This window comes from Streptomyces sp. NPDC111656 (genome assembly GCF_055656965.1).
Map to the genome: position 1 here is coordinate 1 of NZ_JBVKCA010000024.1, position 55,730 is coordinate 55,730.

Consider the following 55,730-nt stretch of genomic DNA (forward strand, 5'->3'; position numbering starts at 1 on the left):
TCTGGCGTTGATTTTTGGCACGCTGTTGAGTTCTCAAGGAACGGACGCTTCCTTTGTACTCACCCTCTCGGGCTTTCCTCCGGGCGCTTCCCTTCTGTGTTTCCAACCTTACCAGATCCGTTTTCCGTTCCGTTTCCGGTCGGAATTCATTTCCGGTGGCCGCTGGAGGGGCCTTTGCCTATTTGATTGCCTTCCGGCTCTCTTTCGGCGAGTCCGACTTTATCAGAAGTTTTTGACCGGCCTTACCGGCCACTCAGTCCTGAATAATCGGAGGTGCTTCTCGGGAATCGCATTCACAAGAAGCTGGCAGATCCTAACTGCCACCGTCTGGACTTGTCCAGCTCTAGGCAACTGTTCGAATCTACCTCCCCACCGGCTCCGTGTCAACGGTTCCTGTGCGGCGAAGAGGAGACTAGCAGGTCAACGGAGGTGAACGCACATCAGGCGGCCGTCGGAAGAGTCGCGCTGCGCTCGGACTCGTCGACGTCACCGGTGTCGCCGGCCCGCACGGCGCGACCGCCCAGGACATAGACGTACGCGAGGAAGGCCAGTTCAGCGGTGATTCCTATGCCGACACGGGCCCAGGTGGGGAGACCGGACGGGGTGACGAAGCCTTCGATGGCGCCCGAGACGAAGAGGATCAGGGCCAGGCCGATGGCCATGCCGAGAGCGGCGCGGCCCTCTTCGGCGAGTGCCGTACGGCGCGAGCGGGGGCCCGGGTCTATCAGGGTCCATCCCAGTCGCAGACCGGTGCCCGCGGCCACGAAGACGGCGGTCAGTTCCAGCAGGCCGTGCGGAAGGATCAAGCCCAGGAAGGTGTCGAGGCGGCCCGCCGACGACATCAGGCCTATCCCCACGCCGAGGTTGAGCATGTTCTGGAAGAGGATCCAGAGAACCGGTAGCCCCAGGAAGATGCCCAGGACCAGGCACATCGCGGCCGCCTGGGCGTTGTTCGTCCAGACCTGGGCCGCGAAGGACGCGGCCGGGTGGCTCGAGTAGTAGGTCTCGTACTCGCCGCCGGGGCGTGTGAGCTGGCGCAGCTGGCTGGGAGCCGCGATCGAGGACTGGACCTCGGGGTGCGTGCCTATCCACCACCCAAGGACGACGCCGACCAGGGTCGACAGGAGCGCCGTGGGGACCCACCAGTGGCGGGAGCGGTATACCGCCGCCGGGAAACCCTGAGTGAGGAAGCGGGTGACATCGCGCCAGGAGGCGCGACGGTTCCCTGTCACGGCACCACGCGCGCGTGCCACCAGTTGGCTCAGACGACCGGTGAGCTGCGGATCCGGCGCGCTGGACTGGATCAGGGAGAGGTGCGTGGCCGTACGTTGGTACAAGGCGACGAGTTCGTCGGCCTCGGCTCCGGTGAGCCGGCGTTGGCGGCGCAGCAGGGCGTCGAGACGGTCCCACTCGGCGCGGTGGGCGGACACGAAGACGTCGAGGTCCATCGGTTCTGCTGCTCCTCGTCCTCTCGTACTGCGTGTCAGCTTGTCGTACTGCGGCGCGATGCGCCCTCAGCTTGGCAGACTGACCGATCTCAGGGCAGGTCAGGGGAAGGACGGCAAGTGTGAGTGAGCTAGTGACGGGCGAGGCGGTGGCGCTGGAGCTGCGCCCCGCGAAACTGCCGAGCCGGGCGCTGGCCGTGCTGCTCGATCTGGCCGTGTCGATGACCGCCTATCTGATCGTCACCATCGGCCTGCTGGCCGCGACGGCGGCCTTGGACGATGCGGCGCGGATCGCGGTGTCGATCGCGAGTTTCGTTCTGCTGCTGGTGGGCGGCCCGATCGCGGTGGAGACGCTGAGTCACGGCCGCTCGCTGGGGAAGCTGGCCTTCGGGCTGCGGGTGGTGAGGGACGACGGGGGGCCGATCCGGTTCCGGCACGCGTTGGTGCGTGGCGCGATCGGTGTGGTCGAGATTCTGATGACGTTCGGGATCATCGCGTGCATCGCCTCGCTCGTGTCGGCTCGGGGGCGGCGGCTCGGTGACGTGTTCGCGGGGACCCTCGTCGTGCGGGAACGGATTCCCGTCGGACATACGGCCTTCGTGCCTCCGCCGCCGCCCTGGCTGGCGGGGCGGTTCTCCGGACTTGATCTGTCGGCCGTGCCGGACGGCCTGTGGCTGGCCATTCGTCAGTACTTGACGCGGATGCGGCAGCTGGACCCTCAGGTCGGCGGGGCGATGGCGGAGCGGCTCGCGTCCGATCTGGCCGCCCGTACAGGGGCTCCGGCGCCGCACGGGGTGCCGGCGGCCGCCTATCTGGCGGCCGTGGTGCAGGAACGGCAGGCGCGGGACGCTCGGCGGGCCTTCGGCGGCGGGAGCGCTCCGGCGGTGCCCGGGGGCCAGGGCGGGTTCGTCGCAGGGATGCCCGGCGCGGGCGGCGGCCCTGTCCTGGGGCAGCCAGGCGCTCACTCCTATCCGCAGGTCTATCCGCAGGCCTATCCGCAGGCGGGTGCCTCCTCGCCCGCTTCGGCGCGGGACCCGTATCCGTCCGGGTCCCCGGCCTCGGAAGGCCCGGCAGCGTCGGCGCAGCAGGCGCCGCCGCCCGCGGCACCGCGGGACGAGCCGGTCGAACGGCCGTCGACCGGGTTCGCGCCGCCCGCCTGAACCCGCCCGAACGGTGTCCCGGCGTCGTCAGGCGAAGACCGACGGCGGGGATTCGAGGTGCTCGAGCTCCACGCCTGGCGCCGCCAGGACAACGTCTCCCGCAAGGTGTACGGCGTGCTGCTCCCCCGTGTCCAGGGCTGTGACCTGGTATTCGTCCACGGTCAGGGGGCCGTTGTCAGTGGCGTGTGTTTCTCTCGAGATCAAGGCCCAGGACTGGTCGACGGTGCGCGGGGCGAGGACCGGGTCGGTGAAGGCTACGAGGCGTACGCGGGTTGCGGAGGCATCGGGGGTGAGGCGCAGCAGACGGGCGGTGGCGACGAGGAAGGCGGGGGATGTGCCGGTGAAGGCGTGGGCGCGGACATTGCCTTCGGTGGCCTCGGTGCCGGTGGGGTCGGTGCGGACCCAGGTCACGCCGTCGAGGGCGGCGCCACGGACCTGCCAGCTCGCGGCGTGCAGTTCGAGACGGATGGGGCGGCCGAGTTCGTCGAGGGCGAGGTCGACCGAGCCGGCATGGTCGCCGGAGGGGGTGGTCAGTTGCGAGACGTAGCGCCAGCCGGAGGGGCCGGGCGCGCAGTGGAAGTGTTCTTCGGCGAGGGGGGTGTGATCGTGCGGATCATGGAGCGAATAACGACCGCGTGGCATGGGCGTTCAGGTCCTCATCGGGGACAGGCCCCCGCCACGGGGGCGGGGGCCTGCTGACATCCGTACGCCGAGCGGTGGTGCCGCTGCTCGGCGGGGTGCTCAGTAGCGGTAGTGGTCCGACTTGTACGGGCCCTCGACCTCTACGCCGATGTACGCGGCCTGCTCCGGGCGGAGCGTGGTGAGCTTGACGCCGAGGGCGTCGAGGTGGAGGCGGGCGACCTTCTCGTCGAGGTGCTTGGGCAGCACGTAGACGTCGGTCGGGTACTCGTCGGGCTTGGTGAACAGCTCGATCTGGGCCAGGGTCTGGTCCGCGAACGAGTTGGACATCACGAACGAGGGGTGGCCGGTGGCGTTGCCCAGGTTCAGCAGGCGGCCCTCGGACAGGACGATGATCACCTTGCCGTCGGGGAACTTCCAGGTGTGAACCTGCGGCTTGACCTCGTCCTTGACGATGCCCGGGATCTTCGCGAGGCCGGCCATGTCGATCTCGTTGTCGAAGTGACCGATGTTGCCGACGATCGCCTGGTGCTTCATCTTGGCCATGTCCGAGGCCATGATGATGTCCTTGTTGCCGGTCGTGGTGACGAAGATGTCGCCCTTGTCGACGACCTCGTCGAGGGTCGTGACCTGGTAACCGTCCATCGCCGCCTGCAGGGCGCAGATCGGGTCGATCTCGGTGATGATCACCCGGGCGCCCTGGCCGCGCAGGGACTCCGCGCAGCCCTTGCCCACGTCGCCGTAGCCGAGGACGACTGCGGTCTTGCCACCGATGAGGACGTCGGTGGCGCGGTTGATGCCGTCGATCAGGGAGTGGCGGCAGCCGTACTTGTTGTCGAACTTCGACTTGGTGACGGCGTCGTTCACGTTGATCGCCGGGAACAGGAGGGTGCCGTCGCGGTGCATCTCGTAGAGACGGTGGACACCGGTCGTGGTCTCCTCGGTCACGCCGCGGATCTCCGAGGCGAGCTGGGTCCACTTCTGCGAGCCGTCGGTGATGGTGCGGTGCAGGAGTTCGAGGATGAAGCGGTGCTCCTCGGACTCGGCGGTGTCCACGGACGGGACCTTGCCGTCCTTCTCGTACTCGACGCCCTTGTGGACGAGGAGGGTGGCGTCACCGCCGTCGTCCAGGATCATGTTCGGGCCGCCGGTGGGAGTGTTCGGCCAGGTCAGAGCCTGCTCCGTGCACCACCAGTACTCCTCCAGGGTCTCGCCCTTCCAGGCGAAGACCGGGACACCCTGCGGGTTGTCGGGCGTGCCGTTCGGGCCGACCGCGATGGCGGCGGCGGCGTGGTCCTGGGTGGAGAAGATGTTGCAGGAGGCCCAGCGGACCTCGGCGCCGAGGGCGACGAGGGTCTCGATGAGGACGGCGGTCTGCACCGTCATGTGCAGGGAGCCGGTGACGCGGGCGCCCGCGAGGGGCTGCGTGGCGGCGTGCTCCTTGCGGATCGACATCAGGCCGGGCATCTCGTGCTCGGCGAGGGTGATCTCCTTGCGGCCGAACTCGGCCAGGGAGAGGTCGGCGACCTTGAAGTCCTGTCGGTTGTCGACAGTCGTCATGACGAGCTGCTCCTCGGGGTCTGGATTGGGGCGAGGTGGATACGGCTGTCTGCGCGGCGCGGGGCATACGCATGCCCGAGCAGGGCACGGACATGCCCCGCAGCAGGGCACAGGAGTGCCTGGTGCGCGCAGCGCAGTCCGTCGGAGGCCCTCTCTCCCTCGGCCGGTCCGCGGTGGGACCGCCCGACCGCCATCAGCAGCGACGTCTGGCTCAGCCACCAAGCTACACCGGTCGCCCCGGGCCGCCCCAGTCCGCCTCCGGCCAACGATCGTTGCGGACAGGGTGTGCGGCTCGTCTTCGGGCGGGTGACTGCCAGGGGGTGAGTACCGGGTGGGTCAGTGCTCGGAAGGTGTCTGGGCGGGGCCCCCGGGGGTCGCTTCGGGGTTCGGGCCCTTTGCGGCCTCCGCCTCGCTGTAGATGTCCGGCTCCAGGTAGATCACGCGGGCGATCGGGACGGCGGCGCGGATGCGGGACTCGGCGGCGTTGATCGCGGTGGCGACCTCGGCGGCCGTGTCGTCGTGCTGGACGGCGATCTTCGCGGCGACCAGGAGCTCCTCCGGGCCGAGGTGGAGCGTGCGCATGTGGATGATGCCGGTGACCGTGTGGCCGTCGACGATCGAGGCCTCGATCTTCTTGACCTCTTCGACGCCCGCGGCCTCGCCCAGCAGGAGGGACTTGGTCTCGGCGGCGAGGACCAGCGCGATCAGGATGAGCAGGATGCCGATGCAGAGCGTGCCGATGCCGTCCCAGACGCCGTCGTCCGTGAGCAGGGCGAGGCCGACGCCGCCGAGGGCGAGGACCAGACCGATGAGCGCGCCGAAGTCCTCCAGGAGGACGACCGGCAGCTCGGGGGCCTTGGCGCGGCGGATGAACTGCGACCAGGAGTGCGAGCCCCGCAGTTCGTTGGACTCCTTGATGGCCGTACGGAAGGAGAAGCCCTCGGCGATGATCGCGAACACCAGGACGCCCACCGGCCAGTACCAGTGCTCGATCTCGTGCGGGTGCTTGATCTTCTCGTAGCCCTCGTAGACGGCGAACATGCCGCCGACCGAGAAGAGGACGATCGAGACGAGGAAGGCGTAGATGTAGCGCTCGCGACCGTACCCGAAGGGGTGCTGGGGGGTCGCCTCGCGCTGGGCCTTCTTGCCACCGATCAGGAGCAGGGCCTGGTTGCCGGAGTCGGCGAGCGAGTGGACGCCCTCGGCGAGCATCGAGGACGAGCCGCTGAACGCGAACGCCACGAACTTCGATGCCGCGATCGCGAGATTGGCGCCGAGTGCCGCCACGATCGCCCTGGTGCCGCCTGAAGCGCTCATGTGCTCCTGCTGTCCCTTCGTACGCCGTCCGGGCCCCGTTCGTACGCTCGTACGCCGGTCCGGGCTTTGCCCGCCCTTTGCGGTGGGCCATTGTTGCAGCCCGGTCCGACGGCGGTACGTCTGGCCGCCACAGTCGCCTCGTCAGGCCACCACTGTCGCACGGAAGATCGTGCCGGAACCGGACACCTCTGCCTTTTCGCCCGCCGGTACGAAGACCGACTCGCCGGGGGCGAGCGTGTTGCCGTCGGCGCGTACGGAACCCGACGTGCAGAGCAGGATCTGCGGGGTGTCGCGCGTGAGGTCGTGCGGGGTGGCGCCCTCCGCGAGGGCGTACCGGGAGAGGCGGAACTCGTCGATGGGGGTCGCGTAGACCTCCTCGCCGTCGGGGGACGCCTCCGGGCGCAGGACGCCGGGGTCGCCCGCCTCGAAGCGGACGACGCGCAGGAGTTCGGGGACGTCGACGTGCTTGGGGGTCAGGCCGCAGCGCAGGACGTTGTCGCTGTTGGCCATGATTTCGACGCCGAGGCCGTTCAGGTAGGCGTGCGGGACGCCGGCGCCGAGGAACAGCGCCTCGCCGGGCTGGAGCTGGACGTAGTTGAGGAGCATCGCGGCGATCACGCCGGGGTCGCCCGGGTAGTGGTGGGCGAGGTCGGCATAGGGGGCGTAGGCGCCGCCGAGGCGGGCGCAGGCGGCCGCGACCTCGGTGACCGTGTGGGCCATGTCGTCGGGGTCCGCGCTCAGCACCGCCGTCAGGACCTCGCGCAGCGCCGCGTCCTCCGGGTGGGCGTGCAGGAGGTCGACGTACGGCTTGAGGGAGTCGACGTCCAGGCCGGCGAGCAGTTCGGCGGTCTCGTCGGGGTTGCGGAAGCCGCACAGGCCGTCGAACTCGGTGAGGGCGCAGATCAGTTCGGGCTTGTGGTTGGCGTCCTTGTAGTTGCGGTGCGAGGCCGTTATCGGGACGCCGCGGAGCTCCTCGTCCTCGTACCCCTCCTTCGCCTGTTCGAGGTTGGGGTGCACCTGGAGGGAGAGCGGCGCGCCCGCCGCGAGGATCTTGAGCAGGAACGGCAGGCGGGGGCCGAACTTGGCGACGGCCGCGCGGCCGAGTTCCTTCTCGGGGTCCTCGCCGATGACCTCGTCGAGGGGGCCGCGCGCCGTGCGGGAGGGCGCGCCCGGGTGGGCGCCCATCCACATCTCCGCCTGCGGTTCACCGGTCGGCTCGACGCCGAGCAGCCGCGGGATGGCGGTGGTCGAGCCCCAGGCGTAGGGACGGACGGTGTTTTCGAGGCGATCCATGTGTGTCGTTCTCTCCGTAGGTGCGCTGCGCTGGTCAAGGGTCCCGGGTCGGCCGAGGCCGACCCGGGATGCTTGGCTACAAGATCAGGCCCCTGAAGCGAGCGCCAGGTAAACGGCGGCGAAATCCGTGACGGCGATCAGTTCCGCGAGGGTCTCCAGTTCGGGGCCCTCCTCGGGTTCGAGTTCGCTGAGAGCGGTGTCGTGGCTGAGGGCGAGCTCGCGGGCGGCCGGGGCGGCGGTGAGGCCGCCGGCCGGGCGGTCGCGCAGGAGGACCACGCGTGCGTGGAGGACCTGCTGCTCCTCGACGCGGTCGCGGAAGAAGTCGTCGGGGTCGGCGGCCGCGGCCAGCGCGCCCGAGAGCAGGACGCTGTGGGCGGCGAGTGCCTCGGGGAGTTCCGCGGTGATGGCGGGGCGGCCGGCGAGTTCCGCGAGCGCGGCGGTGAAGCGGCGGCCCGCGGGGCCCGCGGAGGTGCCTTCCGTCCAGATCACCGGGAGTACTTCGGCAAGATCGGCGGCGAGCGTCTTGGCCGGGTTGCCGTAGGGCGCGATGGCCGGGCCGCAGCGTTCGGCGACGCGGTCCAGGCGGTCGGCGACCTTCTCCAGCGCCTCGGGCGGGGCGGAGACCAGGCCGGTGCGGTCCAGCAGCAGGAGCAGCGGGGTGAGCAGGGCCCACAGGACGCCGGGGGCGGAGGCCGCGAGGGGTTCGGTCGGCTCGTACGGGGCGGTCGCCATCGGTACGAACAGGCCGTGCGTGCCCTGTACCTCTTCCACGATCGGGGTGCCGGCGGGGGCCACCGCTACGACGGAGCAGCCGCGCCGGTATGCCTGCTCGACCAGGAGTTCGAGGCCTGGTTCGCTGCCGTCGGGGGTGGCGATCAGCAGGAGGTCCACCGGGCCTGCCCAGCCGGGCAGTTCCCAGCGGAGGGCGCCGGACGCGGGGGCGACGCCGGTGGGGGTGAGCCGGGTGAGGGGGCAGCTGGCTCCGGCGAGGGTGCCGAGCAGTTCGGCGACGCCGGTGGCGGCCAGGCCGGGGCCGGCGATCAGGACGGCGCGTGGGCGGCCGTCCGGCTTCAGTTCCGCGATTCCGGCTTCCGCGGCGTGCCGGACTGCGGTACGCACGCGGGCGCCGGCCTCCGCGGCGCCCCGGAGCAGCTCGCGACGGTCGGCGCGGGCGAGCGCTTCTGGGTCGTCGAGCAGCGATTCGTCGAGCATGGGTCGGCAGCCTCCCGATCGCCGGTGTGTTGCCTCTGTCGCCTGATTCGCCTGTGGGGTGGGTGTCGCCGGTGGGGGTGCTTAACCGGGGCGGCGGGCCTCGTCGACGAGGAGAACGGGGATGCCGTCGCGGACGGGGTAGGCGAGGCCGCAGTCCTGGCCCGTGCAGAGCAACTCGCTCTCCTGCTCCTTGAGCGGGGCGTGGCAGGCCGGGCAGGCGAGGATCTCCAGGAGGCCGGCTTCGAGCGGCATGGGGTGTCCTTTCGAACGGGGGTGGATGCGGCCTGGTCAGCGTACCGCTGTGGGGAGTGGGGTGCCGGGGTGTGTGGACGTGGTGATTTCGCCCCCGCCGCCCCTACCCTCCCCCAAGCTCTCGGCTTCGCTCGAGCAGGGGGGACCCCCATCATCCCCAGGGGCTCCGCCCCCTCACCCCCGCCAGGGGCGCTGCGCCCCCTGGACCCCCGCATCGCCCGAAGGGCCCGTCCTCAAACGCCGGACGGGCTGAAAGAAGCGGGCCGGGGTGGGTGGGGGCATCGGCCCCCGGGCTCATCCTCAGACACCGAAAAGGCTGGAAGTACGGGCCGGGGTGGGTGGGTGGACAGGGTGGGTGGGGTACGGCCTTCGGCCTTGTCCTCGAGCTGGTACTTGAGTTCCGGGTGGCTGGGGGTGGCCTGGGGTGGATGGGGACTGGTTTTCGGACCCGGCCCCGGCCTCGCAACGCCGTGCGGACCGAGGCTTTTAGTGGCGCGGGGAACTGCGCGACCAGCCCCCACCCACCCGCGGCCGAGCAACCGTCGGGCGGAAACGGCGCCCCGGGAGGGGGTCAGCCTCTGATGATGTGCAGGATCTCGTCCCGTAGCTTCGCCATCGTCGGCTCGTCCTTCGCTTCGGCGTTCAGGCGGAGGAGGGGCTCCGTGTTGGAGGGGCGGACGTTGAACCACGAGTCGTCCAAGGTGACGGTCAGACCGTCGAGCTCGTCGATGGTGACACCCTCGCGGCCCTCGTACGCGGCCTTGATCGTGGCGAGGCGGGCCGCCTGGTCGTCGACCGTGGAGTTGATCTCGCCGGAGCCGACGTAGCGGTCGTACTCGGCGACGAGCTGGGAGAGCGGGCCGTCCTGGCCGCCGAGGGCGGCGAGGACGTGCAGGGCGGCCAGCATGCCCGTGTCCGCGTTCCAGAAGTCGCGGAAGTAGTAGTGCGCGGAGTGCTCGCCGCCGAAGATCGCGCCGGAGCGGGCCATCTCGGCCTTGATGAAGGAGTGGCCGACGCGGGTGCGGACCGGGGTGCCGCCGTGCTCGCGGACGACCTCGGGCACCGACCAAGAAGTGATGAGGTTGTGGATGACCGTGCCGCCGCCGTGCTTGCCGAGTTCGCGGGCGGCGACCAGGGCGGTGATCGCGGACGGGGAGACCGGGTCGCCGTTCTCGTCGACGACGAAGCAGCGGTCCGCGTCACCGTCGAAGGCGATGCCGATGTCGGCGCTCTCCTCGCGCACGCGCTGCTGGAGGTCCACGATGTTCGCCGGGTCCAGCGGGTTCGCCTCGTGGTTCGGGAACGTGCCGTCCAGTTCGAAGTACATGGGTACGAGGTCGAGGGGCAGGCCCGCGAAGACGGTCGGCACCGTGTGCCCGCCCATGCCGTTGCCCGCGTCGACCACGACCTTCAGGGGGCGGATGTCGGTCAGGTCGACGAGCGAGCGGAGGTACGCCGAGTAGTCCTCCAACGTGTCACGCCGCGTGATCGTTCCCGGCGTCGCGTCGGAGGCCGGGAGGCCCGAGTCGAGCCAGGACTCGACGAGTTCACGGATCTCGGCCAGGCCGGTGTCCTGGCCGACCGGGGCGGCGCCCGCGCGGCACATCTTGATGCCGTTGTACTGCGCGGGGTTGTGCGAGGCCGTGAACATGGCGCCCGGCAGGTTGAACGCACCGGACGCGTAGTACAGCTGGTCGGTGGAGCACAGGCCGATTTCGGTCACGTCGACACCGCGTGCCGCCGCCCCGCGCGCGAAGGCGCGCGACAGGCCGGGCGACGAGGGCCGCATGTCGTGCCCGATCACGATGGCGTCCGCTCCGGTCACCTGGACGAAGGCCGCCCCGAACAGCTCGGCCATCGACTCGTCCCACTGGTCCGGGACCACCCCGCGTACGTCGTACGCCTTCACGAGCTGCGACAGATCAGCAGTCACGGCCAACCTTCCAGAAGTCCACATCGGTCGCCCCAAACTACCCGTACCGCCTGACAGCCCGCCGTGAAGGGGCCGATCGGACGCCCACCCGTCATCTGAGAGCCCCAACCGTCACCCGGGGGTAACGCACGGGCTCGGATCCGGCCGTCAGGGCAGCATCCAGCCGCCGCTTGTACGGGCTCGGCGGCGGGCCTGCGCGCGTGCGGTACGGCGACCAGGGCGGCGGCGCCCGCCAAGGACGCGCCGATGTCGGCGAGTTGCGCGGAGACGTAGTTCGAGGCGGCGAACTGGGCGACGGCGATGGCGACTCCGCACACCGGGGCCGGCGCCCAGGTCTCGCTCCCGCCCGTCGCCCGACCATCACCCCTCAACGACGCGCTTCGCACGGCCCCTTCTGCTTGCGCCGACCGTCGGACAGTCGCCCGAACGAGCGGCGCAGGACGTCGAAGTAACGACGATCCACAGGATGGGGAAGAGGCCGAAAACGGCCCCCTGGGCGGACGAGGACGATCACGAGGGGCAGGGTCACCGCAGGGGCGGAGAGGCCGAGCGAGTCGGCCACGGGTTCCAGTTCCTGGACGTACACGGGCGCCTCCCTGGATTCCGCGATACGGAAAGCGTTTTCTCATGGGCGGGGAAATCGTCGTGGCCGCGACAAGCCTCGTCGATGGCGCGCACGACTCGGTGGAGCCGAGGGAGGCAGTTCGGGGGGCGACCCTGGATACGGAGGGGGCGGACGCTCAGTTGTCCGGCGAGCGCAGCACCCGTAGGTGGCCGCGGCGCGCGACCTCCATCGGGTCCGCCGAGCGGGCGCCGCCACCGGCCTCGGCGGCGCGCTGCTGCGGCCTGGCCGCCTCGCGCACCGCGTTGGCGAGCGCTTCCAGATCGTCACCGCTGGGGCGGGAGGGAGCGGAGGCGTCGGCGAGCCGGACGACCTCCCAGCCGCGCGGCGCGGTGAGGCGCTCGGAGTGCTCTGCGCACAGGTCGTAGCAGTGAGGCTCGGCGTAGGTGGCGAGCGGGCCGAGGACCGCGGTCGAGTCGGCGTAGACGTACGTCAGCGTCGCGACGGCGGGGCGGCCGCAAGCGGTTCGCGAACAGCGACGTACAGGGCTCACGACGTTGGACGGTACCGCACTCTTGAGCGGGCCGCGACGACTCTCCCCCAGGTCACCCCACCGTGTCGTGCTGTGAGCCCGCCCACACAAGCCTTCGGACCGCCCGTCCTGACCTGGGGCGACATCCCGCGGCGAGATGCCGAACAGACCTGAATCCGGTCACCACTTGGTGCAAACCACGTCAATTGCCATGTGAGCGACGGTCCTGGAGGGATACGGAATCGAGCCCAAGCTTGGCTGGAATGGTCATCCTGCGACATCCGGAACGTGCGCCGGGCTTCCTGCCCCGGGCCGCGGGCAGCCGCGTGGGGGCCGGGCACGCGGACCTCGTGGGGACTACTCTTCGTCAGTGATGGACACCCCCGTACCGCCCACCGCCGCCGCACCCGGGCCCCGCCGTCGTGATCGCCACGGGAGGGGCATGCGCGGCCCCGTCGCGCCGCCCCAGGTGCCGCTCGCCGCGAGCCGCGCCGAGGTCTTCGCGGACCTGGTGCAGGACTCCGTGGAGCGGCTGGAGCGGCGCTGGCCCCAACTCGCCGACATCGACTTCATGGTCCTCGAGGTGCCGCGCCTCGACGGCTCCGGCGAGGGCTGGAGCGACGAGGCGGTGCCCCTGGGCGGCACGATCCCGGCGTACGAGGACCATCCCGCGCGCGTGGTCGTCTACCGTCGCCCGGTCGAGATCCGCACCAAGGGCCGCGACGAGCGCGCGGCGCTGGTGCACGAGGTCGTCGTGGAGCAGGTCGCGGAGCTGCTGGGGCTGACACCGGAGACGGTGGACCCGCGCTACGGCGAGGACTGAGACCCGCCCGAGCAGTTCTGGGAGGACGGTCGCGACGCCACCGGGTCCCCTCGAGGACCCGGTGGATCACCCGTACGCGATCACTTCTTCAGCAGCACCGACAGATCCTGGTCCGCCTCCGGTACCGCCACCGTCCCGCGGTCGTCCGGGAGGGTCTGGATCGTGAACCCGGGGACGCCCTCCCGGGCGGAGGCGAGGGTCCTGGAGGCGTAGACGGGGCCTCCGGAGACGGGCTCGACCGTCAGGGCGTACGTCCCCTTGAGACCGGCCGGTACCGGTGCGTCGACGTCCTGGGTCGTACCGCCCTTGATCGTGTACGTCTTCGTCGCCGCCGTACCGCCCTCGCTGCCGGCGGACGCGGTGACCTTGACCTGGGCGCTCCCGCCGGGGGCGGACAGGGCGAGCGTGGTGCCCTTGGAGCTGTTGTCGGCGACCGTCGCGCGCCCGCCGACCGGGCTGGTGGCCGGGATGAAAGCCATCTCCTGCTTGCTGCCCTTGCCGCGCACCACCTGCAGGGCCGCGACGACCGGCGCCGAGGTTCCGGTGGAGGTGAGCACCAGGGAGCCCGCTTCGCCGCGCGTGACGTCACCGAGGTCGGCCGCCGCGGTCATGCCGGCCTTCACGTGCAGCGTCTCGTTGCCGGCCGGTGTGATCAGGCCCGAGGGCGAGGCGAGGCGGACCTTCAGGTCGGCGTCCTGGTCGCCGGGCGCGAAGGCGACCAGCCGTACGGCCGTGGCGTCCTTGGGGATGCCCGGCATGACGAGACTGCCCGCCGGGTCGGTGGAGGCGGCCAGCCAGTCCCCGCCGATCTTGTCGTCCAGGGCCTGGACGGCGGCGCCGACGCGGCCGCTGCGGACGGTCACGTGGACGGTGAGGTCGGCCTGCTGCCCGCTCGCGAGCGTGCTCAGCAGGATCGGCTCGCTGGCGTGCGGCTGGACCGTGATGCCCTCGCCCACCGTGGACTTGAGGGTGCCGTCCTTGCCGTACAGCTCGACGTCGACGACGGCCGCCGAGTCGTCGGGGTTGGTCAAGTGCACATAGTCGGTGCGGCCGGTGGCGGTGCTGACGCCCGGGAACCAGAACTCGGTGTCCGGAGCGGTGCAGTTGGTGCCGAGCAGACCGCGGCCGGTGCCCGCGGCGACCGCGGTGGTCTCCTGGACGGTCCAGCCGGGCGCGAACTTGCCCTCGGCGGTGCCGACGAGGGCGGGCGGCTCGGCTCCGGAGCCGTCACCAATGGCCGGCTTGCCGGGCTCCGCCGGCTTCAGGGCGGGCTTCACGGTCTTCTTGCCGGTCTTCTTGCCGCTCGCGGAGTCCGCCGACTCCACGGCCGCGGCCTGCAGTTCGGCCTTGCCGCTGTCGGCGGCGCCCTGGGTGACGGGCGTGTACGACGTGTACGACGTCTCCGCGATCTCGGAGGTGCTGGGCTGCGGGCAGAGCAGGCTGGTGCGCTCAACGGGCTGCTGGGTGGCCGCCTTGGCGGCGTTGTCGCCGGAGGCGGCCGGCGCGTTGAGCGAGGCGAATCCGGTGACGGCGGCGAGCGCGGTCGCGCCGGCGATCAGGGACAGGGTGGTGCGGTTCACTGCTGGCTCCCGTCGGGGCGCTCACTGTCGGTGCCGTGCGGCGGCTGCGGAGGCGTGTTCGGGTCGTAGGCGGCGTCGTAGCCCTGGCCGGTCCCGTCGTAGCCCTGGTAGGTCTGCATCGGGTCGTACGGCGCCGTGCCCCCGTAGGCGTACGGGTCGTACTGGCCCGCCTGGTAGGGGTCCGCCTGGTACGGCTGCTGCTCGTAGGTGCCCGCCGGGTACTGCTGCTGGCCCTGGTACTGCTCGCCGCCGTAGGTGTCGTACTCGGCGCCCGCGTAGGTCGATGCGTCCCACTCGTCGTACGCCTGCTGCTGCGGGACCGATACGGGCGTCTGCTCGGCCTCCTCCTCCGGAGGAGGAAGGGCGCCCTCTTCCTGGACGGCCTGGTCGGACTGCTCCGCCTCGGCCTCGGCCTGGGCGCGCAGGCGGCGGGCGCGGCGGCCCTCGCCCGTGACGTCCTGGGCGGGGACGACCGGCTCGTCGGGGAGGTCGTCGTCGACGTCACGGCGCCGCCCGGGCAGGGCGAGGACCACCAGGACGACGGCGAGCGCGCCCTGGGCCCACAGCCAGCCGGTGTGGCTCATCGGGGCGTCGAAGGTGACGTCCAGCCTGCCGCCGCTCGCGGGCAGTTCGAAGCCCTGCGCCCAGCCGTCGACGGTGGTGCGGGTGAGCGGCTTTCCGTCCAGGGTCGCCGTCCAGCCCACGTCGGCCGTGTCGGCGAGACGCAGCACTCGGCCCTCTCCCCCGGAGGGGATGGTGGTGTGCAGTTCGACCGGCCCGGCGGCGATGGACAGGGCCTCGCCGGACTTGGGGACGATCGAGGCGCGCGAGACCTGGCTGTCCAGGCGCCACAGGGCGCTGCCGTCCTGCTGGCTGAGCCGGGTCAGGCCCGGGGTGGCGTCCAGGACACGGCTCATCTCGCGGGGCGCGCCCTTGCGGACCAGGACGTAGCGCACGGCGAAGCCGCCGAGCTGGTCGGCCTGGTCGGCGCCGGAGCCCGCGACGAGGTTGGCGACGACCTTGTCGAGCTTCTCGTTCTCGCCGCCCTCGGCCGCGAGTTCGCCGTCGCCCATGCGGGCGCCGGAGCCGCGGACGAGGGTGTAGCCGACGCGGGCGCCGGAGTCGCTGTCGAGGACGAGGGTGCGGGCCTGGTCGCGGGTACCGCTCTCCTCGGCGACGAACGCGGGCACCTGCACCGGGTCGCGACGCTCCACGGGGCCGTCGGCGCCGCCGAGGACCCATCCGGCGGCCAGCAGCAGCGGGCCTGCGGCCGAGGCGAACGCGATGAGCGCGGCGACCGGCTGGCGCCAGCCGAAGCTCTGCTCGGCCACCCGCGCGCGTGCCCCGTCGGCGCCGATGGTGGCGGCGGCGAGCAGTGCGACGCCGTAGACGAGGGTGGCGGGTCCCGCCCAGGCCGACTTGTTGGACAGCACGGCGAAGACGAGCGCCACCAGGGCGACGACCCAGGCGGCCCACGCCGCTCGCTGCCGCTCGCTGCGCATCAGGGCGGCCAGCGCCGCCAGCACGATGCCGATGAGCATCAGCCCGCTGACCGTGCCGGAACCGCCGGGGCTGGCGCCGAGCAGGTCGAGCGCGGAGGCCGCGCTCGCGCCGTAGGGCATCCCGGCTTCCTTGAAGAAGCCGAACGGGAGCAGGGTCAGCGACCAGGGGGCGAGGACCAGCAGCGGGGTGCCGAGCTGGGCCAGGTATCGCGGCCCGTAGGCGGTGATTTCCCTTCGGCGCACTACGAGGAGGGCGATTCCGAGGACCAGCGCGATGGGCCACACGATCGGCGTGAACGCCGTGGTGAACGTCAGCAGGAGGGCGTACGCCCAGGTGGCGCGCCAGCTGCCGCGCGCGCCGGAGGAGTGGGCCAGCCCGCTGGCGGCGATGCCCGCGCGCGCGATGAGCGGCAGCAGGATCGCGAGGACGGCGGTGCCGATGCGGCCGCCGGCGAGGGCGCCGGCGGCGGCGGGCAGGAAGGCGTACGCCACGGACGCCCAGGCGCGCAGCAGGCGCGACTCGACGAGGGGGCGTGAGGCGAAGTACGCGGCGAAGCCGGCCAGCGGGACGGAGGCCACCAGGAGCACGGTGACCGCGAGCCCGGTGGAGCCGAGGAGCAGGGAGGACAGCAGGGCGACGAGCGCGAGGTACGGCGGCGCGGTCTCCGTGCCGCCGGCGCCCACCGGGTGCCAGCCGTCGACGTAGCGCGACCACAACTCGGAGGCGTCGGCGGGCGCGGGCAGCAGCGCGCCGCCCGCGAGCGACCCGCTGCCGAGCAGGCCGCGGCAGGCCAGGAGGGAGACGAACAGCAGCACCAGGAAGAGCATCGGGCCGGGGTTGCGGGCGATGCGCTTGAGCCGGGCGAACTGCTCGATCTGCAGGAAGTCGGCGTCGTCGCCGCCGGGTCCGGACTCGACGGCGCCGCCGTGCCGTCCGGCGCCGGTGGTGGCGTCGGGGTCGTCGCTGCCCATGAAGTTGCCCGCGACCTGCTCGACCGTGGCGCGCACGGTGGCGCCGGGCGGCGGGAACAGCGGGCGCAGTTCGCCCTTGTCGACCTGGGGGCGACCGCGTCTGCGGCGGCCCGCGAGGATCCGCTCGGGGCGCAGCAGGATTCCCAGCAGGCCGCGGATCTCGTCGACGGCCTGTCCGGGGACCTTGCCCACGAGGTAGGCGACGGTGCGCAGCAGGGTGCCGAGGACGAGCCGGATCAGGATCCAGGGCAGCTGTGCCGTACGTGCGTTGACGAGGAGGGTGTAGACGGCACCCGCCTTGTCGACCTTGTGCGGGGAGGCGGCGGTGCGGCCCACGCAGTCGACGGTGCGGCGCTCGCGGGAGGCGGCCTCGGCGTGCCGGACGACCGCTTCGGGGGCGACGAGGACGCGGTGTCCGGCGGCCTGGGCGCGCCAGCACAGGTCGACGTCGTCACGCATCAGGGGCAGTCGGCGGTCGAATCCGCCGAGTTCCTCGTAGACGTCGCGGCGGATCAGCATGCCGGCGGTGGACACGGCGAGCACGGGGTGGACGTGGTCGTGCTGGCCCTGGTCCTGCTCGCGGCGGTCCAGGCCCGTCCAGCGGCGGCCGGAGTTGGCGATGGTGACGCCGACCTCCAGGAGCGCTCGCCGGTCGTACCAGCCGCGGAGCTTGGGGCCGACCACGGCGACTTCCCTGCCGAGCTCCTGCTCGCTCTCCACGACCCGGAGCAGCTGGGCCAGGGCGTCGGGCTCGGGGGCGCTGTCGTCGTGCAGCAGCCAGAGCCACTGCTCGGGCTCGCCGTGCGGGAGCTCCGGCATGTCGTAGGCGTCGTCGCGCCAGGTCCGGGTGACCGGGTCCCAGCCGCTGGGGCGCTTCAGATAGGGCAGGTCGTCCGGCGTGAGCACACCGGCGCCGCGGGTGACCTCCTCGACGGCCTGGCCGAAGCCGGTGCGCCGGGCGAGGTGCAGCACCCGGTCGGCGCCGAGTGCGTCGGTCAGCAGCTGGGCGGAGTCGTCCGCGCTGCCGGTGTCGGCCGCCACGGCGTTCTGCACCGGGCGCTCCTGGCCGAGCAGCCCGGCGAGCGCTTCGGGCAGCCAGCGGGCGCCGTCGTGGGAGACGAGGACCGCGGTCACCACGTGGCGCGGAAACTCAGGTGTGGCGGCGTCGTGTGGGACTGCCGAATGGCTGTGCACGGACATCGAGGTACGGGCCCCGGTTCGATGGACTGCGGTGGACGCCTGTGTCCGGCGGGGACAGCGGGACGTCTCGGACGAGGGCCCACACTAACGGCTGGGCAACACAGCGGCCCGCCGCCTGTGGATAACCCACCTGCGACGGGCCGTTCTTACCTGCCGGTATCGGTACGAGGGGTGCGCGCCGTGCGGTCAGACGGCGGCCTTCTTCAGCCTGCGGCGCTCGCGCTCGGACAGACCGCCCCAGATGCCGAACCGCTCGTCGTTGGCGAGCGCGTATTCCAGGCACTCGGAGCGGACCTCACAGGCGAGACAGACCTTCTTGGCCTCGCGGGTGGAGCCGCCCTTCTCGGGGAAGAAGGACTCGGGGTCGGTCTGGGCGCACAGCGCGCGCTCCTGCCAGCCGAGTTCCTCGTCCGCGTCGTCGACCAGCAGTTGCTGCACCAGCTCGGTCATGTGCGCCCCTCGTCTGTCTTTCGCGTCCCCGTGATGCTGCCGTTACCGATTTCGGCTGAACGACACGAGTGAAATTACAAGTGTGCCGATCCGGGCCAGTCAAGCCGAGATCTGCTATTGGGCCCCTTATTCACTCTGCGGAACCAAGGCTATGCGGAAAGTGTTCAAATCGGCATAAACCCTGACAGCCCCAAAGGGCCCGTCCGGACTCCCGACCCGCCACCGGGAAGGACGCCCAGAAGTTCGATCTCGTTCCGACGCGAACTCCGAAGAGAACCGGATCACATTTGGATCACGGGATCGCATCGAGGTTTGCGCGCCCGGTTGTGCGCCATGTGTCCGGGGTGGCTCCAGAGCAAACCTTTCGCCATACAGATGAACCGGATGAGGTGAAACATTTCCCACATAGCGGACATGAAGTTGACAGTCGAGGTGTGAACCGATGTCCTTATGGGCATGCTCGCGAACTTGGCACTCACCTCGACCCGCACCGCCGGGTCCCGCGGTGCTGCCCACGCTCGCTGTAGCTGTTGTTGCTGTCCCAGCTGTTGAGCCGTACCGCGCTCCGGCTGCCTCGCCGCCACTGAGGCGAATCCCCGCCCCGCTTCCGGGGCGATCGCCCGTACCAGGGCACCCTCCCCGTCCGTGATCCGGACGGAAACGGCCCCGCGACACCCCAGCTCTCCGCCGAGGAACCACCGCACCCATGAACAGCGACAGCGACCTCCAGATCGCCGGCGACATCCTCGAAGTACCGCACCTGCTCCAGCCGCCGCGCGAGCACCCCGCCACCGTGTCCGAGTTCGTCGGCCTGGCTCGCTCCATCGCCGCCGAGCGCTCCCAGTGGGAGCACCTCGTCCAGTACGACGCGACCTCCCGCTGGTACCACCGGCTGCGCACCGGACCCGGCTACGAGGTGTGGCTGCTGTCCTGGGTGCCCGGACAGGGCAGCGGACTCCACGACCACGGGCGCTCCTCCGGCGTACTCACCGTCCTGGAGGGCGCGTTGACCGAGCGCACGGAGCGCGAGACCCGCGCGTTGGGGGCAGGATCCCAGCGGGTGTTCGCGCCGGGGTACATCCACGAGGTCGTGAACGACTCCCTGGAACCGGCCGTGAGCCTGCACGTTTACTACCCGGGTCTTACCGAGATGCCGATGCATTCGGCCCAGTGCGCCCCGGCCGTCGTCACGGCCTGAGGGCGCCCGCGGTCTCGTAACCGCCTCACGCGTTGTCGTACCCGCCTGCCAGACTGAACCCCATGCGCATTGTGGTTCTGGCAGGCGGTATCGGTGGTGCCCGGTTCCTGCGTGGTCTCCAGCGGGCCGTGCCGGACGCGGACATCACGGTCATCGGCAACACCGGCGACGACATCCATCTCTTCGGCTTGAAGGTCTGCCCGGACCTCGACACGGTGATGTACACGCTCGGCGGCGGCATCAACGAGGAACAGGGCTGGGGCCGGACCGACGAGACCTTCCATCTCAAGGAGGAGCTCGCGGCCTACGGGGTCGGGCCCGAGTGGTTCGGGCTCGGCGACCGCGACTTCGCGACGCACATCGTGCGGACGCAGATGCTGAGCGCGGGCTATCCGCTCAGCGCGGTCACGGAAGCCCTGTGCGACCGCTGGAAACCGGGCGTCCGGCTGATTCCCATGTCCGACGACCGCGTGGAGACCCATGTCGCCGTCGAGATCGACGGACAGCGCAAGGTGATCCACTTCCAGGAGTACTGGGTGCGGCTGCGGGCATCCGTGCCGGCCGAGGCCGTGGTGCCGGTGGGCGCCGAGCAGGCCAAGCCCGCACCGGGTGTCCTGGAAGCCGTCGCGGAGGCGGACGTCATCCTCTTCCCGCCGTCCAACCCGGTCGTGTCCATCGGCACGATCCTCGCCGTGCCCGGCATCCGGGAGGCCATCGCCGACGCGGGCGTGCCCGTCGTGGGCCTCTCCCCCATCGTCGGCGACGCGCCCGTGCGAGGCATGGCCGACAAGGTGCTGGCGGCGGTCGGCGTCGAGTCCACGGCCACGGCGGTCGCCGAGCACTACGGCTCGGGGCTCCTCGACGGCTGGCTCGTCGACACGGTGGACGCGTCCGCCGTGGAGCAGGTCGAGGCGGCCGGGATCCGGTGCCGGGCCGTGCCGCTGATGATGTCCGACCTGGACACCGCGGCACAGATGGCGCGCGAGGCGCTGACGCTGGCGGAGGAGGTGCGGGAGTCGTGAGCGGACGGCTCTCTCCGGCTTCTCCGGAACAAGTTCCGGAAGATGTTCCCGAACACGCTCCCGGACAAGGGCGCGCGGGCGATCAGGAGGGGGACGCCTCCGTCGCCTCTCCCGGTTACCGGGTCTGGGCGCTGCCCGGGCTCCCCGAGGTGCGACAGGGTGACGACCTCGGCAAGTTGATCGCCGTCGCCGCGCCCGGGCTGGTCGACGGGGACGTTCTCCTCGTCACCTCGAAGATCGTGTCCAAGGCCGAGGGGCGCCTGGTCGAGGCCACCGACCGAGAGGCCGCCATCGACGCCGAGACCGTACGGGTCGTGGCGCGCCGCGGGGCCCTGCGGATCGTCGAGAACCGGCAGGGGCTCGTGATGGCCGCCGCCGGGGTCGACGCCTCCAACACCCCGGCCGGCACCGTCCTGTTGCTGCCCGAGGATCCCGACGCGTCCGCGCGGGCCATCCGGGACGAGCTGCGCGACACCCTCGGGGTCGACGTCGGCGTCGTGATCACCGACACGTTCGGGCGGCCCTGGCGCACCGGGCTCACCGATGTCGCCATCGGCGCCGCGGGTGTACGGGTGCTGGACGATCTGCGTGGCGGCACCGACGCGCACGGCAATCCGCTGAGCGCCACCGTCGTCGCCACCGCCGACGAGCTCGCCGCCGCCGGTGACCTGGTCAAGGGCAAGGCCTCCGGGCTGCCCGTCGCCGTCGTGCGCGGACTGCCCCACGTGGTGGCCGAGGACGACGGGGAGGGGACACGGGCGATGGTGCGGGGCGCGCGCGACGACATGTTCCGGCTCGGCACGTCGGAGGCCGTACGGGAGGCCGTGACCCAGCGGCGTACCGTACGGGCCTTCACCGACGAGCCGGTGGATCCGGGCGCCGTGCGGCGGGCCGTGGCCGCGGCCGTCACCGCTCCCGCGCCGCATCACACCACTCCCTGGCGGTTCGTGCTCCTGGAGTCCGAGGAGTCGCGTACGCGGCTGCTCGACGCCATGCGCGACGCGTGGATCGCGGATCTGCGGCGGGACGGGAAGAGCGAGGAGTCGATCGCCAAGCGGGTGCGGCGCGGTGATGTGCTGCGCAACGCTCCGTACCTCGTGGTGCCGTGTCTCGTCATGGACGGGTCGCACACATACGGCGATCCGCGGCGGGACGGGGCCGAGCGGGAGATGTTCGTGGTCGCCGTCGGAGCGGGGGTGCAGAACTTCCTCGTCGCGCTCGCCGGGGAGCGGCTCGGGTCCGCGTGGGTGTCGTCGACGATGTTCTGCCGCGATGTCGTACGGGACGTGCTGGAGCTGCCGGAGGGGTGGGATCCGATGGGGGCCGTGGCGGTCGGACATGCGGCGGAGGAGCCTCGGGCTCGGCCCGAGCGGGATGCCGGGGCGTTTGTCGAGGTGCGGTGAGACCAAGCGCCTACTCTCGTAGGGCACCCCGAGTTTCCTAGGACCCCTTTCGTGGCTGGACGTTTCGCTCCTCGGCCGACGCGTACGACTGTGCGCGGCGGGCATGTCGCCGTGCCCGCGGATGCTTCCGGCGGGGTGCCTCGGCAGGCGGTCGCACCTGGGCGTACGCGCACCTGGACGCCGCCCTGGCCGGTCGATCTCGGGCTGGTGCTCGGGCCGCTGCGCCGTGGACCCGGCGATCCGACCTTCCGTGCGACGCCGGACGGGGCCGTGTGGCGGGCCAGCCGGACGCCCGCCGGGGCCGGTACGTTGCGGGTCTCGGCGCGGGGTGGGGTGGTGCGGGGCGAGGCGTGGGGGCCGGGGAGCAAATGGCTGCTCGAACAGCTCCCCGAGATGCTCGGCGCGGCCGACGATCCCGATGCCTTCGAGCCTCGTCATCGGCTGGTCGCCGTCGCGCGGCATCGGCGGCCGGGGTTGCGGCTGATGCGTACCGGGCTGGTGCTGGAGTCGCTCATTCCGTCCGTTCTGGAGCAGAAGGTCACGACGGACGAGGCGTATCGGGCGTGGCGGTTGCTCGTACGGAAGTTCGGGGAGCCTGCGCCGGGGCCCGCGCCGGAGCGGATGTCCGTCATGCCGGAGCCGCGGACGTGGGCGCTGATTCCCTCTTGGGAGTGGCATCGAGCCGGGGTCGACAACAAGCGGGCCTCGACGATTCTGCGGGCCGTTCGGGTGGCGGGGCGGCTTGAGGAGGCGGTGGGGATGGAGCCGGGGGCTGCGCAGGCTCGGTTGGAGTTGGTGTCCGGGATCGGGCCGTGGACTTCGGCGGAGACCGTGCAGCGGAGTCATGGTGCGGCGGATTCGGTGACCGTGGGGGATCTTCATCTGCCGGGGATCGTGGGGTATGCGCTGGCGGGGGATCGGGATGCGGACGACTCCGTGATGCTTTCGCTGTTGGAGCCGTATGCCGGGCAGCGGCATCGGGCGGCTCGGTTGATTCTGTTGTCGGGGCGGGCGCCTGCGCGGCGGGTTCCGCGGATGCCGCGGGGGGATATCGGGCGACTGTAGTCGTCCCGGTGCGGGCCGAGAGTCTCTCGCCCCCGCCGCCCCTACCCTCCCCCAAGCTCTCGGCTTCGCTCGAGCAGGGGGGACCCCCATCATCCCCAGGGGCTCCGCCCCCGGACCCCCGATCGCCCGAAGGGCTCGTCCTCAAACGCCGGACGGGCTGGAGATGCGGCCGGCCGGGGTGAGTGGGTGGGACGGGGGTGGGTGGGGCATCCGCCCCCGACCTCGTCCTCAGACACCGGACAGGCTGGAAGTACGGGCCGGGGTGGGTGGGGTCTGGATTTCGGACCCGGCTCCCGCCCCGGCCCCGGCCTCGCAACGCCGTGCGGACCGAGGCTTTTAGGGGCGCGGGGAACCGCGCGACCAGCCCCCACGCACCCGCAGCCGAACAACCCGCGGACAAGGCACTCCGCGCGTACCCGTTCTTCGGCCTCTGGCCGGCCTACTGGTCCGACGAGAAGCGGAGCGCCCCCGCTGGGATCTTGGCCTCACACCAGACTCTTACGCCCTCCCGGAGTTCGTTGTCGGGGCCGACCACCGCGCCGTCGCCGATGACCGTCCCGGAGAGGATGGTGCGTTCGCCGATGTGGGCGCGGGCGCCGACGAGGGAGTCGGTGATGACGGCGCCGGGTTCGACGACCGCGCCGGACAGGATCGCGCTGCCCGTGATGCGGGCGCCCTCGCCGATGCGCGCGCCGTCGCCGACGACCGTGCCGCCGGTCAGCTTGGCGTCGGGGGCGACCCTGGCCGTGGGCAGCACGAGACGGTCCCCGCAGCGGCCCGGGACCGCCGGGGAGGGCGCGCGGCCCAGGACGAGGTCCGCGGAGCCGCGTACGAAGGCCTGCGGCGTGCCCAGGTCGAGCCAGTAGGTGGAGTCGACCATGCCCTGGAGGTGGGCTCCGGTGGCCAGGAGGTCGGGGAAGGTCTCGCGTTCCACCGAGACCGGGCGGCCGGCGGGGATCGTGTCGATGACCGAACGGCGGAAGACGTACGCCCCGGCGTTGATCTGGTCGGTGACGATTTCCTCGGGGGTCTGGGGCTTCTCCAGGAAGGCCGTCACGCGGCCTGTCGCGTCCGTGGGGACCAGGCCGTACGCCCGCGGGTCCTCGACACGGGTGAGGTGGAGGGAGACGTCCGCGCCGGTCGTCTCGTGGGTCGCCACCAGGGCCCTGATGTCCAGGCCCGTCAGGATGTCGCCGTTGAAGATCAGGACCGGCTCGTCGGGACCGGAGTGCAGGCGCGCGGCCACGTTGCGGATCGCGCCGCCCGTGCCGAGGGGCTCCTCCTCGGTGACGTACTCGATGTGGAGGCCCAGCCCGGAACCGTCGCCGAAGTACGGCTCGAAGACCTCGGCCAGATAGGAGGTCGCCAGGACGATGTGCTCGACGCCCGCCGCTCTCGCCCGCGCCAGCTGGTGCGTGAGGAACGGGACCCCGGCCGCCGGAACCATCGGCTTGGGGGTGTTCACCGTGAGCGGGCGCAGTCGGGTGCCTTTGCCCCCGACCAGGAGGATCGCTTCTGTCACCTGTCGTCTCTGCTTCCTGCCGGGACCGGCCGAAGGATGATTCGGCCGGCCAGTGTATGCAGCCCGTAGTAAGAGGCCTTCGACGGCAGTGGGGTGCACTCGATGGCTCCGCTCAGACCTCAGCGGCCCTGGTAGCGGGCCGCGGCCGTTCTGGCCGAGCCGAGTTTGCCGTACAGGAGACTCCCCGGGCAGTCCGTGGCGAACCCGTCCCGATGACCAGAGATCACGTTCAGTCGTGCGTTCTTACCTTTTCCGTAGAGATTGCCACCGCCGGACTTCAGGTATGTCTTGGCGCGCGGATCGGCTCCGGAGAGACCGAGCTTCCATGCCGTGAGCCGCGCGATCGCGGTCACCGCGGCGGCGGCCGGCTTGGTGTTGCCGAAACTGCCGAGGACCGCGATCCCCATGCTGTCACTGTTGAAACCGAGGGTATGGGCGCCCATGACGGGCTTCGCCACACCCCCGGCGCGGCCTTCGTAGATGTTTCCGCACTTGTCGACGAGGAAGTTGTAGCCGATGTCGCGCCAACCGCTGCTCACTACGTGGTAGCGGTAGATACTGCGGATGACCGAAGGGGCTTGGGAGCAGCTGTAGTTGTTGCCCGAGGCCGTGTGGTGCACGAAGGCGGCCTTCACCTTTTTGGTGTACACGAACCCGCCTTCGCGCAGGCTCTCGTCCGCGCCCCAGCCGTGCCGGGTGACGATACGCGGGCGTGCACCGATGTACGGCTTCACGAGCGGGGCGCCGTCGCGGAGGGCCGGGGCCTCGCGCTCGGTCTCGGCCCTGGACAGCGCCGGGATCTCCGTCGCGCCGAACGGGGCGAGCTCGGCGTTGGTGGCGAAGGTGGCGTACGTCTCGGCGCTCTCCGCGCCCGCGCTCCCGTCGCCCGTCAGCGCGCCCCGGGGCGCGGGTCCCGCGCCGGGGTCGACGAGTTCGAGGTGCATGCCTCTGGGGAGCGGCGACTCGCCGGCTGCCGTGGCTCTTTCGTCCACCTGCGCCTGGACGCGGACCTCGACCCCGTCCGAGTCGCCCACCCAGAGGGGCGCCGTGGAGCCGCGCACCCGGCCCGAGCCGCTCTCGGCGGTGTCCGGGTCGGCCGCGTGCTCGTGGTTGTGGGTCTCGATGTCCTGCCAGCCGGACCAGCGGTTGGCTCCGGTGGCACGGGTACGGACCTGGACGCGACCGCGCAGTTCGGTGTCGGGGTCGTCCCAGACGACCCCGACCAGCGAGAACGTCCGTACGCTCCGTCTGCCGAGGCCCTGTTCGGGCGCGGCTGGTCCGAGCGAGCGGTCGCCGGAGAGCGGGACCAGGGGGAGGGACTGGGTGCTGCCCGGCGCGACGGGCTCGGTCCTCGCCGCCTGGGGTCGGGCCTGCGCCGGTGCGGACAGGGCCAGCGGAAGGGTGAGTGCGGCCGCGCAGGTGACGCCGACCGAGGAAGCAAGGATTCCATGCATGCCCCCGATCGTGGACATAGTCATACATATCTGTCCATTGCGGATTTGACGGGCCGTCGGGTCGCGCTCGGCCGAACCGGTGGCGCGGATGCCGCGTCCCGCCGGGCGCCCCCGCGTACGCTTGCGCGCGTGAACGCCACCGACCGCACCCCTGCCGACCTGCTGCGATCCGCGCTCGCCGCGGACCCCGCGCGCCCCCTGGTGACCTTCTACGACGACGCCACGGGTGAACGTGTCGAATTGTCCGTCGCGACCTTCGCCAATTGGGTGGCCAAGACCGCCAATCTCCTCCAGGGTGAGTTGTCCGCCGAGCCCGGCGACCGGGTGGCGCTGCTGCTGCCCGCGCACTGGCAGACGGCGGTGTGGCTGCTCGCGTGTTCCTCGGTGGGGGTCGTCGCGGATGTCGGGGGCGATCCCGGTGCCGCCGACCTCGTCGTCGCGGGGCCCGACGCGCTCGAGGCCGGGCTCGCCTGCTCCGGTGAGCGCGTCGCCCTCTCGCTCGCGCCGCTGGGACGCCGCTTCCCGACACCGCCCGCCGGGTACGCCGACTACGCCGTCGAGGTGCCGAGCCAGGGCGACCGCTTCCAGCCGTACGCGCCGGTGGACCCGGAGGAGGCCGCGCTGATCGTCGCCGGGGCCGAGCACACGGGGGCCGAGGTCGTCGAGCGGGCCCGGGCGGAGGCGGCCTCGCTGGATCTGACGGGGCCGGGGTCGCGGATCCTGTCCGCGCTGCCGTACGACACCTGGGAGGGGCTGAGCGCGGGGTTGTACGCGCCGCTCGCCTCCGGGGGGTCCGTGGTGCTCTGTCGTCATCTGGAGCGACTGGGCGAGGACGCGTTGGCCAAGCGGATCGAGAGTGAGCGGGTGACGTCGACGGTTCGGTAGCCGCCGGTCACCGTCCGGGCCGGACCGTGGGGGCCGGTCGCCTGTCGGGGCGGGCCCAGTGAGGGCCGGTCGCGCCTGCCGTCCCGCCGTGGATCCGTATCCGCCGGGGCCCCGCGCCCCTGACGGATCCCGTCACCCGTTCGGCCCCTTATCTGCCGCCGCCGCAGGGCCTCCGAGCCATGGTCGTAGGAGCACCGCACGCTCGCTCGCCATGAGGGGTGGACTCCGACGTGACCGACAGGACAGGGCCGGGAGCGGGGGCTTCGCCCACCGGTGCCGGGCTCGCACGACGGCGACGGCGACGCTGGGTGCAGTACTCGGCGCTCGGTGTCGCCGTCGTGGTCCTCGGTGCCGTCGGCGTCGGCCTGGTCGCGTACGAGAAGCTGAGCCGGAACATCACGGCCGACGAGGAAGCCGCCGCCGAGCTCGCTCGTTACGAGAAGGAGCGGCCCACCGCGCTGGTGCGCGACGCGCAGAACATCCTGCTGATCGGGTCGGACTCGCGGTCGGGGGACGGGAACAAGAAGTACGGCCGGGACTCCGGGACCGAGCGTTCCGACACCACGATCCTGCTGCACCTGTCCGCGAACCGGCGCAGCGCCACCGCCGTCTCCCTGCCCCGCGACCTGATGGTGGACGTGCCGAGCTGCCGGCGTCCGGACGGCACCCGTACCCAGCCCATGTTCGCGATGTTCAACTCCGCCTTCGAGGTGGGCGGTTCGGCGTGCACGATCCGGACCGTCGAGAAGCTCACGAACATCCGTGTCGACCATCACATGGTGGTCGACTTCCACGGGTTCAAGGACATGGTCGACGCCGTGGACGGCGTGGAGGTGTGCCTGAAGGAGCCCATCGACGACAAGGCGGCCAAGCTGAAGCTGCCCGCGGGCAAGGTCGTGCTCGACGGCGAACAGGCCCTCGGCTACGTCCGTGCCCGCAAGAGCATCGGCGACGGCAGCGACACCGACCGGATGGAACGCCAGCAGCGTTTCCTCGGCGCGCTCGTCAACAAGGTGCAGAGCAACGATGTCCTGCTCAATCCGGCACGGCTCTATCCCATGCTCGACGCGGCCACTTCCTCGCTCACCACGGACCCGGATCTGGCGAGCCTGCGCGGGCTGTACGACCTGGTCCGCGGCATGCGCAATATCCCCACGGAACGTGTCCAATTCCTGACGGTGCCGCGAACGTCGTACGTCTACGACGCGAATCGCGACCAGCTGGTGAAACCCGCGGCCGACAAACTCTTCGCCCTGCTGCGCGCGGACGCTCCGGTGACGGTCGCGAAGGACCTTCCGACGGACCCGCCGAGCGGCCTTCCGACGGACCCACCGAGCGGCGTTCCGACGAGTCTTCCGACGGACCATCCGACGGATTCCCCTGCGAAACGCAAGAACTCGTACGAGGGTGGTCGCGAAGGTACGTACGACTCGGCATTCGACTACGAAGAGGAGTCGCACGGCAACGGGAAGTCGAGGGGAAAGCGGCCCGCCGCTCCCACATCCGCGCCGACTTTTCGCGGTAACACGGCGGCCGAGGACGCCTGCGGGTAAAGCGTGCGCCAAGGCGGGAACTGCGGAGCTGAGAAGTCTCTGAGAAATAGGGCGGATTGCCCAGTTGTAGGAAGGTGGAATTTGTCACCACCGTCGCTTGACCCTGAACCGGACGGATAGTGTGAGCGATCCGGTGCACCCGGCCACGAGGTCCGTCCTGGGGGTCGCGCACCTGCTGACCGAGACCCGAGCGCTCTTTGAGGGGGAAGGGCGCCGCGTGGCCCCGACGGAGGATTCAGACAACCGTGGACGCGCAAGGCCGTGGGCGGGCGGACAACATCGACCCCGCAGACCAGTGGGTACTCAACCCGAACACCGGTGAATACGAACTGCGACTGACCCCTTCCGCTCCGCAGTCGGGAGTCCCGAGACCGCGTCGGGGCAGCCCCGCGAACGCGGGACCGGGAGCGGGGACACGTGCGCGCCGGGCGCCGGAACGGGAGAGTCCGCCGACGCCCAGCCCCGACGTGCCCGGGCCGCGGCGGCGCCGTGGCGCGCCGGCCGAGCCCCCGCCGGGCCGTCGTAAGGGGCGCACGAAGCCGAAGAAGTCGAAGGCGAAGAAGATACTGTTGTGGACCGGCGGCTCGATGGCCTTCGTGCTGGTCGCCGTCTCCGCAGCGGGGTATCTCTACCTCAAGCACCTTGAGGGCAACGTCAGCACGACGGACGTCGGCAGCGCGGGCAAGAAGGGCTTCAGCAAGGACGAGGCCTTCAACATCCTGATCATCGGCACCGACAAACGCACGGGTGCGGGCAACGAGGGGTACGGCGACGCGGGCAGCGTCGGGCACGCCGACACCAACATCCTGTTGCACGTCTCCAAGGACCGTACGAACGCGACCGCGTTGAGCATTCCGCGTGACCTGATCGTCGATGTCCCGGACTGTCCCACGAAGCAGTCCGACGGCACCACCAAGGTCGTCCCGGGTACGCAGAACGTCCGCTTCAACACCAGCCTGGGCCAGGACGGCCGGGACCCGGGCTGCACCATGCGTACGGTCAAGGCGGTCACCGGGATCCCGGTGGACCACTTCATGATGGCCGACTTCAACGCGGTCAAGACGCTGACCAGCGCGGTCGACGGCGTCGAGGTGTGTGTGGCGCACGCCGTCAACGACAAGGAGTCGCACCTCAAGCTGCCCGCGGGCAAGTCCAAGGTCGAGGGCGAGCAGGCTCTCGCGTTCGTACGGACCCGGCACAGCTTCGGCAACCAGGGCGACCTCGACCGCATCAAGGTGCAGCAGCAGTTCCTGGGCTCGCTGATGCGCAAGATGGCCTCCAGCGACACCCTCACCAACCCGACCAAGCTGATCAGCCTGGCCGAGGCCGCCACCAAGGCGCTCACCGTGGACACCGGCATAGGAAAGGTCAGCACCCTCAAGGACGTGGCCCTGGAGCTGAAGAAGGTGCCCACGAAGAACATCACCTTCACCACGGTGCCGGTGCTCGACAACCCCGCCGAGAAGGTCAAGGCGACCGTCGTCGTCAACGAGTCGCAGGCCCCCGCGGTCTTCGACGCGATCAAGAACGACGTCTCCTTCACCGCCGTGAAGCAGAAGGAGAAGCAGGAGAAGGCCGAGGTCGCCGCCCGCCTCAAGGGCACCCGTTCTGCCGCCGCCGACATCCGCGTCGACATCTACAACGGTGGCGCCCCCGCCGGCAGCGCACAGGAGACTCTTAACTGGCTGCAGAATACTGAGGGCGTGCTCAAGTCCAGCCAGCTCGGTAACGCCGACGCAACACTGAGCAAGACGACCCTGGAGTACTCTCCCGACCAGGCCGATCAGGCGCGCAAACTGGCGGACCTCATGGGGCTGTCCGCTTCGGCGTTGAAGCCTGGCAAGAGCGAGAAGAACTCACAGGGTCTGCCCGCGATCGTGCTGACCCTGGGCAAGGACTTCAAGGGCGCAGGGGTGTCGTTGACCACTCCGACCAAGGCGCCCGAGGTCGACAAGTCCACGGCGGACAAGACAGTGTGCGCCAGTTGATGACCTAACGGGTCTGTCAGACGTCTAACAGGGCGCGGGGGCGTCCGGGCCGGACGCAAGGGGTTTCCGGCCAGACGTACGCGTCCGATCGGGCGCGGGACGGACCCGTTTGTCAGGCGCAGGGTGGGGAGGGGCAGGGAGATGGCGCGAAGCGGTGTGCGTGGGGAGGGGGCTCGACCACGTGTCCGGCAGGCCGACGATCTGGGCTGGGACGACAGCCTGTACGACGAGAACGGCGATCCCACCGACGGAGGCGGAGCTTCCGGCGGCAGCGGTGGCGATGCCACCAGTACAGGCAGTGGCTCCACCAGCACAGGCAGTGGCTCCACCGGTAAAGGCAGTGGCTCCACCATCAGAGACAGCGGCGCCGGCGGCACAGGCGGCGATTCGGCCGACGCCGACGGCCGAGGGGACGGACGCGACGGACGTCCGGTCGACAAGGACGGCGACGACGCGTCGGGCGAACCGCGCGGGCAGGGTCGGCACGGCGGTGGCGGCGGGCGTCGGCGCGGGAGCGGCGACGGCGGGCACCCACGGCGCAGACGCCGCATACTGCGCTGGTCGGCGTCGGTCCTGGCGCTTTTGATACTTGGCACCGCGGGCGCCGGTTACCTCTACTACCAGCACCTGAACGACAACATCAAGAAAGACGACCTGAACCTCGGCGACGAGAAGGACCGGGCGGCCAAGAGCAAGGCGAACGCGGCCGGGCAGACCCCCCTGAACATCCTTCTGATCGGCTCGGACGCCCGGGACACCAAGGAGAACCAGTCCCTCGGCGGCGCCAAGGAGACCTTCGGCGGTACCCCGCTCGCGGACGTCCAGATGCTGCTGCACCTCTCCGCCGACCGCAGCAACATGTCGGTGATCAGCATGCCGCGCGACACGCTGCTGAAGATGCCCAAGTGCACGGACCCGGACACCAAGAAGGTCTACCCGGCGACCGTCGGGCTGCTGATGACCAACACCTCGCTCGGGCGCGGCGGTCCTGGCTGCACGGTGGCCACCTGGGAGAAGCTCACCAAGATCCACATCGACCACTTCATGAAGATCGACTTCTCGGGTGTGGTGTCGATGGCGGACGCGATCGGCGGCGTCCCGGTCTGCGTGGACGCCAACATCTACTCCAAGGACAGTCAGGGCCACGGCTCCGGGCTGAAGCTGAAGAAGGGCACGACCCCCGTCAAGGGCACGCAGGCCCTGGCGTGGCTGCGGACGCGGTACGGCTTCGAGGACAACACGGACATCGGCCGGACCAAGGCCCAGCACCAGTACATGAACTCGATGGTCCGCCAGATGCGTGAGAACGCCACGATCAGCAACCCCGGCAAGCTGCGCAGCCTCGCGGAGACGGCCACCAAGGCGCTGACCGTCGACAAGGGCCTGGGCAGCGTGCTGAAGCTCTACGACCTCGGCAACGAGCTCAAGAAGGTCGAGCCGAAGCGCATCACGATGACCACGATGCCCTGGCAGTGGGCCGTGTCGGACAGCAACCGCGTGGAGCCCAAGCCGGTCGAGGCCGAGCAGCTGTTCCGTCTCGTCCGTGAGGACATCGCGCTCGACGGCAAGGACAAGAAGAAGACGGTGACCGCGGTGAAGGCCTCCACGGACCCGGCCGCCGCGGACGACCAGATCGGTGTGATCGTGCAGAACGGCACCCGCACGGCCGCGCTGGGCCCGGTCGGCGGACGCGCGCGCACGGTGTCCCAGCTGCTCGTCGGCAAGGGCTTCACCAAGGCCGAGGCGGACTCCTCGGCGGCGACCGCCGAGGAGACGACGGTGATCCGCTACCCGAGCGCCGATCTGCAGGGCGACGCCCAGGCGGTCGCCAAGGCGCTGGGGGTCCCGCTGAGCGCGGTGAAGAAGTCGACGGACGTCTCGGGCGTCACGCTCGTGGTCGGCGCCGACTGGCGCGAGGGCACGGCGTACAAGGCGAAGGCGCAGGACAACACGACGCCGGAGTCCGCGGACGTGCTCAACGGCGCCAAGACCGACGCCTGTATGCACGTCAACAAGGACTACACCTGGTCGTAGGAAACCGCACCTGGCCGTAGGCCGGTCGGCAGAAAGCGGTTGGGCCCCTCTCGATGTCGAGAGGGGCCCAACTACTCATGAATGGGGCTCAGTTGGCGGGCTCAGTGGAGCTGAGTACCGCCGGGCGGCGGGAGGCGATGACCTTCTTCGCCAGCGCCTTCGGGCTGGTGAGGAAGCCGAAGCCCCACGACATGTGCATGGTCGCGAGGGCGACGGGGATCTGCAGGCGGGCCTTCAGGGACAGCCCCTTGCCCGCGGGCAGCGAGCCCGCGGCTATCGCCGCGAGATAGCCGCCGGGGATCACGAAGCCCCACGGCGTCAGCGCCACGCCCACCACGACACCCGCCGCGATCGCACACACGGCGGTCGGCGGGGCGAGGTAGCGCAGGTTGATGGAGCCCTCGTGGTAGCGGGCGACGACATGGCGCCAGCGCCCGTAGTCCTTGTACTGCTTGGCGAGCGCCTTGACCGAGGGCCGGGGCCGGTAGGACACCCGCAGCTCGGGCGAGAACCAGATGAGGCCGCCGGCCTCCCGGATCCGGAAGTTCAGCTCCCAGTCCTGGGCGCGAATGAACTCCTCGTTGTAGCCGCCCTGACGCTCCAGGGCCTCGCGCCGGAAGACACCGAGGTACACGGTCTCGGCGGAGCCGGCCTCGCCCCCCGTGTGGAAGGCGGCGTTCCCGACCCCGATCTTCGAGGTCATCGCGGCGGCGACCGCGTGCTCCCAGTCGTTCTCGCCCTCGGCGTGCATGACGCCGCCGACGTTCTGCGCGCCGGTCTCCTCCAGGAGGCGCACGGCGGTCGCGATGTAGTTCGGGGAGAGCATGCCGTGCCCGTCGACGCGGACGACGACGGGATGCCGGGACGCCTTGATCGCCGCGTTCAGCGCGGCCGGGGTGCGCCCGGTGGGGTTCGGGACGGTGTGGACGCGCGGGTCTTCGCGTACGAGCTCGGCGGCGATCTCGTCCGTACGGTCCGAGGACGGACCGATGGCGATCACCACCTCCATCTCGCCGTCGTACTCCTGCGCCAGGATCGCTTGGACGGCCCCGCGCAGATGCCGCTCCTCGTTGAGGACGGGCATGATCACAGAAACGGCGGGGGGCCGCACGTCAGACTTCTCGCTCATCGGACGTCACGTTACCGCGAATGGGGGACACGGGCGCGCGCCGCCCGGTCCACGGGCCGGGCAGCAGATCGTATGGGCCTACGGTGCTCACGGATCCCCACGTTCACCCCCGCGGAGGTGTCCCCCCCTTGCCCACGCCGCCCCGCTCCCCCGCACGCCCGCAGCCCCGCCCCCAGAGCCGCCCGCAGCCGCCCCGCTCCCGGCGGCCTCCGGAGCGGTCCACCGTACGGCCCCCCGTACGGAGGAAGAAGCCGCGCTGGGCCATGCGGGTGGTCACCACGATCTCGGTGGTGGTCCTCGCCTCGGCGGGCATCGGACACGCGGTGGTCACCAGCCTCGGCGAGGGCATCGCCCGGGTCGACCCCTTCAAGGACATGAAGAACCGCCCCGCAGGAGGCCACGGCATGAACGTGCTGCTGGTCGGCACCGACGGCCGCGACAAGATCACGGAGGAGGAGCGGCGGAAATACCGTCTGGGCGGTGCCCCCTGCCACTGCACCGACACGATGATGATCGTGCACATCGCCGCCGACCGGGAGCGGGCCAGCGTCGTGAGCCTGCCGCGCGACTCGTACGCCGAAGTGCCCGCGCACACCGACCAGACCACCGGCGCCGAGCACGGCCCCCACCCGCTCAAGCTCAACGCGGCGTACGCGGAGGGGGGCCCGCAGCTGACCGTGCGCACCGTCGAGAACATGACCCATGTGAAGATCGACCACTACTTGGAGGTCGATTTCACCAGCTTCATGCGGACCGTGGACGTGCTCGGCGGCGTGAGCATCTGCACCACAGGGCCCCTCAAGGACTCGTACACCGGACTCGACCTGACCGCCGGCACGCACACGCTGAGCGGCGGGCAGGCACTCCAGTACGTACGGTCCCGGCATGTCGACGGCGCCTCCGACATCGGCCGGATGCAGCGCCAGCAGCGGTTCCTGGCGGCGCTGATCGAGCGGGCCACGTCGTCGGGGGTGCTGTTGAACCCGATGAAGTTCCGTGATGTCACCCGGGCGGTGCTCGGTTCGGTCCGCGCGGACCAGGGGTTCGGCACGGACGAGCTGCTGGACCTCGGCCGGGCGATGCGGAACTTCTCCCCCTCCTCCTCCGAGTTCACGACCGTGCCGATCGGACAGATGGCCTACGCCGTCAAGGGCATCGGCTCCACACTGAAGTGGGACGACAACAAGGCCGGCGCGCTCTTCCAGTCACTGCGCGACGACAAGCCGCTCGCTCCCCCGCACAAGGCCGCGCACGCCAAGACCCCGCGCGTCGAGGTGGCCCCGCAGCAGATCCAGGTCCAGGTGGAGAACGGGACGCCCACGGACGGCCTCGGCAAACGCATGGACACCGCCCTGGCCGCCACCGGGTTCCGCACGACGGGCCACCCGGTCAACGCCCAGGACCGCGGCGCCCGGCACAGCGTCATCGTCTACGACCCGCGCTGGGACCGCTCCGCGAAGTCCCTCGCCGCCGCGCTCCCGGGCAGCGAGCTGCGCGAGGTCAAAGGGCGGGGGCCGCTGCTGAAGGTGATCGCCGGGGCGGACTTCAAGGAGGTCACACGGGTCCGGGTGCAGGATCCCTACCAGGGGGAGACCCGGGTGGTGACGGGGGACCAGGTGGTGTGTACGTAGGTGACGCGCGCGTCCACGGGACACGCGAAGGGCCCCGCCGTACCGTCCGGCGGGGCCCTTCGTGGCGGTGCGGGTCAGTTGCTCGACACCGTCACCGTCTGGTCGTTCTTCAGCTCGTCCACCAGCGTCTTGACCTTGGCCTTGTCCCAGACGAGGTTGCCGCCCGTGGAGCCGGAGATCGGCATGTTCATGGACTTGCCGTCGCCGCCCGTGACGCCCTTCATCGCCCAGAACATGCTGCCGAGGTCCCACAGGCTCATGTCCTTGTCGACGGTGAGGCTGTCGAGGCCGGAGCCCATGGTCGGGTAGAGCTTGAAGGGGTTCAGGATGGTCCCGGGGGTCGCGACCTGGTGGGCCAGCGCGGACAGGAACTTCTGCTGGTTCTTGGTGCGCTGGAGGTCCGAGGCCGCGAAGGCGTGGCGGGTACGGACGAAGGCGAGGGCCTGCTCACCGTTGAGGGTCTGCTTGCCCGCCTTGAAGTCGGCGCCCGAGTACTTGTCCTTGAAGCCCTGGTCGAGGGTCATCTCCACACCGCCGACCGAGTCGACGATGTTCGCGAACCCGGCGAAACCGATCTCCACGTAGTGGTCGATGTGCAGGCCGGTGTTGTACTCGATGGTGCGGACCAGCAGCGTCGGCCCGTCCTCCGCGTACGCCGCGTTGAGCTTCACCTGGCGGCCCGTGCCGGGGAAGGTCTTGCCGGACGCAGATCCCTTGTACGTCGGGATCGTCACGTTCGAGTCGCGGGGGAGGGAGATCAGGGTGTCGCCGTTGTCCCCGACGTGCAGGATCATCATCGAGTCCGTGCGCTTGCCCTCGGCGGACCCGGTGTGCAGCTTCTTCTTGTCCTCGGCCGACATGCCGGCGCGGCTGTCGGAGCCGACGATCAGGTAGTTGGTGCCCTTGCCCGTGTCGGGCCGGTCGATGACCTGCGAGAGATCCACGTCACGGTGGAGCTTGGAGTCGGCCCAGAAGTAGGTGCCCACGGAGACCACGACCAGCAGCGTGACCAGCGTGATGGCTATCCACTTGATCCGCCGGCGCCAGTTCGGCGCCGGGCGCGGACCACGGCCGCCCTGACCGCCGGGACCCTGCGGACCACCGGGGCCGCCCGGCGAACCGTAGACATGCCCGGTGTTGTAACCGGAGTCGTACCCGTTGTCATACCCCTGGCCGTCGTCGTACGTCGGCTGCTGGGGCACCCCGCCGTACGGCGGGGCGGACGGGCGCGGACCGGGCGATCCCGGGCCACGCTGAACCTGCCGCATGACGCGGGCGCCCTCAGGCTGAGCGCCTGCGCTGCCGCGTCCGTAACGGTCGCTGCGGTTGCTGTCGGACCACCCGTCGGGCCAATCGTTCATGCGGACCAGTGTGCAGGTCCGCACGGTGTGCCTCACAAGAGACCGGGGAGATCTGGGTCACGCCTGTTGCAGAGCTGATGCAAAGCAACCTTCGCACGCCCCCGCATAGGGTGGACGGCATGACAGACCTGGCGCCCAACCCGGAAACCGATATACCGGGCAAGCCGACCTTCGCGTCCCGGACCACCCTCAGCCACATCATGACCCACAACGACACCAACCTTCTGGGCACGGTGCACGGCGGAGTGATCATGAAGCTCGTGGACGACGCGGCGGGCGCGGTGGCCGGGCGGCACTCCGGCGGGCCCGCCGTCACCGCCTCCATGGACGAGATGGTCTTCCTGGAGCCGGTCCGCGTCGGTGACCTCGTCCATGTGAAGGCCCAGGTGAACTGGACGGGGCGGACGTCCATGGAGGTCGGCGTGCGCGTGCTGGCCGAGCGCTGGAACGAGTCGACGCCGCCCCAGCAGGTCGGTTCGGCCTATCTCGTCTTCGCCGCGGTCGACGCCGACGGCAAGCCGCGGCGCGTGCCGCCCGTCCTCCCGGAGACCGAGCGCGACGAGCGGCGCTACCAGGAGGCCCAGATCCGGCGCACCCACCGGCTGGCACGCCGTCGGGCGATCATGGAACTGCGGGAGAAGCGGGCGGCGGAGGGGCTGGACTAGCCGGGATGCGAGGGACCGGACAGGTAGGGACACGAGGGGCCGGACACGTAGGGACGCGAGGGCCTGGGCAAGCAGGGGTCCGGCGATGCTGGACGCCCGAGGACCGGGCCGGGAGGTCACCCCGGCCGGTGGCCCTGGCCGAGGGTGGCTCCCGGGCGGATGTCAGGGTGACGTCATGACCCTCTCCCCCGCCACCCCGTCCGCTTCCGACGGACGCCCCTTCGACGCGGTGCTGTGTGACGTCGACAACGTGATCCGCGTCTACGAACCGGCCCACCTGTACGCGCTGGAGCGCGCCGCCGGGCTGGCCGAGGGCACCACCATGAAGGTGGCCTTCGCACCGGAGACGGTACTTCCGCTGGTGCTGGGCCGGATCACACCGGACGAGTGGTCGGAGTCGATCCTGCGGGGCCTGACCGGGCTGGTGGCCAACGGGACGGCGGTGGAGCTGAGCACGGCGCTCATACGCTCGCCGTTCCACGCCGACGAGGCGGTGGTGGCGCTGCTGCGCCGGGCCCGTACCCACATGCCCCTGGTCCTCGTCACCAACACCTCGGTCCAGCCGGAGGAGGACCTGGAGTCCCTGGGCCTGACGGACCTCGCCGACCACGTGGTCAGCAGCGCGCGGGTGGGCATCGCCAAGCCCGACCGGCGCATCTACGACATCGCCGTCGAGCGGGCCGGCGTCCCGGCCGGGCGCTGCCTGTTCGTGGACGACACCCTGGAGAACGTCGAAGCGGCAGCCGCACTCGGTATGCGGACCGTCCACTACCGCACGCCGGAAGATCTGCGGAACGCCCTGAACGGCCTGTGAGGCCGACCGCACCGGGCGCTGTCGGAGCCGGCTGGTATCCATGACCGCATGAACAACGATCAGACCACCCCGGAGGAACTCGCGGCGCTGCGGAGGGCGTTCGACGTGGACGACGGCGGGGAGTCGGCGCTCGGCTGGGCGGCGGTGCACGCCTTCGAGGCGGAGCACGACATCGTGCTGCCCGAGCCGTACCGGACGTTCGTCGCCGAGGTGACCGACGGGTCGTACTCCGGGCCGCCGGACTACGGGCTGGTGTCCCTGGCCGAGCTGCCCGGGGACTGGGGCGACGACGGGCAGGGGCGCGACCTGAGCCGACCGTTCCCGCTCACGGAGGCGTGGCTGTGGGAGGACGACCCGAGGCCGGCCGAGGAGATCGATCCGGTCGTCGAGCGGGTCTTCGACCACGGGTCCGTCGTGCTGGGCACCGACGGGTGCGGAATGAACTGGCATCTCGTCGTCACGGGCCCGCACCGGGGGCACATCTGGCAGATCACCGGGGAGGGAGCCGTTCCCTTCGGCGCCGAGTTCGGGTTCACGACCTCCGCACCGGGGTTCGCGGGGTGGGTCGGGCACTGGGCCGCGCAGAAGGAATGGTTCGACTCGGAGTAGGGGCGCGGAACCGGCGCGTGCGTGGGCCGACCGAGGACGAGAACGAGGGGCACCCCGGCGGGGTGCCCCTCGAGTTCGTGGTGCGGGGGTGTGTTACGGGAGATTGCGGGCCATCACGATCCGCTGAACCTGATTCGTGCCTTCATAAATCTGGGTGATCTTGGCGTCGCGCATCATGCGCTCGACCGGGTAGTCGCGGGTGTAGCCGTAGCCGCCGAGGAGCTGGACGGCGTCCGTGGTGACCTCCATCGCCACGTCCGAGGCGAAGCACTTGGCCGCCGCGCCCTGGAAGGTCAGGTCCTTGTCGCCGCGCTGCGACTTGGCCGCCGCCGCGTACGTCAGCTGGCGGGCGGCCTCGATCTTCATGGCCATGTCGGCGAGCATGAACTGGATGCCCTGGAAGTCGGCGATCGCCTTGCCGAACTGCTTGCGCTCCTGGACATAGCCCTTGGCGTAGTCGAGGGCGCCCTGCGCGATGCCGAGCGCCTGCGCGGCGATCGTGATGCGGGTGTGGTCCAGGGTCTTCATGGCCGTGGCGAAGCCGGTGCCCTCTTCGCCGATCATGCGGTCGGCCGGGATGCGGACGTTGTCGAGGTAGACCTCGCGCGTCGGGGAGCCCTTGATGCCGAGCTTCTTCTCGGGGGCGCCGAAGGACACGCCCTCGTCCGACTTCTCCACGACGAAGGCCGAGATGCCCTTCGAGCGCTTGGTGGGGTCGGTGACCGCCATCACCGTGTAGTACTCGGAGACGCCCGCGTTGGTGATCCAGCGCTTCACGCCGTTGAGGACGTAGTCGTCGCCGTCGCGGACCGCCTTCGTCTTCATGCCCGCGGCGTCCGAACCCGCGTCCGGCTCCGAGAGGCAGTACGAGAACATCCCGTCGCCCTTGGCGAGCGGGGTCAGGTACTTCTGCTTCAGGGCCTCGGAACCGGAGAGGATCACCGGGAGCGAGCCCAGCTTGTTCACAGCCGGGATCAGGGAGGAGCTGGCACAGACACGCGCCACCTCCTCGATCACGATCACCGTGGCGAGCGCGTCGGCGCCCGCGCCGCCGTACGACTCCGGCACGTGCACGGCGTGCAGGTCGGAGGAGACCAGGGCGTCCAGGGCCTCCTGCGGGAAACGGGCTTCCTCGTCCACCACGGCCGCGTACGGCGCGATCTTCGCCTCGGCCAGCGAGCGGATCGCGTCACGGAGCATGTCGTGCTCCTCGGACGGGCGGTACAGGTCGAAATCAGCCGATCCGGCCAAGGTCTCTCACGCTCCAAGGACGCTAATTACCGTTAAGTAACCCAAATTTTAGGGGTCCGCCCACGGGAGGGATACGTGAGCTTGGCGACAGGGGGGAACCTGCCCGATGAGGGGGCCGAACATGCCCCGACTATGCTCGGGCAGCGCACCGAGCCCATTCATCCCAGGAGCACCCATGGCCCTCAAGATCACCGTGATCGGCACCGGCTATCTCGGCGCCACCCACGCCGCGGCCATGGCCGAGCTCGGGTTCGAGGTACTGGGGCTCGATGTCGTCCCCGAGAAGATCGAGATGCTGCAGCGGGGCGAGGTCCCGATGTACGAGCCGGGGCTCGAGGAGCTGCTGCGCAAGCATGTGGCGGGCATCGAGGGATCCACCGGCCGGCTGCGCTTCACCATGGACTGGGCCGAGGTCGGGGCGTTCGGCGACGTCCACTTCGTCTGCGTGAACACGCCGCAGAAGCACGGGGAGTACGCGTGCGACATGTCGTACGTCGACGCCGCCTTCGAGACGCTCGCCCCGCATCTGTTGGGCCCCGCCCTCGTCGTCGGCAAGTCCACCGTGCCGGTGGGCTCCGCGGAGCGGCTGGCGCGCACGCTCGCCGAGCTCTCCCCCGCCGGTGAGGACGCCGAGCTCGCCTGGAACCCGGAGTTCCTGCGTGAGGGCTTCGCCGTCCAGGACACGCTGCACCCCGACCGTCTCGTGGCCGGCGTGCGCAGCGAGCGGGCCGAGAAGATCCTGCGCGAGGTGTACGCGACGCCCGTCTCCGAGGGCTCGCCCTTCGTCGTCACCGACTTCCCGACCGCCGAGCTGGTGAAGACCTCCGCGAACTCCTTCCTCGCGACCAAGATCTCCTTCATCAACGCCATGGCCGAGGTCTGCGAGGCCGCCGGCGGCGATGTCGCCCTGCTGGCCGAGGCCATCGGGCACGACGAGCGGATCGGGCGCAAGTTCCTGCGGGCGGGGATCGGATTCGGCGGCGGCTGTCTGCCGAAGGACATCCGCGCCTTCATGGCCCGGGCCGGTGAGCTCGGCGCGGACCAGGCGCTGACCTTCCTGCGCGAGATCGACTCCATCAACATGCGCCGTCGCGGCCAGATGGTGGAGATGGCCCGGGAGGCGCTGGGCGGCGGATCCTTCCTCGGCAAGCGGGTCGCCGTGCTCGGCGCGACCTTCAAGCCCGACTCGGACGACGTCCGGGACTCGCCCGCGCTGAACGTCGCCGGGCAGATCCACCTCCAGGGCGGCCAGGTCACCGTCTACGACCCGAAGGGCATGGCGAACGCCAAGCGGCTCTTCCCGACGCTCGGGTACGCCGACTCCGCCGTCGAGGCCGTGCGCGGCGCCGATGTCGTCCTGCACCTGACCGAGTGGCGGGAGTTCCGCGAGCTGGACCCGGCGGTGCTGGGCGAGGCCGCCTCGGCCCGGGTGCTCCTGGACGGCCGCAACGCGCTCGACCCCGAGGTGTGGCGCCGGGCCGGATGGACGTACCGGGCGATGGGCCGCCCGACCGCCTGAGCGCTCCGCTGGAAGTGCCGGGATGCGCCGTCGAACCTCTGCGGCGCCATCCTGGCTGTTCGCGCAGTTCCCCGCGCCCCTTCAGGGCGCTGCCGGACCGGAGCGGACTTCGCCCCCCGCCTGGTGGGGCTTCGCGGGTGACCCCGTAGCGCTTCGCAGGTGACGGCGGTCCGGCCGAGGCTCAGTCGGCCGGACCGCCGTCGTCACCCATTCTCCACGCTCCCGGCGACCGGTGCGGCCGGTTGTCCCACTTCGCGCGTACGGACGGGCTATTTCGCGCGGTAGCGGCGCATCTTCGCGCGTGCCCCGCACACCGACATCGAGCACCAACGGCCGCGGCCCGCCGGGGAGCGGTCGTAGTACGCCCAGTGGCAGGTCGGTGCCTCACAGGCCTTCAGCCGCGGCCAGGTGCCCTCGACGAGCGCGTCCGCGAGGGCCGCCGCGACGCGCGACGCGAGTGAGGCGCCCGCGGGGACGAGCCGTGCCGCGCCGTCGTGCTCGTCGACCGTGACGTGCAGCGGGGCCCGGGCCAGCAGCTCGCCGAGGGGGGTCACCGCGCGGTGCGCCGGGTGGCCCGCGTGTGCCAGGCAGGCCGCGCGCAACGACTCGCGCAGCTCGCGGGCCTCCTCCGCCTCGCCCTCCGCGAGACCGAAGGGCGCCCGGCCGTCGGCGGTGTCCAGCGAGTCCGCGCCCGATTCGATGTCCAGGGTGTTCACCAGCGACTGGATCAGAGCCAGACCGCCGGGTGCGGGCGCACGGTCATTCATGGTTGCGACGTTACCTCCTATGCGGGAGCATGCAGTAACCGTTACCTCTTGATGAGGTCTTGAGGTAACTCATCGGTGTCGTTGGTAACCCATCGGAGGAAGTCATGGCTCTCGCCAAGCTGGGTGTCGTCGTCCTGGACTGTTCCGACCCGCGCGCGCTCGCCGGGTTCTACGCGCAGGTGCTCGGCGGCAGCGTGGAGGAGGACCCCGGGGACAGCTCGTGGGTGGACCTGAAGGTGCCGGGCGGTCAGGCGCTCGCCTTCCAGCAGGCGTCCGGCTTCGTCCCGCCGCGGTGGCCCGCGCCGGACGGCTCGCAGCAGTTCCACCTGGACCTGGTGGTGGAGGATCTGGACGCGGCCGAGAAGGAGGTGCTGACGCTGGGCGCGAAGCCGCTGGACGCCGAGGACCGCTCGCGCACCTGGCGGGTCTACGCCGACCCGGCGGGACACCCCTTCTGCCTCTGCGCCTGCTGAGGCCGAGCGGGAGAAGCGGGCGAGGCCGACGCCAAGGTCAAGGGGCCTACGTGCGTCGGTCAGGCGTCCCCGGCCGCGTCGATCACCTCGTCCAGCGTCTCGCGGGAGCGGACCAGGTCGGCGATCATCCGGTCGATGCGGTCGCGTTCCGCGGTGAGATCGGCGACCAGCCGCGGGGTGGCGATCGCGGAGGGCCCGCCGTCCTGGTCGCGCATGCACGGCAGCAGCTGCCGGATCTTCACGCTGTGCAGCCCGGCCGCGTACAGCTCCTGGATCCGTACCACCCGGTCGACGGCCGCCTCCGGGTACGCGCGGTGTCCGCCGGGCGTTCGCTCGGACGCCAGCAGCTCCTGGGTCTCGTAGTAGCGCAGCGACCGCTCGCTCACGCCCGTGCGCCGGGCGAGTTCACCGATCCGCATGCCGCCTCCGCCGTCCGGGACTTGAATCTGACATCAATGTCAGGTTCTAGCGTACGGTCATGACACGGACGACGGACTTCCTGGCCCCGGCCCGGCTCGGCCGGCTCGGGCTCCCCCACCACCTCGTGATGGCCCCGCTCACCCGCAACCGCGCGGAGGCGGACGGCACCCCGGGGCCGCTCATGGTCACCCACTACACCCAGCGCGCCACGGCCGGTCTGCTCATCGGTGAGGCCTCGACACCGAACGCGGTCGGCCAGACGTACCCGAACATCACCGCGATCCACACCGACCGACACGAGGCCGGATGGCGGCGGGTCACCGAGGCGGTGCGGGCGGCGGGCGGGCACATGTTCCTGCAGCTCCAGCACGGTGGGCGGGTCAGCCATCCGGCGACCACCGGCCTGACCCCGGTCGCGCCCTCCCCCGTGCCGCTGCCGGAGACGATCTTCACTCCGCGGGGGCACCGGCCCGCCGTCGCGCCCCGGGAGATGACCCGCGACGACATCCGCGCCACCGCCGCCGACTTCGCCGCGGCCGCCCGCCGCGCCGTCGCGGCGGGCTTCGAGGGCGTCGAGGTGCACTCGGCCAACGGGCATCTGCTGCACCAGTTCCTGGCCGGCAACACCAACCGCAGGACGGACGGGTACGGCGGCCCGGCCGGGCGACGGGTGCGGTTCACGGCGGAGGTCACCGAGGCGGTGGCCGACGCGATCGGCGCCGACCGGGTGGGCGTGCGCATCTCCCCCGGCAGCACCGTCAACGGCGTGCGGGAGGACGACACCGAAGCCCTCTACCCCGCGCTCCTGGCCCGGCTGAAGGACCTGGACCTCGCCTATCTGCACCTCGTGCACGCCGACCCGGACACGACGGTGTACCGGCGGATCCGCGCCGACTGGCCCGGCGTCCTGATCGGCAACCCGGTCCTGACCGACCTCACCACCGAGGCCGTGACGCGGGCCGCCCGGGACATGCTGGCGGCCGGCGCCGACCTGGTCGCCCTCGGCCGCCCGTTCCTGGCCAACCCGGACCTGGTGCGACGGCTGCGCCTGGGCGCCCCGCTCAACCCGGTCCGGGACCGGTACCTGATGTACGTGGGCGGGGCGGACGGCTACACCGACTACCCCGCCCTGGACGCTCAGGCCCCGTCGCCGTCGAGGGACTCGATCGTCGCGACGGACGGACCGCGGGTGGCCTGAAGACCCCGCGCCACGTCTTCCGCCGCGCCCAGCACCCGTACCGCGTTCTGCCAGGTCAACTTGGCGAGGTCGGTCTTCGACCAGCCGCGGTCCAGCAGCTCGGCGATCAGGTTCGGATAGCCGGAGACGTCGTCGAGCCCGTCCGGGGTGAACGCCGTGCCGTCGTAGTCGCCGCCGATGCCGAGGTGGTCGACGCCGGCGACCTCGCGCATGTGGTCGAGGTGGTCCGCCACCGTCGACACCGTGGCAATGGGGCGCGGGTGGGACTCCTCGAAGGCGCGGTGGATCTTCATGCCGTCGGGGGTGGTGTCGAGGTGGTGGAAGCCGTTCGCGCGCATGTTCTCGTCGGCCGCGGCCGTCCAGTCGACCGCCGCCTGGAGGACGAACTTCGGCACGAACGTCACCATCGCCACTCCCCCGTTGGCGGGCAGCCGCTCCAGGACGTCGTCCGGGATGTTGCGCGGGTGGTCGCACACCGCGCGCGAGGAGGAGTGGGAGAAGATCACCGGCGCGGAGCTCGTGTCGAGCGCGTCCCGCATGGTCGTCGCCGCGACGTGCGAGAGGTCGACCAGCATGCCCTCGCGGTTCATCTCCCGCACGACCTCACGGCCGAAGGCCGACAGACCGCCGACGGCGGGCACGTCGGTCGCCGAGTCCGCCCACGCGATGTTGTGGTTGTGGGTGAGGGTCATGTAGCGCACACCCAGCGCGTACAACCCCCGCAGCACGGCGAGGGAGTTGTCGATGGAGTGGCCGCCCTCCGCGCCCATCAGGGAGGCGATACGGCCCTCCGCGCGCGCCGCCTCCATGTCGGCGGCGGTCAGCGCGGCCCGCAGGTCGGAGGGGTGACGGTCGATCAACCGCCGTACGCAGTCGATCTGTTCGAGCGTCGCGGTGACCGCGCCCGGCAGGTCCGAGCGGACGTACACCGACCAGAACTGCGCGCCGACGCCGCCCGTGCGCAGCCGGGCCAGGTCGGTGTGCAGGTGGGCACTCTGGTCGGCGGCGATGTCGCGGGCAGCGAGGTCGTAGCGGACCTGTTCGCGCAGTGCCCAGGGGAGGTCGTTGTGGCCGTCGACGACGGGGAAGTCGGCGAGCAGTGCGCAGGCCTCGCCGAGGGACGATGTGGACGTGGCGGACGACGTGGGGGAGGCCATGGGCGTCACTTCCCCGAGCCGAAGCCGAAGCCGCCGCCCGCGCCCTCGACCTTGGCGCGCAGCCGCTTGCCCTTCTCGGTGGCCTGGTCGTTCAGCTCCTGCTGGAACTCCCGCATGCGGGTGAGGAGTTCCTCGTCGTGCGCGGCGAGCATCCGGGCGGCCAGCAGGCCCGCGTTGCGCGCGCCGCCGACGGAGACGGTCGCGACCGGGACGCCGGCCGGCATCTGCACGATCGACAGCAGCGAGTCCATGCCGTCGAGGTACTTCAGCGGGACCGGCACGCCGATGACGGGCAGCGGGGTCACGGAGGCGAGCATGCCGGGCAGGTGGGCCGCCCCGCCCGCGCCCGCGATGATCGCCTTGAGCCCACGCTCCGCGGCCTGCTCGCCGTACGTGATCATCTCGTGCGGCATGCGGTGCGCGGAGACGACATCCACCTCGTAGGGGATCTCGAACTCGTCCAGCGCCTGCGCGGCCGCTTCCATGACGGGCCAGTCGGAGTCCGACCCCATGACAATGCCTACGACGGGGCTCATTCGGTGATCGTGCCTCTCAGGTAACCGGCTGCGTGGCGGGCGCGCTCGAGGACGTCGTCCAGGTCCTCGCCGTAGGTGTTGACGTGGCCGACCTTGCGGCCGGGCTTCACGTCCTTGCCGTACATGTGGATCTTCAGCTGGGGGTCGCGGGCCATGCAGTGCAGGTACGCGGAGTACATGTCCGGGTAGTCGCCGCCCAGGACGTTGACCATGACCGTCCACTTGGCGCGCGGGCGCGGGTCGCCCAGGGGGAGGTCAAGGACCGCGCGGACGTGGTTGGCGAACTGGGAGGTGATCGCGCCGTCCTGGGTCCAGTGGCCCGAGTTGTGCGGGCGCATGGCCAGTTCGTTGACCAGGATGCGGCCGTCGGGGGTCTCGAAGAGCTCGACGGCCAGGTGACCGACGACTCCGAGTTCCTTGGCGATGCGCAGCGCGAGCTCCTCGGCCTGCAGGGCCAGCTCGTCCGGTATGCCGGGCGCGGGGGCGATCACCGTGTCGCAGACGCCGTTGACCTGCTGGGACTCGACCACGGGGTACGCGACCGCCTGGCCGTGCGGGGAGCGGACGACGTTCGCCGCGAGTTCCCGTACGAAGTCGACCTTCTCCTCGGCGAGGACGGGCACGCCGGCCCGGAAGGGCTCGGCCGCGTCCTCGATCGACCGGACGAACCAGACGCCCTTGCCGTCGTAGCCGCCGCGGACCGTCTTGAGGATGATCGGGAATCCGTCGCCCCCGGCCCCTTCGGCGAGGCCCTCCGCCGCGAACGCGGCCACGTCCTCGACGTCGGTCACGATCCGGTGCCGTGGGCACGGCACCCCGATCTCGTCGAGCTTCGCGCGCATCACGCCCTTGTCCTGGGCGTGCACGAGCGCGTCCGGGCCGGGGCGGACGGGGATGCCGTCCGCCTCCAGGGCACGCAGATGCTCGGTGGGTACATGTTCGTGATCGAAGGTGATCACATCGCAGCCCCGCGCGAACTCACGCAGCGTGTCGAGGTCGCGGTAGTCGCCGATGACGACATCGCCGACGACCTGCGCCGCGGAATCCTGAGGGGTGTCACTGAGGAGCTTGAACTTGATGCCGAGCGGGATGCCCGCCTCGTGTGTCATACGAGCGAGCTGGCCCCCGCCGACCATGCCGACTACCGGGAACGTCACGCTGCAAGGGTATCGGTCGCGCCATGGGGGCCGGTTTCCACGCCTGCGGTCCGGCCGTGATCCCGGCGTGGCCCCGGTCGCGATCCCGACTGTGATCCCGGCCGCGGACCGGTTTTCCCTCGCTGTGACCCGCTCTTTCCGGTCCCGTGAGGCCCTCCACAGGCACGAGGGCCGCCCGCTGGTTAGAGTGGCTGGGTTGAATTTTTCGACCGATGTCCGACCTACGGGGGCTGGCGACACCATGGGCAGTGCTTCTTCGGGGCTTCACGTACGGCCCCGCAGCGGGGTTCGCCGCCGGTTCGACCAGCTGTTCCGGGAGATCGCGAAGTTCGGGGCGGTCGGCGGGGCGGGGCTTCTCGTCAACCTGGTGACCTTCAACCTGGTGCGCAGCGCGACCGGGCTGCAGGTCGTGCGGGCGAGTGTCATCGCCACGATCGTCGCAATCGTCTTCAACTACATCGGATTCCGCTACTTCACGTACCGGGACCGCGACACGGGCGGCCGCACCAAGGAGATGAGCCTCTTCGTGCTGTTCAGCGCGGTGGGGCTGGTCATCGAGAACGGTGTGCTGTACGTGGCGACGTACGGGTTCGGCTGGGACAGCCCGCTGCAGAGCAACATCTTCAAGTTCCTCGGCATCGGCATCGCGACGCTGTTCCGCTTCTGGTCGTACCGCACGTGGGTGTTCCGTACGGTCCCGGACGAGGCGCGTGAGGTCCTGGAGAGCGCGGAGGCGATCCTCGACGAGGAGCCGGAGCCTCGACGGTCCCGGGCACGGGCCCGGGCGAACTGAGCCCCCGGGGGCTGCCCGACGGGGCTATCTGACCGTTCGTTCCTCGTCGTCCTCCACCAGGTGTGGTCTTTTCAGCGGGGTGCGGGAGAGGAACAGGCCGAACACCGGTGGCTGTGCCTGGAGCATCTCCAGACGGCCCCCGTCCGCCTCCGCGAGGTCGCGGGCGACCGCGAGGCCGATGCCCGTGGAGTTGCGACCGCTGATCGTGCGCTCGAAGATGCGGGCGCCCAGGTCGGTGGGGACACCGGGGCCCTCGTCCGTGACCTCCACCACGGCCTGGTTGCCCGTGACACGGGTGCGCAGGGCGACCGTGCCACCCCCGTGCATGAGCGAGTTCTCGATGAGCGCGGCCAGTACCTGGGCGACCGCGCCCGGGGTGCCGACGGCCTGCAGATGCCGCTTGCCCGAGCTGACGATGGCGCGGCCCGCGCTGCGGTAGGCCGGGCGCCACTCCTCCAGCTGCTGCTTGATGACCTCGTCGAGGTCGAAGGTGACGGCGGAGCCGGTACGGGGGTCGCGGGCGTTGGTGAGCAGCCGCTCCACCACGTCCGTGAGGCGCTCGACCTGGGTCAGGGCGATCGTCGCCTCCTCCTTCACGTTGTCCAGGTCATCCGTGAGGGTGATTTCCTCCAGGCGCATGGAGAGGGCCGTCAGCGGCGTACGGAGCTGGTGGGAGGCGTCCGCGGCGAGGCGTCGCTCTGCGGTGAGCATCCGTGCGATCCGCTCCGCGCTGCCGTCAAGGACGTCGGCGACACGGTCCAGCTCCGGGACGCCGTAGCGCTTGTGGCGCGGGCGGGGGTCGCCGGAGCCGAGCCGCTCCGCGGTCTCCGCGAGGTCGGTGAGCGGGGAGGCGAGGCGGTTGGCCTGCCGTACGGCCAGCAGGACCGCGGCGACGATCGCGAGCAGCGCGACCGCCGCGATGATCAGGAGGGTGCGGCCGACCTCGCGCGTCACGGCCGAGCGGGGCTCCTGGACGGTGACCGTCTCGCCCTCCTCGCCCTTGGCCGTGGAGTGGATGACCTCACCGCTGGGCTGGAGGCCGAGCTCGAGGGGGGCCTGGCCGGGGATGCGGATCACGGCGTACCGGTCCTCCGCGACCTGGTTCTTGAGGATCTCCGCGTTGATGTGCTCGTCACCGAGGATGCGGCTGTCGACGATGCTGGCCAGGCGCAGGGCCTCGGAGTCCACGCGTTCCTGGGCGCTGTTGCTGATCGTGCGGGTCTCGACGATCACGAGGGACACGCCGAAGACGGCGATCACGACGAGCACGACGGCGAGCGTGGACTGGATGAGACGGCGACGCACGGGGTCCTCCGGGCGGGTGGCTGTACGTGGACCAGTGTGCCTTGACGCTGCGCTGAGCTGGGGCAGGGGAGGCGCTCGGGAGCCCGGGGTTCTCCTTGGCTGCGGGCCGGTGGGGGCTGGGCGCGCGGTTCCCCGCGCCCCTCAGGGCGGGGCTTCGCCCCGAACCCCGCCCCCCGCCCGACTTCCGCCCCGCGGGCCTCAGCTCTTTTCGAAGCGGAAGCCGACTCCTCGTACCGTCGCGATGTAGCGGGGGTTCGCCGCGTCGTCGCCGAGCTTCTTGCGGAGCCAGGAGATGTGCATGTCGAGGGTCTTGGTGGACGACCACCACGTGGTGTCCCAGACCTCGCGCATCAGCTGGTCACGCGTGACGACCCGGCCGGCATCGCGGACGAGGACCCGCAGCAGGTCGAACTCCTTCGCCGTGAGCTGGAGTTCCTCGTCGCCCATCCAGGCCCGGTGCGACTCGACGTCGATGCGCACCCCGTGCGTGGCGGGCGGCTGCTGCGGCTCCGCGGCGCCGCGCCGCAGGAGGGCCCGGACACGGGCGAGCAGTTCGGCAAGGCGGAAGGGCTTGGTGACGTAGTCGTCGGCGCCCGCGTCGAGACCGACGACGGTGTCCACCTCGTCGGCGCGCGCGGTCAGGATGAGGATGGGGACGGTGTGGCCTTCGGCACGGAGACGGCGGGCCACTTCGAGGCCGTCCATACCGGGCAGGCCCAGGTCCAGGACGACCAGGTCGACGCCGCCCTGCATTCCGGCGTCGAGCGCGGTGGGTCCGTCCTCGCGCACTTCGACCTCGTAACCCTCACGGCGCAGGGCACGGGCCAATGGCTCCGAGATGGACGCGTCGTCCTCGGCGAGCAGTACACGGGTCATGGGGTGATGGTAGTCCGCCGCGGACAGCGCCTGTGGTGTGATCGCCAACCGTAATTCTTACCTGGGGCTGTACGGTTTCTTGCCTGCGGCTGTGGGAAGCGATCTTGTCCGGTGCCTTCGAATGGGTGTCCGCGGTTCCATTCTCACCTGTGATCCATCTCTCAAGTCCTTCCATATGCCACATTGACATGTCGTATGGTGACCAGACGCCTGTAGCACCAGTAGGAGACCTTTGGCGCGTACTTGCCGCTGAAGGTCTCTTTCATGTGCGGGCTGGTGTTCGCCAGCCTCGAAAGGAATGACCTGTGGCCGGGCCCGAGCGCATCACCTGCGTGACGGGCGTGGATCCCGGTGGTCGCCGTCCACCGCTTCGCAATCCGGAGCGGACTCCCCGTGGGCGTGGGGAAGGACGGTCGAGCCCCGCCGGTGCCGGCCGCCCCCCACCGGGCGCGTAACGCTCAAGCAGCGCGTCCCGACCAGCAAGGAACGACCATGGCGTCCAGCCTGACGAAGGACTCGGCGACTCCGGGCACCCCCGGTTCCGAGAGGACCTTCTTCGGCCACCCCCGCGGACTGGCCACTCTCTTCATGACCGAGATGTGGGAGCGATTCTCCTACTACGGCATGAAGGCTCTGCTCCCGCTGTACCTGGTGGCACCGGGTGGCCTGCACCTGAGCGCGGCCACCGCGACCGCGATCTACTCGGTGTACCTGTCGCTGGTGTACCTGCTCGCCCTGCCGGGTGGCTGGTTCGCCGACCGTGTCCTCGGCCCCCGCAAGACGGTCGCCGTCGCGGGCGTCATCATCATGCTGGGCCACCTCACGCTGGCCCTGCCGTCGTCCGGCACGTTCTACGGCGGCCTCGGGCTCGTCGCGATCGGTTCCGGTCTGCTGAAGGCCAACATCTCCACGATGGTCGGTCACCTCTACGACGGTCCGGACGACCCGCGCCGTGACGGTGGCTTCACGCTCTTCTACATCGGCATCAACGTCGGCGCCTTCGCCGCTCCGCTGGTCATCGGCACCGTCGGCGAGAACGTCAACTGGCACCTGGGCTTCGCGCTCGCCGCGCTCGGCATGGCGCTGGGTCTGGCCCAGTACCTGCTCGGCGGCCGTCACCTGAACCCGCGCTCGCACGAGGTCCCCACGCCGCTGTCGGCCGAGGAGAAGGCCGCGACGCTGCGCAAGTCCGCGCTGTGGGCGGCCGTCGCGGTGGTCTTCTACTGCGTCGTCGGCTTCTCGGGTCACTACACCCTGAACTGGCTGCTGGTCCCGATCACCATCGCCGGTCTGATCATCCCGGTCCTGGTCATCGCCCGGATCAAGCGGGACAAGGACCTCGACCGCGCCGAGCAGTCGAAGATGTCCGCGTACATCTGGTTCTTCGTCGCCGCGGCCGTGTTCTGGATGATCTACGACCAGGGCGGCTCGACCATGTCGATCTTCGCCGACTCCTCCGCCGAGAACACGATCTTCGGCTGGGAGTTCCCGGTCTCCTGGTACCAGTCCGTCAACCCGGTCATGATCATGGCGCTCGCGCCGGTGTTCGCCTGGGCGTGGCTGGCGCTGAACAAGCGCGGCAAGGAGCCGAGCACGGCCACCAAGTTCGCGTCGGGTCTGATCCTGATCGGTGCCTCGTTCTTCCTGTTCCTGGCTCCGCTGACGATCGCCGAGGGCGGTCACAAGGCGGCCGCGATGTGGCTGGTCGCGATCTACTTCGTGCAGACCGTCGGCGAGCTGACGCTCTCCCCGGTCGGCCTCTCCGTCACCACGAAGATGGCTCCCGCGAAGTACGCCTCCCAGATGATGGGTGTCTGGTTCCTGGCCGTCACCGCCGGTGACGCCACGACGGGTCTGCTGTCCATCGCCAACGTCGACCTCAACAAGACGGGCATCGTCGCCCTGGAGGCGACGCTCGCCGTGGTCGCCGGTGTCGCGGTGTGGATGTACCGCAAGAAGGTCAAGGAACTGATGGGCGACGTGCACTGACGTAGGTCCGGGGCTTGCCGGAGGGCCGCCGCATCCTTTGGGGTGCGGCGGCCCTCCGGCGTTTTCCTGCCGACCGAGGTATTCGCCTGCATTCTGTCCGTATGGCTGACACCACCATCAAGATCAGTGACTCGACAAGGGATCGGCTGCGCACGCTCGCCGAGGAACGCGGCCTGAGCACGCGCGCCTACGTCGAGCGTATGGTCGCCGCGACCCCGACGGAGGAGGAGCGCGCGGAGCACACGGCCCGCGCGGTTGCCTACGTCCGGGCCAACCTCGGCCCGGACCTCACCGAGGCGGATGTACGCGCGGCGCAGGAATGGCGTGCCGCGATCGCGGCCGGGCAAGTAGGGGAACGCCGTTGATCATCAAGCCGCACATGTAGATGCTCTGCCGGGTCTGGAGTTCCTGCCGCTCGACTTCGCCGCCGCCGCCACGGTCGAGTAAACGGTGGCAGCCGGCCTGGAGTGGGCGTACGGGCATGCTGTCCATGCCGCGGCCATGGGGGTCGTCCCAGGAAGGGTCATGACCGCCACGCCCGAGGCCTACGACCGTACGGGCGTGTGGGCCGTCGACATCGGCAAGCCCTGAGTCTCAGGCGCCGGGCAGCTCGTCATGTCGCACAGCAGTGACGAAGGACGCCCAGGCCGCCGCCGGGAGTATCAGGGCGGGGCCGTTGGGGTTCTTGGAGTCGCGGACGGGGACGAGGGGGGTGGGGGCCGGGAGGTTGTCGGCGACTTCGAGGCACTGGCCGCCGTCCGAATTGCTGTAGCTGCTCTTGCGCCAGAAGGCGGCGGCCAGCAGGTCGTCGGAGACCTCGACGCACTCGCCGCCGTCCGAATTGCTGTAGCTGCTCTTGCGCCATGTCACGGCTGTCAGGTCGACGGATCGCATGGTGCTTCCTCCAGCATCTGCCACCACCACGACCCTCCCCCGACTCCCCCGCCGCACCCGTACCCGTACCCACAGCACCACCTCCTCCCCCTGGACCCCGCCCGGCGGCTGGGCGCGTCCGACCCCCGCGGCGCTGCGGGCGATCGAGGCGGCGCTCGCGCAGTGGTCGGCATGACGGCGCGTACGGCGGTGGCGGCGCCCAGGCCCCCGTACGGCGGCGGCTGCGACGTGTGCGCGGCGCTGCTCGCCCAGCGGACGGCCGCGAAGGAAGCGGGCCGCACGGGCGAGGTCGCCGAATGCGACCGGGAATTGCGGGCGCACGGCAGACACGGAGAGGGGCGTACGCCGTGACCGGGCCGACGTACGACGTGAGCCGCTCCCCCGTTCCCGTCGACGGCTGCGAGGCCTGCCGGGAGCTCGCCGCACGGCGCCACGCGGCGCGCGCGGTGTTCGACCACAGCGCGGTGAGCGACGCGAACGTGCGGATGCGGGCGCATCTGCGGCAGGAGCACGGCGGGTGAGGAGGAGACGGCGGACCCCGCTCGACGACGCGTGGCTAAGCGCGCGCCTCCGGTGGGAAGCCGGTCCAGCCTCGGGCCGTGCCCCGACGCCAAACCCGCACCCCGGGGTCCAGGTCAAGCGGACCCGGGGTGCGGACGGTGCGAGAGGGCGTCAGCGCACGCGGCGGTGCGGCAGGAAGACGAAGACCGCTCCGCCGAGCAGGATCGCCGTGCCGGCCACGAAGCCGAGTGCCCGAAGCCCGCCGTGGTCGTTCGCGCCGGTCTCGGCCAGACCTCCGCCGGAAGAGGACGAGGACGAGGACGACCCGGAGGATGACCCGGAGGATGACCCGGAGCCCGACGTCGTCGCGCCGGAGACGCCGCCCGACTGCTTCTGGACGTCAAGTTCCAGTGAGACAGCGGTCTTTGTCGCCTTGCAGGGAATCGTGATCGGGTCGGCTCCGGCACTCAGCGTCACGACGATCGTCAGATCACCTGGGCTGAGCGTGGCCTTGCCGTCCGCTCCGGGCTTGTACGTGCCCGTCATGTCGCCGAGCGAGACCGGGTCGCCCGTGTTGAGGGCGTCCTTGTTGGCAGGGCCCTCGACCTTGAGCGAGCCGCTGTCGTCGCCGCCGACCGTGATCACCATGGAGGGCTTCAGCGCGCCCGCGGGCAGCGGGGCGGGGCTGTTCATCACGCCCTCGGCGGTCTTCACCGTGAGGTCGTAACTCCCGCCGTTCTTCTTGGCGTTGATCGTCGCCGAAGAGTCGATCTTGGCGGGGCCGGGCGAGGTGCAGGCGAAGGACGTGGCCACGGTCTTGCCGGCGAAGTCGGTCTGACCGTCATCGCCGCCGGAGGTCGAACCACCGGTGGTCGAACCACCAGACGTCGTGCCACCGGACGTCGTGCCACCGCCGGTCGTGGATCCACCCGAAGTCGTACCACCGGTGTCACCACCCGTCGCCGTGCCTCCGGAGGTGGTCGTCCCGCCGGAGGTCGAGCCGCCCGAGGTCGTCGAACCGCCCTCGGCGGCCGTCACCTTGATGGTGGCAGCGGCCGGCACCGCCTCCTGTGGCGTGCACTTGGTGTCCGTCGAGTAGGCGGTGATGGTGTACGCGTCCGGCGTCAGCGTGACATCACCCGCCGTCGTCAGCTTGACCTTGCCCGTCATGTCGGACAGCACCATGTCGCCGCCCTTGGGAATCTCCGGGTTCTCCTGCGGCCCCTCCATCGCGATGTCCGCGGTCTGCGCGCCGGACGCCTTGAGGGTTCCCGTGGGCTTGACCGAGTCCTTCGGCAGGACGATGAGGTCCGGATTCTTGGACGCCGCCTGGACGAACTTCCACACGACCTGGATCTCGTCGCCCACCTTCGCCGTCGCCGGTGCGGTGATCTCCACCTTGGTGGTGCCCTCGACGGGGTCCAGGCCGGAGGCCGCGGGCGGTATGCACTCCGTCTTGTACGCCACCTCGGCGGCCTGCGCCGGGACCGCGGCCACTCCCAACAGGATGCCCGCGCCGCCGAGCATCAGCGCGAGCCCGGCCGCGCTCGTTCTGCGGCCTCCGGGTACAACTCTCCGTCGCCTGTTCACGTGTTCCCCTTCGTCGTCGGACCGGTGTCGTGCGGTGCGGAGAGCTGACCGTTCGCCGCGGTCCCCGGAACGTTGTCCGGCGTGAACCACGGCAGGGTCGGGTTCGTAGGAGTGCCGGGTGGCACGGATGTGGCCGCGGACGCGCTCGCTCCGGGCACACGGGACGGGCTCGCCTTGGCCATGCGGAACGGGGCCGGCCTCGGCACACGGGAGGCGAGTTCGGGCAGGCGCAGGCTCCGATGGCGCCCCGCCCGCCCCGCCGACCTGTGCGGGCGCGCCCGGTCCACCACGGCCATCCCGACCCGGAAGACGGCGGCCGGCACCACCACGGCGAGCAGGATCCAGAAGAGGGTCACCCCCCAGGGACGGCCCACCCCCCAGGGCTGCTCGGCGAGGACCTTGCCGCCGTACCGCAGCGAGACCGTGTAGTCGCCGTGCGCCCCGGCCGCGAGCTCGACCGGCAGCTTGATCTGCGCCTTCTTGCCGGGTGCGATCGTGCCGCGCCAGTCCTGTTCCTCCCACTGCGGCGCGAACACCCC

Annotated in this window: 52 protein-coding genes and 1 pseudogene (1 of these 53 running past the window's edge); 24 read left to right on the forward strand and 29 right to left on the reverse strand. The window is 70.7% G+C overall.

Going from position 1 to position 55,730, the window contains the following annotated elements; all coding sequences use genetic code 11:
* Positions 1-440 precede the first annotated feature (440 nt).
* Positions 441-1,448: a stage II sporulation protein M gene (locus tag ACZ7M3_RS43665; protein ID WP_472071279.1), complete on the reverse strand. Its 1,008-nt coding sequence runs from the start codon at positions 1,446-1,448 to the stop codon at positions 441-443.
* 119 nt (positions 1,449-1,567) lie between these two features.
* On the opposite strand from ACZ7M3_RS43665, the gene ACZ7M3_RS43670 reads away from it, so the two are divergent.
* Positions 1,568-2,605: an RDD family protein gene (locus tag ACZ7M3_RS43670; RefSeq protein ID WP_472071281.1), complete on the forward strand. Its 1,038-nt coding sequence runs from the start codon at positions 1,568-1,570 to the stop codon at positions 2,603-2,605.
* 27 nt (positions 2,606-2,632) lie between these two features.
* Here ACZ7M3_RS43670 and ACZ7M3_RS43675 read toward each other — a convergent pair whose 3' ends face one another.
* The 10 genes and pseudogenes from ACZ7M3_RS43675 to ACZ7M3_RS43720 form a co-directional block, all read right to left on the reverse strand.
* Positions 2,633-3,247 (reverse strand): hypothetical protein, encoded by a 615-nt coding sequence (locus ACZ7M3_RS43675; RefSeq protein WP_067376024.1) that lies wholly within the window; start codon positions 3,245-3,247, stop codon positions 2,633-2,635.
* A gap of 99 nt (positions 3,248-3,346) precedes the next feature.
* Positions 3,347-4,804 carry an adenosylhomocysteinase gene (gene ahcY, locus ACZ7M3_RS43680; protein ID WP_472071283.1) on the reverse strand — a complete coding sequence of 486 codons (1,458 nt, stop codon included), beginning with the start codon at positions 4,802-4,804 and terminating at the stop codon, positions 3,347-3,349.
* Between the two features lie 336 nt (positions 4,805-5,140).
* Entirely contained in the window at positions 5,141-6,121 is a 981-nt protein-coding gene (locus ACZ7M3_RS43685) for a cation diffusion facilitator family transporter (RefSeq protein WP_472071285.1), read from the reverse strand.
* Between the two features lie 141 nt (positions 6,122-6,262).
* Entirely contained in the window at positions 6,263-7,414 is a 1,152-nt protein-coding gene (manA, locus tag ACZ7M3_RS43690; protein ID WP_472071287.1) for a mannose-6-phosphate isomerase, class I, read from the reverse strand.
* 84 nt (positions 7,415-7,498) lie between these two features.
* On the reverse strand, positions 7,499-8,626 hold the full coding sequence (locus tag ACZ7M3_RS43695; RefSeq protein WP_355312450.1) for an SIS domain-containing protein: 1,128 nt from the start codon (positions 8,624-8,626) through the stop codon (positions 7,499-7,501).
* Between the two features lie 81 nt (positions 8,627-8,707).
* Entirely contained in the window at positions 8,708-8,878 is a 171-nt protein-coding gene (locus ACZ7M3_RS43700; RefSeq protein ID WP_075027380.1) for a Trm112 family protein, read from the reverse strand.
* 571 nt (positions 8,879-9,449) lie between these two features.
* Positions 9,450-10,811 carry a phosphomannomutase/phosphoglucomutase gene (locus ACZ7M3_RS43705; protein ID WP_452977100.1) on the reverse strand — a complete coding sequence of 454 codons (1,362 nt, stop codon included), beginning with the start codon at positions 10,809-10,811 and terminating at the stop codon, positions 9,450-9,452.
* A 164-nt stretch (positions 10,812-10,975) separates the two neighbouring features.
* Positions 10,976-11,173: pseudogene (locus ACZ7M3_RS43710) on the reverse strand (L-lactate permease); the annotation flags it as partial.
* A 5-nt stretch (positions 11,174-11,178) separates the two neighbouring features.
* On the reverse strand, positions 11,179-11,397 hold the full coding sequence (locus ACZ7M3_RS43715) for a hypothetical protein (RefSeq protein WP_472071289.1): 219 nt from the start codon (positions 11,395-11,397) through the stop codon (positions 11,179-11,181).
* A 154-nt stretch (positions 11,398-11,551) separates the two neighbouring features.
* On the reverse strand, positions 11,552-11,926 hold the full coding sequence (locus ACZ7M3_RS43720) for a DUF3499 domain-containing protein (protein WP_054229213.1): 375 nt from the start codon (positions 11,924-11,926) through the stop codon (positions 11,552-11,554).
* 352 nt (positions 11,927-12,278) lie between these two features.
* Between ACZ7M3_RS43720 and ACZ7M3_RS43725 the strand changes: the two genes are divergently transcribed.
* On the forward strand, positions 12,279-12,728 hold the full coding sequence (locus ACZ7M3_RS43725; protein WP_095854295.1) for a metallopeptidase family protein: 450 nt from the start codon (positions 12,279-12,281) through the stop codon (positions 12,726-12,728).
* Between the two features lie 80 nt (positions 12,729-12,808).
* Here ACZ7M3_RS43725 and ACZ7M3_RS43730 read toward each other — a convergent pair whose 3' ends face one another.
* From ACZ7M3_RS43730 to ACZ7M3_RS43740, 3 genes are all read right to left on the reverse strand, one after another.
* Entirely contained in the window at positions 12,809-14,308 is a 1,500-nt protein-coding gene (locus ACZ7M3_RS43730; RefSeq protein WP_472071291.1) for a DUF5719 family protein, read from the reverse strand.
* Entirely contained in the window at positions 14,305-17,982 is a 3,678-nt protein-coding gene (locus ACZ7M3_RS43735; RefSeq protein WP_472071293.1) for a glycosyltransferase family 2 protein, read from the reverse strand. The genes ACZ7M3_RS43730 and ACZ7M3_RS43735 overlap by 4 nt, the downstream gene beginning before the upstream one ends.
* Before the next feature lie 186 nt (positions 17,983-18,168).
* Positions 18,169-18,432 (reverse strand): WhiB family transcriptional regulator, encoded by a 264-nt coding sequence (locus ACZ7M3_RS43740; protein ID WP_003975777.1) that lies wholly within the window; start codon positions 18,430-18,432, stop codon positions 18,169-18,171.
* A gap of 706 nt (positions 18,433-19,138) precedes the next feature.
* On the opposite strand from ACZ7M3_RS43740, the gene ACZ7M3_RS43745 reads away from it, so the two are divergent.
* The 4 genes from ACZ7M3_RS43745 (at position 19,139) to ACZ7M3_RS43760 (ending at position 23,120) form a co-directional block, all read left to right on the forward strand.
* A complete protein-coding gene (locus ACZ7M3_RS43745; RefSeq protein WP_472071295.1) occupies positions 19,139-19,630 on the forward strand; it encodes a cysteine dioxygenase in 492 nt (163 codons plus the stop codon).
* Positions 19,631-19,692: 62 nt separating this feature from the next.
* A complete protein-coding gene (cofD, locus tag ACZ7M3_RS43750) occupies positions 19,693-20,652 on the forward strand; it encodes a 2-phospho-L-lactate transferase (RefSeq protein ID WP_355308025.1) in 960 nt (319 codons plus the stop codon).
* Complete coding sequence (locus tag ACZ7M3_RS43755; RefSeq protein ID WP_472071297.1) at positions 20,556-22,055, forward strand: coenzyme F420-0:L-glutamate ligase; 1,500 nt, start codon at positions 20,556-20,558, stop codon at positions 22,053-22,055. Before cofD ends, ACZ7M3_RS43755 begins: the two co-directional genes overlap by 97 nt.
* A gap of 51 nt (positions 22,056-22,106) precedes the next feature.
* Entirely contained in the window at positions 22,107-23,120 is a 1,014-nt protein-coding gene (locus ACZ7M3_RS43760; RefSeq protein ID WP_472071299.1) for a DNA-3-methyladenine glycosylase family protein, read from the forward strand.
* Between the two features lie 439 nt (positions 23,121-23,559).
* On the opposite strand, the gene manB is transcribed toward ACZ7M3_RS43760, so the two are convergent.
* Together manB and ACZ7M3_RS43770 are read right to left on the reverse strand one after the other, a co-directional pair.
* Positions 23,560-24,642 (reverse strand): mannose-1-phosphate guanylyltransferase, encoded by a 1,083-nt coding sequence (manB, locus tag ACZ7M3_RS43765; RefSeq protein ID WP_472071301.1) that lies wholly within the window; start codon positions 24,640-24,642, stop codon positions 23,560-23,562.
* Between the two features lie 119 nt (positions 24,643-24,761).
* The gene (locus ACZ7M3_RS43770; protein ID WP_472071303.1) at positions 24,762-26,096 is read right to left on the reverse strand and encodes a peptidoglycan recognition protein family protein; all 1,335 of its coding nucleotides are present in this window, start codon (positions 26,094-26,096) and stop codon (positions 24,762-24,764) included.
* A gap of 129 nt (positions 26,097-26,225) precedes the next feature.
* Between ACZ7M3_RS43770 and ACZ7M3_RS43775 the strand changes: the two genes are divergently transcribed.
* The 4 genes from ACZ7M3_RS43775 (at position 26,226) to ACZ7M3_RS43790 (ending at position 32,556) form a co-directional block, all read left to right on the forward strand.
* On the forward strand, positions 26,226-26,981 hold the full coding sequence (locus tag ACZ7M3_RS43775; RefSeq protein WP_054236903.1) for a TIGR03089 family protein: 756 nt from the start codon (positions 26,226-26,228) through the stop codon (positions 26,979-26,981).
* Between the two features lie 230 nt (positions 26,982-27,211).
* Positions 27,212-28,534 (forward strand): LCP family glycopolymer transferase, encoded by a 1,323-nt coding sequence (locus ACZ7M3_RS43780; protein ID WP_452977118.1) that lies wholly within the window; start codon positions 27,212-27,214, stop codon positions 28,532-28,534.
* 245 nt (positions 28,535-28,779) lie between these two features.
* A complete protein-coding gene (locus ACZ7M3_RS43785) occupies positions 28,780-30,522 on the forward strand; it encodes an LCP family protein (protein WP_355308018.1) in 1,743 nt (580 codons plus the stop codon).
* Positions 30,523-30,663: 141 nt separating this feature from the next.
* The gene (locus tag ACZ7M3_RS43790) at positions 30,664-32,556 is read left to right on the forward strand and encodes an LCP family protein (RefSeq protein ID WP_472071306.1); all 1,893 of its coding nucleotides are present in this window, start codon (positions 30,664-30,666) and stop codon (positions 32,554-32,556) included.
* A gap of 88 nt (positions 32,557-32,644) precedes the next feature.
* Here ACZ7M3_RS43790 and ACZ7M3_RS43795 read toward each other — a convergent pair whose 3' ends face one another.
* Positions 32,645-33,685: a glycosyltransferase family 2 protein gene (locus ACZ7M3_RS43795; protein ID WP_472071308.1), complete on the reverse strand. Its 1,041-nt coding sequence runs from the start codon at positions 33,683-33,685 to the stop codon at positions 32,645-32,647.
* 128 nt (positions 33,686-33,813) lie between these two features.
* On the opposite strand from ACZ7M3_RS43795, the gene ACZ7M3_RS43800 reads away from it, so the two are divergent.
* Complete coding sequence (locus ACZ7M3_RS43800; protein ID WP_472071310.1) at positions 33,814-35,316, forward strand: LCP family protein; 1,503 nt, start codon at positions 33,814-33,816, stop codon at positions 35,314-35,316.
* Positions 35,317-35,390: 74 nt separating this feature from the next.
* Here ACZ7M3_RS43800 and ACZ7M3_RS43805 read toward each other — a convergent pair whose 3' ends face one another.
* Positions 35,391-36,677: an LCP family protein gene (locus ACZ7M3_RS43805; protein WP_472071312.1), complete on the reverse strand. Its 1,287-nt coding sequence runs from the start codon at positions 36,675-36,677 to the stop codon at positions 35,391-35,393.
* 119 nt (positions 36,678-36,796) lie between these two features.
* On the opposite strand from ACZ7M3_RS43805, the gene ACZ7M3_RS43810 reads away from it, so the two are divergent.
* The 3 genes from ACZ7M3_RS43810 to ACZ7M3_RS43820 all read left to right on the forward strand — a co-directional run bounded on the left by ACZ7M3_RS43810 (position 36,797) and on the right by ACZ7M3_RS43820 (position 38,765).
* Positions 36,797-37,342 carry an acyl-CoA thioesterase gene (locus ACZ7M3_RS43810; protein WP_261687685.1) on the forward strand — a complete coding sequence of 182 codons (546 nt, stop codon included), beginning with the start codon at positions 36,797-36,799 and terminating at the stop codon, positions 37,340-37,342.
* 175 nt (positions 37,343-37,517) lie between these two features.
* Positions 37,518-38,156, forward strand: coding sequence for an HAD-IA family hydrolase (locus ACZ7M3_RS43815; protein WP_472071314.1), 639 nt, complete (start codon positions 37,518-37,520; stop codon positions 38,154-38,156).
* A 48-nt stretch (positions 38,157-38,204) separates the two neighbouring features.
* Positions 38,205-38,765, forward strand: a complete 561-nt coding sequence (locus ACZ7M3_RS43820; protein WP_472071316.1) for an SMI1/KNR4 family protein — start codon at positions 38,205-38,207, stop codon at positions 38,763-38,765.
* A gap of 93 nt (positions 38,766-38,858) precedes the next feature.
* Here ACZ7M3_RS43820 and ACZ7M3_RS43825 read toward each other — a convergent pair whose 3' ends face one another.
* On the reverse strand, positions 38,859-40,016 hold the full coding sequence (locus ACZ7M3_RS43825) for an acyl-CoA dehydrogenase (protein WP_472071318.1): 1,158 nt from the start codon (positions 40,014-40,016) through the stop codon (positions 38,859-38,861).
* A gap of 175 nt (positions 40,017-40,191) precedes the next feature.
* On the opposite strand from ACZ7M3_RS43825, the gene ACZ7M3_RS43830 reads away from it, so the two are divergent.
* Positions 40,192-41,535, forward strand: a complete 1,344-nt coding sequence (locus ACZ7M3_RS43830) for a UDP-glucose dehydrogenase family protein (RefSeq protein ID WP_472071320.1) — start codon at positions 40,192-40,194, stop codon at positions 41,533-41,535.
* A 269-nt stretch (positions 41,536-41,804) separates the two neighbouring features.
* On the opposite strand, the gene ACZ7M3_RS43835 is transcribed toward ACZ7M3_RS43830, so the two are convergent.
* On the reverse strand, positions 41,805-42,302 hold the full coding sequence (locus ACZ7M3_RS43835; protein WP_472071322.1) for a CGNR zinc finger domain-containing protein: 498 nt from the start codon (positions 42,300-42,302) through the stop codon (positions 41,805-41,807).
* Positions 42,303-42,406: 104 nt separating this feature from the next.
* On the opposite strand from ACZ7M3_RS43835, the gene ACZ7M3_RS43840 reads away from it, so the two are divergent.
* Complete coding sequence (locus tag ACZ7M3_RS43840) at positions 42,407-42,775, forward strand: VOC family protein (protein WP_099941719.1); 369 nt, start codon at positions 42,407-42,409, stop codon at positions 42,773-42,775.
* 59 nt (positions 42,776-42,834) lie between these two features.
* Here ACZ7M3_RS43840 and ACZ7M3_RS43845 read toward each other — a convergent pair whose 3' ends face one another.
* On the reverse strand, positions 42,835-43,194 hold the full coding sequence (locus tag ACZ7M3_RS43845; RefSeq protein WP_472071324.1) for a MerR family transcriptional regulator: 360 nt from the start codon (positions 43,192-43,194) through the stop codon (positions 42,835-42,837).
* A gap of 59 nt (positions 43,195-43,253) precedes the next feature.
* Here ACZ7M3_RS43845 and ACZ7M3_RS43850 point away from each other — a divergent pair, with 59 nt between their 5' ends.
* Positions 43,254-44,393, forward strand: coding sequence for an alkene reductase (locus tag ACZ7M3_RS43850; protein WP_472071326.1), 1,140 nt, complete (start codon positions 43,254-43,256; stop codon positions 44,391-44,393).
* On the opposite strand, the gene ACZ7M3_RS43855 is transcribed toward ACZ7M3_RS43850, so the two are convergent.
* Genes ACZ7M3_RS43855 through ACZ7M3_RS43865 form a run of 3 tightly spaced genes read right to left on the reverse strand, consistent with a single transcriptional unit; the run spans position 44,333 to position 47,243 of the window.
* Complete coding sequence (locus ACZ7M3_RS43855; protein ID WP_472071328.1) at positions 44,333-45,550, reverse strand: dipeptidase; 1,218 nt, start codon at positions 45,548-45,550, stop codon at positions 44,333-44,335. The two genes, ACZ7M3_RS43850 and ACZ7M3_RS43855, sit on opposite strands and share 61 nt — an antisense overlap.
* A 5-nt stretch (positions 45,551-45,555) precedes the next feature.
* Positions 45,556-46,086 carry a 5-(carboxyamino)imidazole ribonucleotide mutase gene (gene purE, locus ACZ7M3_RS43860; protein ID WP_075027355.1) on the reverse strand — a complete coding sequence of 177 codons (531 nt, stop codon included), beginning with the start codon at positions 46,084-46,086 and terminating at the stop codon, positions 45,556-45,558.
* On the reverse strand, positions 46,083-47,243 hold the full coding sequence (locus tag ACZ7M3_RS43865) for a 5-(carboxyamino)imidazole ribonucleotide synthase (RefSeq protein WP_351301062.1): 1,161 nt from the start codon (positions 47,241-47,243) through the stop codon (positions 46,083-46,085). Before ACZ7M3_RS43865 ends, purE begins: the two co-directional genes overlap by 4 nt.
* A 241-nt stretch (positions 47,244-47,484) precedes the next feature.
* Here ACZ7M3_RS43865 and ACZ7M3_RS43870 point away from each other — a divergent pair, with 241 nt between their 5' ends.
* A complete protein-coding gene (locus ACZ7M3_RS43870; protein WP_355308008.1) occupies positions 47,485-48,036 on the forward strand; it encodes a GtrA family protein in 552 nt (183 codons plus the stop codon).
* 24 nt (positions 48,037-48,060) lie between these two features.
* Here ACZ7M3_RS43870 and ACZ7M3_RS43875 read toward each other — a convergent pair whose 3' ends face one another.
* Positions 48,061-49,341, reverse strand: coding sequence for an ATP-binding protein (locus ACZ7M3_RS43875; RefSeq protein WP_355308007.1), 1,281 nt, complete (start codon positions 49,339-49,341; stop codon positions 48,061-48,063).
* Between the two features lie 198 nt (positions 49,342-49,539).
* A complete protein-coding gene (locus ACZ7M3_RS43880) occupies positions 49,540-50,217 on the reverse strand; it encodes a response regulator transcription factor (protein WP_018566970.1) in 678 nt (225 codons plus the stop codon).
* 492 nt (positions 50,218-50,709) lie between these two features.
* Here ACZ7M3_RS43880 and ACZ7M3_RS43885 point away from each other — a divergent pair, with 492 nt between their 5' ends.
* From ACZ7M3_RS43885 to ACZ7M3_RS43895, 3 genes are all read left to right on the forward strand, one after another.
* Positions 50,710-52,206, forward strand: coding sequence for an oligopeptide:H+ symporter (locus ACZ7M3_RS43885; RefSeq protein WP_472071332.1), 1,497 nt, complete (start codon positions 50,710-50,712; stop codon positions 52,204-52,206).
* A 101-nt stretch (positions 52,207-52,307) separates the two neighbouring features.
* Entirely contained in the window at positions 52,308-52,571 is a 264-nt protein-coding gene (locus tag ACZ7M3_RS43890) for a hypothetical protein (protein WP_355308005.1), read from the forward strand.
* 85 nt (positions 52,572-52,656) lie between these two features.
* Positions 52,657-52,797 (forward strand): hypothetical protein, encoded by a 141-nt coding sequence (locus tag ACZ7M3_RS43895; protein ID WP_168509025.1) that lies wholly within the window; start codon positions 52,657-52,659, stop codon positions 52,795-52,797.
* A gap of 3 nt (positions 52,798-52,800) precedes the next feature.
* Here the strand turns inward: ACZ7M3_RS43895 and ACZ7M3_RS43900 are convergent, their stop codons facing one another.
* The gene (locus ACZ7M3_RS43900) at positions 52,801-53,100 is read right to left on the reverse strand and encodes a DUF397 domain-containing protein (RefSeq protein ID WP_472071334.1); all 300 of its coding nucleotides are present in this window, start codon (positions 53,098-53,100) and stop codon (positions 52,801-52,803) included.
* Between ACZ7M3_RS43900 and ACZ7M3_RS43905 the strand changes: the two genes are divergently transcribed.
* Genes ACZ7M3_RS43905 through ACZ7M3_RS43915 form a run of 3 tightly spaced genes read left to right on the forward strand, consistent with a single transcriptional unit; the run spans position 53,099 to position 53,621 of the window.
* Positions 53,099-53,275: a hypothetical protein gene (locus tag ACZ7M3_RS43905; RefSeq protein WP_472071336.1), complete on the forward strand. Its 177-nt coding sequence runs from the start codon at positions 53,099-53,101 to the stop codon at positions 53,273-53,275. The two genes, ACZ7M3_RS43900 and ACZ7M3_RS43905, sit on opposite strands and share 2 nt — an antisense overlap.
* Positions 53,272-53,451: a hypothetical protein gene (locus tag ACZ7M3_RS43910; protein WP_129592292.1), complete on the forward strand. Its 180-nt coding sequence runs from the start codon at positions 53,272-53,274 to the stop codon at positions 53,449-53,451. Before ACZ7M3_RS43905 ends, ACZ7M3_RS43910 begins: the two co-directional genes overlap by 4 nt.
* On the forward strand, positions 53,448-53,621 hold the full coding sequence (locus ACZ7M3_RS43915) for a hypothetical protein (RefSeq protein WP_165854085.1): 174 nt from the start codon (positions 53,448-53,450) through the stop codon (positions 53,619-53,621). Before ACZ7M3_RS43910 ends, ACZ7M3_RS43915 begins: the two co-directional genes overlap by 4 nt.
* Before the next feature lie 151 nt (positions 53,622-53,772).
* On the opposite strand, the gene ACZ7M3_RS43920 is transcribed toward ACZ7M3_RS43915, so the two are convergent.
* Both ACZ7M3_RS43920 and ACZ7M3_RS43925 read right to left on the reverse strand, forming a co-directional pair.
* Positions 53,773-55,128 carry a hypothetical protein gene (locus tag ACZ7M3_RS43920; protein WP_472071426.1) on the reverse strand — a complete coding sequence of 452 codons (1,356 nt, stop codon included), beginning with the start codon at positions 55,126-55,128 and terminating at the stop codon, positions 53,773-53,775.
* Positions 55,129-55,187: 59 nt separating this feature from the next.
* On the reverse strand, positions 55,188-55,730 hold the final stretch of the coding sequence (locus ACZ7M3_RS43925; RefSeq protein WP_472071428.1) for a hypothetical protein. The gene runs 582 nt beyond the window's last position; the window shows 543 of its 1,125 coding nt (coding positions 583-1,125); its start codon lies off the right edge, out of view; its stop codon occupies positions 55,188-55,190.

Bases quoted from the DNA above. Each gene is read 5' to 3' on its own strand.
- ACZ7M3_RS43665 (WP_472071279.1), bottom strand. From the start codon at position 1,448: ATGGACCTCGACGTCTTCGTGTCCGCCCACCGCGCCGAGTGGGACCGT.
- ACZ7M3_RS43675 (WP_067376024.1), bottom strand. From the start codon at position 3,247: ATGCCACGCGGTCGTTATTCGCTCCATGATCCGCACGATCACACCCCC.
- ahcY (WP_472071283.1), bottom strand. From the start codon at position 4,804: ATGACGACTGTCGACAACCGACAGGACTTCAAGGTCGCCGACCTCTCC.
- ACZ7M3_RS43685 (WP_472071285.1), bottom strand. From the start codon at position 6,121: ATGAGCGCTTCAGGCGGCACCAGGGCGATCGTGGCGGCACTCGGCGCC.
- manA (WP_472071287.1), bottom strand. From the start codon at position 7,414: ATGGATCGCCTCGAAAACACCGTCCGTCCCTACGCCTGGGGCTCGACC.
- ACZ7M3_RS43695 (WP_355312450.1), bottom strand. From the start codon at position 8,626: ATGCTCGACGAATCGCTGCTCGACGACCCAGAAGCGCTCGCCCGCGCC.
- ACZ7M3_RS43700 (WP_075027380.1), bottom strand. From the start codon at position 8,878: ATGCCGCTCGAAGCCGGCCTCCTGGAGATCCTCGCCTGCCCGGCCTGC.
- ACZ7M3_RS43725 (WP_095854295.1), top strand. From the start codon at position 12,279: ATGGACACCCCCGTACCGCCCACCGCCGCCGCACCCGGGCCCCGCCGT.
- ACZ7M3_RS43735 (WP_472071293.1), bottom strand. From the start codon at position 17,982: ATGTCCGTGCACAGCCATTCGGCAGTCCCACACGACGCCGCCACACCT.
- ACZ7M3_RS43740 (WP_003975777.1), bottom strand. From the start codon at position 18,432: ATGACCGAGCTGGTGCAGCAACTGCTGGTCGACGACGCGGACGAGGAA.
- ACZ7M3_RS43745 (WP_472071295.1), top strand. From the start codon at position 19,139: ATGAACAGCGACAGCGACCTCCAGATCGCCGGCGACATCCTCGAAGTA.
- cofD (WP_355308025.1), top strand. From the start codon at position 19,693: ATGCGCATTGTGGTTCTGGCAGGCGGTATCGGTGGTGCCCGGTTCCTG.
- ACZ7M3_RS43770 (WP_472071303.1), bottom strand. From the start codon at position 26,096: ATGCATGGAATCCTTGCTTCCTCGGTCGGCGTCACCTGCGCGGCCGCA.
- ACZ7M3_RS43790 (WP_472071306.1), top strand. From the start codon at position 30,664: ATGGCGCGAAGCGGTGTGCGTGGGGAGGGGGCTCGACCACGTGTCCGG.
- ACZ7M3_RS43795 (WP_472071308.1), bottom strand. From the start codon at position 33,685: ATGAGCGAGAAGTCTGACGTGCGGCCCCCCGCCGTTTCTGTGATCATG.
- ACZ7M3_RS43805 (WP_472071312.1), bottom strand. From the start codon at position 36,677: ATGAACGATTGGCCCGACGGGTGGTCCGACAGCAACCGCAGCGACCGT.
- ACZ7M3_RS43810 (WP_261687685.1), top strand. From the start codon at position 36,797: ATGACAGACCTGGCGCCCAACCCGGAAACCGATATACCGGGCAAGCCG.
- ACZ7M3_RS43815 (WP_472071314.1), top strand. From the start codon at position 37,518: ATGACCCTCTCCCCCGCCACCCCGTCCGCTTCCGACGGACGCCCCTTC.
- ACZ7M3_RS43820 (WP_472071316.1), top strand. From the start codon at position 38,205: ATGAACAACGATCAGACCACCCCGGAGGAACTCGCGGCGCTGCGGAGG.
- ACZ7M3_RS43830 (WP_472071320.1), top strand. From the start codon at position 40,192: ATGGCCCTCAAGATCACCGTGATCGGCACCGGCTATCTCGGCGCCACC.
- ACZ7M3_RS43835 (WP_472071322.1), bottom strand. From the start codon at position 42,302: ATGAATGACCGTGCGCCCGCACCCGGCGGTCTGGCTCTGATCCAGTCG.
- ACZ7M3_RS43840 (WP_099941719.1), top strand. From the start codon at position 42,407: ATGGCTCTCGCCAAGCTGGGTGTCGTCGTCCTGGACTGTTCCGACCCG.
- ACZ7M3_RS43845 (WP_472071324.1), bottom strand. From the start codon at position 43,194: ATGCGGATCGGTGAACTCGCCCGGCGCACGGGCGTGAGCGAGCGGTCG.
- ACZ7M3_RS43850 (WP_472071326.1), top strand. From the start codon at position 43,254: ATGACACGGACGACGGACTTCCTGGCCCCGGCCCGGCTCGGCCGGCTC.
- ACZ7M3_RS43855 (WP_472071328.1), bottom strand. From the start codon at position 45,550: ATGGCCTCCCCCACGTCGTCCGCCACGTCCACATCGTCCCTCGGCGAG.
- purE (WP_075027355.1), bottom strand. From the start codon at position 46,086: ATGAGCCCCGTCGTAGGCATTGTCATGGGGTCGGACTCCGACTGGCCC.
- ACZ7M3_RS43870 (WP_355308008.1), top strand. From the start codon at position 47,485: ATGGGCAGTGCTTCTTCGGGGCTTCACGTACGGCCCCGCAGCGGGGTT.
- ACZ7M3_RS43880 (WP_018566970.1), bottom strand. From the start codon at position 50,217: ATGACCCGTGTACTGCTCGCCGAGGACGACGCGTCCATCTCGGAGCCA.
- ACZ7M3_RS43885 (WP_472071332.1), top strand. From the start codon at position 50,710: ATGGCGTCCAGCCTGACGAAGGACTCGGCGACTCCGGGCACCCCCGGT.
- ACZ7M3_RS43890 (WP_355308005.1), top strand. From the start codon at position 52,308: ATGGCTGACACCACCATCAAGATCAGTGACTCGACAAGGGATCGGCTG.
- ACZ7M3_RS43905 (WP_472071336.1), top strand. From the start codon at position 53,099: ATGGTGCTTCCTCCAGCATCTGCCACCACCACGACCCTCCCCCGACTC.
- ACZ7M3_RS43900 (WP_472071334.1), bottom strand. From the start codon at position 53,100: ATGCGATCCGTCGACCTGACAGCCGTGACATGGCGCAAGAGCAGCTAC.
- ACZ7M3_RS43910 (WP_129592292.1), top strand. From the start codon at position 53,272: ATGACGGCGCGTACGGCGGTGGCGGCGCCCAGGCCCCCGTACGGCGGC.
- ACZ7M3_RS43920 (WP_472071426.1), bottom strand. From the start codon at position 55,128: ATGCTCGGCGGCGCGGGCATCCTGTTGGGAGTGGCCGCGGTCCCGGCG.